Source organism: Mycobacterium sp. E787 (assembly GCF_001668725.1).
GTDB lineage: Bacteria > Actinomycetota > Actinomycetes > Mycobacteriales > Mycobacteriaceae > Mycobacterium.
The window spans coordinates 1-53,336 of sequence record NZ_LZKL01000017.1 but is presented as its reverse complement, the minus strand read 5'-3'; the positions used below and the strand labels follow the sequence as shown (position 1 = coordinate 53,336).

Sequence of the window (53,336 nt, the reverse complement as noted above, 5' to 3'; positions counted from 1 at the left end):
CAACTCCGGCGAGGCGATCGCAGACCTTGTTCCGGCCGGCGGGGCCGGCCCGGTCGGCGGGGACGGCGGCACCGGCGGGCACGGCTCAACCTTCGGCGGGGCGGGCGGAGCCGGCGGCAACGCCGGGATGCTCAGCCTCGGTGCGGGCGGCGCGGGCGGCGCCGGCGGCGAGAGCATCACCCCGGTGGTCGGCATCGGCGGGGCGGGCGGAGCCGGCGGCAACGGCGGGCTGCTCTTCGGCGACGGCGGCGCGGGCGGCAACGGCGGGTTCGGCCCCCAGACCGGCGGGCGCGGCGGGGTGGGCGGCGCCGCAGGCCTGCTCAACGGCTCGGGGGGCGCCGGCGGCGCCGGCGGAGACGGCCTGACGTCTCAGGGCGGCGCCGGGGGCGCCGGGGGCAGGTCGGGCCTCATCGGCGACGGCGGAAACGGCGGCAGCGGCGGCAGCAGCCAGGGCGCCGCCAGCAGCACCGGCGGTGCGGGCGGGGCCGGCGGCAACGCCATGCTGGTCGGCGACGGCGGCAACGCCGGTAACGGCGGCCTCGGCCAGGTGCCGGGCAAGGCGGGCGCCGGCGGCATCGGCGGTCAGCTGCTGGGTTTGGACGGCTTCAACGCCCCCGCCAGCGCCAACCCGCTGCACGCCCTGCAGCAGCAGGCACTCAACGCGATCAACGCGCCGGTCCAGGCGGCCACCGGTCACCCGCTGATCGGCAACGGCGCCAACGGGGCGCCCGGCACGGGGGCCGCGGGCGGGCCCGGCGGGCTGCTGTTCGGCAACGGCGGGACCGGCGGCTCCGGGGCGCCCGGCGCCGCCGGCGGCCACGGCGGGGCCGGCGGTGGGCTGTTCGGCTCCGGCGGCGCAGGCGGCACCGGCGGGGCGTCGGCCACCGGAAACGGCGGGACGGGCGGGGCCGGCGGCAACGGCGCGCTGTTCGGCTCCGGCGGAGCCGGAGGAGCCGGCGGAAGGGCACCGTCCGGCGCCAACGGCGGCGCGGGCGGCGCCGGCGGCAACGCCGGCTTGTTCGCAGGCGCGGCCGGGGACGGCGGCGCCGGCGGCGTGGCCTTCACACCCGGCACGGCCGGCGCAGGTAACGGCGGGGCCGGCGGTGCCGGCGGCACCGGTGGGCTGTTCGCCCGCGGCGGGGTCGGCGGCGACGGCGGGTTCGGCCTGCACAGCGGGGCCGGCGGCGACGGCGGCGCCGGCGGCACGTTGTCCGGCGACGGCGGGGCCGGCGGCGCCGGGGGGTTCAGCAGCCTCAACGGCAGTAGCGGCGCCGGAGGCACCGGCGGCAACGGCGGCCTGTTCGGCGGCGGCGGGGCGGGCGGATCAGGCGGGGCCAGCCAGACCGCGGCGGGCGCCGGCGGGCGCGGCGGCAATGCCGGCATCCTGAGCATGGGCGCCGGCGGCGGGGCCGGCGGCGCGGGCGGGACCAGCGACGGCATCGCCGGTGCCGGCGGCGCCGGCGGCAACGGCGGCCTGTTCTTCGGCGACGGCGGGGCCGGCGGCATGGGCGGCGCCGGCGATTCCAGGGGCGGGGCCGGCGGCGCCGGCGGCAACGCCGGCATGCTCACCGGCTCCGGCGGCTCCGGCGGCGGCGGCGGACTTGCGGGCGCCAGCCCGCTGACTCCCGGCGGCGCAGGCGGGGCCGGCGGCAGGGGCGGGCTGATCGGCAACGGCGGTGACGGCGGTGCCGGCGGGTCCGGTTTCGGCGGCACCGGCGGCGCGGGTGGGAACGGCGGCGACGCCGTGGCGGTCGGCGATGGCGGCAACGGCGGCAACGGCGGAGACCCGGGCAACCCGCCCGGCACGCCGGGCACCGGCGGCACCGGCGGGGTGCTGCTCGGCCAGAACGGGAACACCGGGAAGCCGTAGCCGGGCGGCGTGCCGCCGGTGCCACGCGACTGTAACGGCACTGCGAAGAATCGGGCCGAGTTTCGCGGTGCCGTTACGCTCGCGGCCGCAGGACGGCTATCCCGCCTGCTTGACCGGCGGCCGGTAGAAGATCAGCAATTGCCCGACCGCGCCGGCGAGACCGAGCCCCGCCGAGATCGCCAGGCCGGCCCAGCCGTCACACCAGTTGTGGCCGAAGATCAGCCAGTCCAGGCTGAGCCGCCCGGCGCCCAGCGTGGCCACCGCGACGGCACTGACCGCCAGCACCAGGTTGTACTCCCAACCCTCCTTGACGATGAAGAAGCCGTTGGCGCGGTGCACGGTCCAGGCCGCGACCAGCATCAGCGAGACGAAGCCCGCCGCCGGGATCGGCGTGAGCAGCCCCGCCGCCAGGCCCAGCCCGGCGGCCATCTCGGTGGTGGCGGCCACGGTGGCGTGGAATTTTCCGGGTTTCATGCCGATGCTCTCGAACCACCGCGCGGTCCCCGGTATCCGGCCGCCGCCGAAGAACTTGTTGAAGCCGTGCGCGGCGAGTGTCAGTCCCAGCACCAGCCGCAGGATCAGTAACCCGACGTCATACACATTCATGGGTGCAAACCTAGCGGGTGGCGATTGAGACCCGGAAAGGAGCGCGACATCAAGATCGCGATCATCGGGGCCGGCAACGTCGGCAACGCCCTGGGCACCGCGTGGGCCGACCGGGGCCACCGGATCATGTTCGGTGTCCGCAATCCTGACGACCCGAAGTATTCGTCGCTCGGCTCCGTCGAGACCAACGAATTCGCTTCGGCCGCAGCCGATGTCGTGGTGCTGTGCACGCCGTGGCAGGCCACGCGGGCGGCGGTGCGGGGCTGCGGCGATCTCTCGGGCAAAGTGCTCATCGATTGCACCAATCCGCTGACACCCGACATCTCCGGGCTCGAGGTCGGGCATGTCACGTCGGGGGCGGAGGAGGTCGCGAAGTGGGCCCGCGGCGCCCGGGTGTGCAAGGCGATGAACCAGATCGGCTCCGCCATGATGGACGGGCCGCAATTGCCGGCCCGGCCGGTCATGTTCGTCTGCGGCGACGACGACGAGGCCAAGTGGGTGACCGCCGGCCTGGTCGCCGAGCTCGGTTTCGAGACGGTCGACGTCGGCGACCTGACGCTGGCGCGGCTGCTCGAGCCCTACGGGCTGCTGTGGATTCACCTTGCGCTGCGCCGCGGCCTCGGCACGAACTTCGGCTTCGGGCTGCTGCGCGGACGCTCCTGACATACTCGTCGAGGCCTGCCGGGAAGGTCCCGGCGGGACGGGCCGCTCGACGAGGGGGTGCACCACGACCCGCATCAACGCCGTGGTCTCGCTCGACGGCGGCGCGCGTCACCCGCGCGAGCTGTTGGGTAACAAGGGCCACGGCATCGACGCGATGCGCCGGCAGCGCCTGCCCGTGCCGCCGGCGTTCTGCATCACCACCGAGGTCGGCCTGGCCTATCTCGCCGAGCCGGGCGCAACGCTCGACGCCGTCTGGGGCGACGTGCTGGACCGGATGCGTTGGCTGGAAGCCGAAACCTCGCGGACGTTCGGGCGGGGCCCGCGCCCGCTGTTGGTCAGCGTGCGCTCGGGAGCCACGCACTCCATGCCCGGCATGATGGACACCCTGCTGGACGTCGGGATGAACGACGCCGTCGAACGGGCGCTCACGGCTGAAGGCGGATCACGGTTCGCCCGCGACACCCGGCAGCGATTCACCCGCATGTATCAGCGCGTCGTGGGTAAGCCGGAATCCGTGCCCGACGATCCCTACGCGCAGCTGCGCGCCGGCATCGAGGCCGTGTTCGCCTCGTGGAACTCGCCCCGCGCGGCCGCCTACCGCGCGCACTACGGCATCGACGACCTTGGCGGCACCGCGGTCGTCGTGCAGGCGATGGCATTCGGCAACCGTGGCCCCAATTCCGGTGCGGGCGTGATCTTTTCCCGCAACCCCATCACCGGCGCCGACGAACCCTTCGGCGAATGGCTGCCGGGCGGTCAGGGCGACGACGTGGTCTCGGGGCTGGTCGACGTCGCACCGATCGCGGCCTTGCGGGACGCGCAACCGGCCGTCTACGCCCAGTTGACGGACGCCGCCCGCGGCATGGAGCGGCTCGCGTCGGACATCCAGGAGATCGAGTTCACCGTCGACGACGGCGCGTTGTGGCTGCTGCAGACGCGGGCGGCCGAGTTGTCGGCGCAGGCCGCGGTGCGGCTGGCGCTGCAACTGCGCCGAGAGGGCCTCATCGACGACGCCGAGGCGCTGCGCCGCGTGACGCCGGCGCACGTGTCGGCTTTGCTGCTGCCCGCGCTGCAGCCCGAAACGCGCTTGGCTGCAAACCTTTTGGCCAAGGGCCTGCCCGCCTGCCCGGGCGTGGTGTCGGGCAAGGCGTACATCGACGTCGACGCGGCGCTGGAGGCCGCCGACCGCGGTGAGCGCGTCATCCTGGTGCGCGACCACACCAGACCCGAAGACGTCCTGGGCATGCTGGCCGCCCAGGCCATCGTCACCGAGGTCGGCGGCGCAGCCAGCCACGCGGCGGTGGTCAGCCGCGAGCTTGGGCGGGTGGCGGTGGTGGGCTGCGGTCACGGCGCCGCGGCGAGGCTGGCGGGCCGGCAGATCACCGTCGACGGCTACGAAGGCGAGGTGCGCGAGGGCGACCTGAGCCCGTCGGCGTGGTCGGAAAACGACACGCCGGAACTGCGCGAGCTGGCCGATGTCGCGCGGCGGATCAGCCCGTTGCGCGCGCACGCCGCCGGCGATCACCCCAGGCTGGACGACGCCTCCGATGCCGCGGTGCGCGCGGCCCTCGACACCGGGGCCACCGACGTCGTTTCCGTCACCCCGCTGACCGTCATGCTGACGGCCCTGCGCCTCACCACCGGGGCGTCCCGATGACGGAATTGGCTGTGCTGCAGGCGGTCCGGCTGAAGGGCCGGGTGCGTCCCGCCGAGCTTGCCGCGACCCTGGGCCGGGACCTTGGCGACGTCTCCGGCGCCGTCGAGCGGTTGACCGCGGCGGGCCTGCTGCTCGACGGCGCGGCGCTGCGGATCAGTCCGGGCGGCCGCGCCCGGCTCGAGGAGTTGCTCGCCGAGGAGCGCGCGGGTGTCGATCCGGGCGCGATGGGGGCCGCCTACAACGACTTTCGCGCGGTCAACACCGCCCTCAAGGCGCTGGTCACCGATTGGCAAGTCAAGGGGGGCGCGCCCAATGCGCACGACGACGCCGAATACGACGCCGCTGTGCTGGCTCGCCTCGACGACGTGCACGCCCGGGTGCTGCCGATAATCGAGGCGGCCGCCGCCCAGTTGCCGCGGCTGGGCGCCTACGCGGCGAAATTGTGTGCGGCGCTGGACAAGATCAAGACGGGCGACACCGCCTGGCTGTCCAGGCCGCTCATCGACTCGTACCACACCGTGTGGTTCGAGCTGCACGAGGAGCTGATCGGCGCCGTCGGCCTGACCCGCGAGGAGGCGGCCAGATCGGGTGACGCCCAATAGCTTTCACAGCGCCGCGTCGAGCAGCTCGAGGTACTCGTCGATGTCGGGGATGGCCGATTCGGCGGCGTGAACGCTGATAGCGACGGTGTCGCCGATGCCGTGCACCCCATGGGTCAGCCCCATCGCCGGTGAAAGGGCCGGGTATCCCGCCGTCAGCACCACCCTGGCGCCGCCGAAGCCCAGATCGGCGGCCCCGCGGTTGACGCTGGACACCACGGTGTTGCCGGCCACCTGCGTGGGGCGGACGAAAGGGTCGAACTGCGCGACGCCCCAACGCAGTAGCGCCGCGGGCACCGCGGCGAAGGCGCGGTCGGCGGCCCGGGCCGCCGGGTGTTCGAAGCGGCGCCGGCCGTTGGCCAGATCGGCGGCGATCCGCGCGATCCGGGCCTCCAACGCCAGCTCGGGGTACAGCCCGACAACGACGTTCCCGAAATGATTATTGGCATGCGGCACACCGGGTTTGGCCATCGGTACTTCGGCGCCCAGCGTGTCGGACCCCTCTTCGAGCAGAGTGGACAGCGCCGTGGAGACCGCGGCCAGCACCGCGAGGGTGACCGTGGGCCCGCCCAGTTGCGAACGGCGCCGCACCAGCGTGCGCGCCGACCGGATGCGCCCGGGACGGGCGTTGGTGGGTTGCAGCGGCCGCGACCCGGCCCGCGGCGCCAGCAGCCCGGCGCGGGTGTCGCGGACCAGCCGGCGATGAGCGCGCGCCGCCTCGACGGCCCGCAAGGGCAAGAATCCCGCCGACGGCGCCGCCACCCCCGGCACCGGGGCCGCCCGGCCGAACAACCACGCCGCCATCGCCGCTGCGCGGGCGCCGTCGGCCAGCGCGTGCGGGACCTGCATGACGACGACGCTGCCCGGCCCGGCAACGCCGGGAATGCCGAAGACCGGGGTGAACACATGCAGCCGCCACGGCATCGCCCGAACGTCCAACTGGTCGTCGGCGAGGGCGGCGACGGCCACCAGGCAGTCGCCCCACCCGGGGTCGGCCAGGTCGTGGCGGACCACCCAGTCGGGCCCGAGAGCGGCCGGCACCCACTGCGGATAGGCCAACCGGCCACGGTCGGCGACCCGCATCGTCAGGCCGGGGCAGGCACGCGCCCGCGCGCACACCCGCTCGACGGCGGCGGAGTAATCCGCGGGTTCGCCGTCGAACGCGTAGAGCAGGAACTCATCGCTGGGCAGTTTGGCCGACATCCAGTAGAACTGCGCGTCGACGGCGGCCATCCGCTGCCCCGGCATGGCTTCAGCCGGGTGAGCCGATGAACGTCAGCACCAGGCTGGCGACCTTGTCCGGCTGTTCGAGCTGCAGGAAGTGCCCGGCGTGCTCCACGATGGCGACCTCGCTGCCCGCGGGCAGCGCCTTCTCCGTCCAGCGGGTGAAAGCCGATGTCATGCAACCGTCGTCGCGCCCGTGCAGGTACAGGCACGGCAGCAGGGGCTCCTCGGTCCACAGCCGGTTCAGTTCGGCATACTCCGCCGGCGGCCGCGGGTGGCGGATGGTGGCCCGGTAAGTTCCCAGCGCCGCCCGCCAGCTCTCCGGCGTGCCGATCGCCGCGTCGACGTGGCGCAGATCCTCGTCGGCGCGGTAACCGGGCGACCACCTCCGCCACAGCAGCGGCAGCACCCAGGACGCGGAACGTTCGGGCAGCCAAGGCAATTGGAAGTAGAAGATGTACCAGCTGCGCAGCAGCTGCGGCGGCAGGTGGCCGAGCAGCCGCAGCCGGTCGGCCGCGCTACCGCGCCGACGAAACCCCGCGGACACCGGCACCGACATGATCACGGCCTTGGTGAACGGGCTGTCGGGCAGTGCGGCCAGGCCGGTCGCGGCGATCGCGCCCCAGTCGTGACCGATCACGACGTCGTGCTCGGTGCCGCCCGCGGCCGCGCGCACCCGCAGGGCGTCGTCCATCAGCGCGCCCACATGGAAGTCGCCGTCGGCCGGGATCGACGACGGCGCGTACCCGCGCATGAACGGCGCGACGACGCGCCACCCCGATTCGGCGAGCCGCGGTGCGAGCTTGCGCCATCCGTAGGCGGTGTCGGGGAAGCCGTGCAGGCACAGCGCGATCGGGCCGTCCGGCGGCCCCCAGGTCAGGGCCTTCAGGTCCCCCGCCGGGCCGGGCACGTCGACCCAGCCCGGTTCACCCACCGCGGGCTCGCTCGGTGTCGTCAGCCATGTCCACTCCCTCGTCGGCGCCCGTCCGCACCGACCAACCTAACGCCTGGTCGATTCGCACGCACCGGCCCCGGTACCGAATTCGCCAGATGCCCACGGCGACATGGCATTCCGAGCTAGGGCGGGCTACCGACGGCATCGGGAGACAGCTGGCTTCCCCGGCATCCTCGCCGCGGCCACCGAGGCCCTCGCGACCAGGGGATTCACCGTGCCTACGCGGTGGCCGGGATCGGCCGGCTCACCGGGTGAACGCGCCCGCCGCGGCCCGCTCCAAGTCGGCGATGACGATCTTGCGCATGCCGAGCATCGCTTCGGTGGCCGCCGCGGCGCGCGCCCGGTCCGGGTCGCCGATCAATTCGAAGAGCCGGTCGGGGACGATCTGCCAGCTCAGCCCGAAGCGGTCCTTGCACCATCCGCACTGCGATTCCTCGCCGCCGTCGGTCAACCGCTCCCAGTAGTAGTCGACCTCGTCCTGGTCCTTGCAGTGCACCGTGAACGACACCGCCTCGCTGAACGGAAACTGCGGCCCGCCGTTGATGCCGATGAACCGGGTGCCGTCCAGCACGAAACTGCCCGACAGGACCGTTCCCGGCTCCCCCGGGCCCGCCTCGGTGGTCCGGTTGAAGCCCTCGATCCGGGAGTTGGGGAACACCGACGTGTAAAACTCCGCGGCCTCCTCCAGGTCGTGGTCGAACCACAGCGAGGGCGTGATCGATGGCATGCGCGTCTCCTTTAGGTCTGGTGCGGTGGTTGTCAGCGGTCTCAGTGATAGACCGCGGCGGCGCCGAGAACTCATCGGCGCCCGCGACGGCCTCGCGGACCGTGGCCAGACCCCCAGGTCGAGGGTGAATAGGTTGCCTAGGTAACGTCGAAGGGCGATCTACGAAAGAGGACGCCCTTGAGCGCCGTAACCAGCAAACCCGAGACGGTCGAGTTTTCCGGCCACAACGGGATCACCCTCGTCGCCGACGAGTGGAACCGCGGCTCGGCCCCTCTGGCCAATAAGGCGGTCGATCGGCCCACCATCCTCATGTTGCACGGCGGCGGCCAGAACAGGTTTTCCTGGAAGAACACCGGCCAGATCCTCGCCGATGATGGGTTTCACGTCGTCGCGCTGGACTCGCGGGGCCACGGTGACAGCGCTCGCGCGCCCGACGCCGACTACGACGTGGAGACGCTGACGGCGGACGTGCTGCGGGTCCTGGACGCGATCGGCCGGCCGGTGGTCATCATCGGCGCGAGCATGGGCGGGCTGACCGGCATCCTCGCCGCCGACCGGGCCGGCCCCGACCGCGTGACGCAACTGGTGCTCGTCGACGTGGTGCCCCGGTTCGAGAAGGGCGGCAGCGCGCGCATCCGCGAGTTCATGTTCAGCGGGCTCGACGGGTTCGAAACGCTCGAGCAGGCGGCCGACGCCGTTGCCGCCTACCTCCCGTACCGGAAAAAGCCGCGCAGCCCCGAGGGGCTGAAGAAGAACCTGCGCCTGCGCGACGGGCGGTGGTACTGGCACTGGGACCCGGCCTTCATGACCAAGCCCGGCGACGACCCGGAGTTGCGCACCGAGAAATTCGAGCAGGCCGCGGCCGGCCTGACGATCCCGGTTCTGTTGATCCGCGGGAAGCTGTCCGACGTCGTCAGTCCCGAAGGCGTCGAGCATTTCCTGACCCAGGTGCCCCGCGCGGAGTTCGTCGAACTGTCCAACGCCGGGCATACCGCGGCCGGCGATGACAACGACGCGTTCAGCGAAGCCGTGGTCGCGTTCGTCGAGCGCCGCTGATTCCCAAGCGCCGACTGTGCAATTTGCGACGCGACACACGCCGGTGATTGGTCGCGAAACGCACGCTCGGCGCGGCTGATTCAGTTCGCCGGCTTCTCCGCGTGCCCGCCGAACTGCTTGCGCATCGCCGAGAGTGCCTTGTTGGCAAAGTCGTCGAGCTGACGCGAGGCGAAGCGGGACTGCAGGGCGGTCGTCAGCACCGGCGAAGGCACCCCCTCGTCGATCGCCGCGATGGCGGTCCACCGGCCCTCCCCGGAGTCGGACACCCGACCGGAGAACTCCTTGAGCTCCGGCGATTCGTGCAGCGCGCTGGCGGTCAGGTCCAGCAGCCAGGAGCCGATGACGCTGCCGCGGCGCCACACCTCGGCGACCTCGGGAATGTCGAAGGTGTACTGGTAGAACTCCGGATTCGACAGCGGCGCCGTCTCGGCGTCACCCGCCTGCACTTGCTTGCCGATGTCGGCGTTGCGCAAGATGTTCAGGCCCTCGGCGAGCGACGCCATCATCCCGTACTCGATGCCGTTGTGGACCATCTTGACGAAATGCCCGGCCCCGGAAGGGCCGCAGTGCAGGTAGCCCTTTTCCGACTGCGCGACCTCGCCGTCGCGGCCCGGGGTGCGCGGCGCCGCGTCCACGCCGGGCGCCACGGTCGCGAAGATCGGCTCCGCGTGCTCGAACGCGTCCGTGTCCCCGCCGATCATCAGGCAATAACCGCGTTCGCGGCCCCACACACCGCCGCTGGTGCCACAGTCCAGTAAGTGAATGCCGTTGTCGCCCAAGGTCTTCGCATGGCGGATGTCGTCGCGGTAATAGGAGTTGCCGCCGTCGATGACGATGTCCCCGGGCTCCAGCGTCTTGGCCAAGTCCTCGATCACGCCCGTGGTGATGGTCCCGGCCGGCACCATCACCCAGACCACTCGCGGGGCTTCGAGCTTCTCGGCCAGCTCTTGCAGCGAGGACACCCCGGTTGTGTTGTCCTCGCCGGCCATCGCCTTGACCGCGTCGGGGCTGTGGTCGTAGACCACGCACTCGTGGCCGCCCGTGGCCACCCGCCGAACGATATTGGCGCCCATGCGGCCCAGGCCGATCATCCCTAGCTGCATCGTGTCCCGTCTCCTTAGTTGCTCGCCTGCTTGGTGTGGGGTAGCCACGGTTCCTGCCAACTGTGGTGTCCGTGCAGCAGCGACTGCGCAGCCTCGGGACCCCAGGAGCCGGGGTCGTAGTGGTGGATGCGGCCCGGCTTGTCCAGCACCGGCTGCACGATCCGCCACGTCTCCTCGATGGCGTCCTCCCGGGCGAAGAGCTGACGATCGCCGTTGAACGCGGCGTACAGCAGCCGTTCGTAGGGCCGCACGGCCTCACCGAGATCCTCGGCGAACGACGAATCGAGGTGGACGTCGTGCCACGAGTTACCCGCCTGGGCCGAGAGCTGTAGGCGCATGCCCGGGTCGGGGTCGATGCGCAGCACGATCTGGTTGGGCTCGGGCGGCCGGCGGTTGGGCAGGAACGAAAACCCGGGAACATGGTGCAGGAACATCCGGACCTCGGTGACCTTTTCCGGCAGCGCCTTGCCGGCGCGCAGGAAGATCGGCACCCCGGCCCAGCGCCAGTTGTCGATCTCCGTCCGCAGCGCGATATAGGTCTCGGTTTGCGAGTCCTTCGCCACCCCGGCGACGTCGGTGTAGCCGCGGTACTGGCCGCGCACGCAGCGCTCGGGATCCAGCGCCGGCATCGCCCGGAACACCTCGGCCTTCTTGTCGTTGAGGTCATCGTCGCTCGGGCCGACGGGGGGCTCCATCGCCACCAGCGCGAGCACCTGCAGCAGGTGATTCTGCACGACGTCGCGCAACGCGCCTACCGCGTCGTAGAACTTTCCGCGGTCCTCGATTCCGAAGTCCTCGGCCATGGTGATGTGGATCTCGGAGATGCTGTCGCGGTCCCACAGCTTGGCCAGGCCGTTGTTGGCGAACCGCAGATACTGCAACTCCTCGACGGGTTGCTTGCCCAAAAAGTGGTCCACCCGCAGGATCTGGTCCTCGTCGAGAACCGCACGCAGCCGGGCGTTCAGGTCGCGGGCGGAGGCAAGGTCGTGGCCGAACGGCTTTTCCACCGCGACGCGCGCATGGTCCAAGAGGTCGGCCTTCGCGAGGTTTTCGACGATCGGCGCGAACAGGGACGGCGGCATTTCGAGGTAGTACAGGGGACGGCAGTCCTTGCCGACCCGCTTGGCCAGCTGCTGATAGAGCCCGGGATCCGTGACGTCGCCGTGCAGGTAGGAGAACCGGTCCGCCAGCCTCTCGAACACCGCGTCGTCGAGGTTCTCGCCGGACGCCTTGATGGCATCCCGCGCCCGCTCGACCAACTGCTCGACCGACATGTCGTCACTGGCCACGCCCACGATCGGGCACTTGAGCAGATTGCGCGACTCGAGCCGGTACAAGGCTCGGTACGTCATCTTGCGTGCGAGATCACCGGTAATGCCGAAGATCACCAAAAGATTTGACGAGCTACTGTCACCGTCGGCCAAGACGCGCACCTCCCTTGAGATTCGCTACCCGCGGCGGACCGTGCTCAACCCTAAACATTGCGGTTGGGCCCGACAACCCGAAACGAACACGGGCTTTGGCAGGATGACCAGCGTGGGTGACATGCTGCGCATCGCGGTCTATGTCCTGGCGGGGGTCGCCACGATCGAAGCGGGCGCGATCGCGGTTCTCTCGGTCCTGCTGGTGCGCGCCCGCCGCGAGATCGAGGAGCTGCAGCACCGGACGGACGCGCGCACCCAGCTGCTGTCGGGCGGCCGCGAGGCCGTCAAGAGGGTGTGGAACGCGGCCAACGTGATGCGCAAGGAGGGCTTCGGCGCCGCGGTGCGCAGCTCCATCGAGGACCTCGCCGACTGGGCCGAGGTGGAGCGGCCCGACCTGGCCCGCGTCACCCCGGACGGCCGGGTGGTGATCCTGTTCTCCGACATCGAGGAGTCCACGGCGCTGAACGAGCGGATCGGCGACCGCGCCTGGGTCAAGCTGATCGGCTCGCACGACAAGTTGGTTTCGGGACTCGTGCGGCGACATTCCGGGCATGTCGTCAAAAGCCAGGGGGACGGCTACATGATCGCCTTCTCGCGCGCCGAGGACGCGGTGCGGTGCGGCCTCGACATCCAGCAGGCGCTGAACAAGGACGGAAAACGTAAGCGGCACAACGGCATTCGTGTTCGGATCGGCATCCACATGGGCCGCTCGGTGCGGCGCGGCGACGACCTGTTCGGGCGCAACGTCGCGATGGCAGCGCGGGTGGCCGCGGAGGCCGTCGGGGGCCAGATCTTGGTCAGCGAACCGGTGCGGGACGCCATTGACAATGGGGCCGACTGCGACGGCATTCGATTCGACGACGGCCGCGAGGTCGAGCTGAAAGGCTTTTCGGGCAGCTACCGCTTGTTCGCCGTCGAACCCGAGGCCGACCCCGACTTGGACTGAAACGTCTCCCCGTCGGATTCGGCCAGCCGCTGATGCAGCCGCGCGCGGATCTCGTCGGCGGTGTAGGCGCGTCGCTTGCGTTGGTCGCGCGCCACCAGCACGCCCCCGGCGACCACGCCGGCGACACCGGCCAGTCCGATCCACTTCCAAACGCTGCGCATGGTTGACAGGCTATTACCACTATGAACACCCTTCGCGACAAGGTCGCCGTCGTCACCGGGGCGGGCAGTGGCATCGGCCGCGCCATCGCCGGCGCGCTCACCGGGCGAGGCGCACACATCGTGGCCGTCGACATCGACAGCGCCCGCTTGGCGGACGTCGCCGGCGATCTGACCGACGCCGACATCCTCGTTTCGCCCGCCGACGTCTCGGATCCGCTCGCCTTCGACGGGGTTCGGGACGCGGCGCTGCGGCGGTTCGGCCGGGTCGACATCGTGGTGAACAACGTCGGCGTGCTGACGAACGGCCTGCCCGAAGACATTCCGGTGACCGAGTGGCAACGCATTCTCGACGTCAACCTGATGTCGCTGGTGCGCAGCAACGCCGCCTTCCTGCCGCTGCTGCTCGATCAGGGCAGCGGGCATCTGGTCAACACCGCCTCCTTCGCCGGGCTTTTCACCTATTCCTACGACCGGCTGCCGTACGCGGCCACCAAGGCCGCGATCGTGCAGATCAGCGAGGGCCTGGCAATTTATCTGCGGCCCAAGAACATCGGCGTCACCCTGCTGTGCCCGGGGCCGGTGCTGACCAACATCGCCACCGCCGTGCCGACGTTCGGCGCCGGTGCGCCGCTGCGGGTTCCCGGCGAGCAGTTCGCGTTGCTCGACCCCGCGCCCGTCGGCGAGCTGGTCGCCGACGCGATCCTGCGCAACCGATTCTTCGTACCCACCCACGCGGGTGTCGTCGATGAGTTGCGCCGCCGCGTCGACGACTGGGACGCATACATCGACTACCAGATATCCCGCGAACCACGAAAACGAAAGGCAGACAACGATGGCTGACGCCCGAACCGAGGGCATGGACGCGCTCCAGGAGATGTTGCCCGGCGTCATCCCGGAGGGCGCCACCGGCCTGAGCGATGGCGGCTTCGCCGACGAACTCGGTGACATGAGCCTCGATCACGTTTTCGGCGCCCTGTGGACGCGGCCGGGCCTCGATCGGCGCTCCCGCAGCCTGGTGACCCTGGGCGCCCTCATCGCCCTGCGGGCCAGCGACGAACTGAAGCTCCATTTTCAGATCGCGCTGCACAACGGGTTGAGCCTCGAGGAGATCGAAGAGGTGATCTACCACATGACGGGCTATGCGGGTTACCCGGCGGCCGTCAACGCGCGCAGGGTCGCACGCGAAGTTCTTCGACGCCCATAGGCTGGCTTGCATGCTGACACTGGACCAGGCGTTGGAAGAGACCCGGACCGGCGACCTGTGGCTGTTCCGCGGCCGCTCGCGACCCGACCGCGCGATTCAGACCTTGACGAACAGTCCGGTGAACCACGTCGGCATGACCGTGGCCATCGACGACCTGCCCCCGTTGATCTGGCACGCCGAACTGGGCGACAAACTCATCGACGTGTGGACCGGCACCAACCACCGCGGCGTGCAGCTCAACGATCTCCGCGACGCGGTGCGGCAATGGACGGACCGCTACCAGCAGCGGTGCTGGCTGCGCCAGCTGACGCCATACGCCACCCGCGAACAGGAGAACAAGCTGCTGCGGGTCATCGCGCGGATGGACGGAACCGCGTTTCCGACCACCGCCCGGCTGACCGGCCGGTGGTTCCGCGGGCGACTACCGACCATCTACGACTGGGTGCGCGGAATCCCGTTGGTGGACAGCAAGGTTCGCGAGCAAACGCAGCGACGCAGGCAGGCGCGGAAGATGAGCCTGGAGACGGCGTACTGCGCGGAGACGGTGGCGATCACCTACGAGGACATGGGCTTGCTCGTCACGGACAAGGACGCCAACTGGTTTGACCCCGGCAAGTTCTGGAGCGGTGACGCACTCCCGCTGGCCCCGGGGTACCGGCTGGGCGACGAAATAGCGGTTGTTGTCGGTTAATCGACGGACATCTCGCCCATTTCGGACCAGCCCGCGGCGTCGATGGTCTGGTTGATGATCTTGGGCGTGGACTTCAGCGCCTGCGGGAGCTCGCGCATCGCGCGCTTGAAGTGATCGCTGTTGACGTGGACGCCTCCCGCGTCACCGTCCCGGAAGGCCTCCACGAGGACGTACTCCGCCGGGTTGTCCAGGCTGCGCGACCACTCGAACCACAGGTTGCCCTCCTCGGCGCGAGTGGCGGCCGTGAACGCGGAGACCAGTTCCGGCCAGCGATCGGTCCACTCCGGTTTGGTCTCGAACTTGACGACGATGAAGATCATGGCCGCAGGATACGTGCCACGAGCGCACCCGGGCGCCAGCCGTTCACCAGCAAACTTTGCCTAGGCGTCCTCATTGACGGCTAGGCAAATGCTTGCCAACAGACGTTCGCGATTAGCCAGTGACGCATACCACAAATTCGGCGCGTGGCGGATCAGTTCACAATCGCGTGAATTGCTAATAATGCCGAGAACCCCGAATCAAATGCGAATTTGTTACGTATTCGCAATTCCCGGGTCGCCGGGGGGCGGCAGGTCCGGAGCCGGGGGCGCGGGAGCCGGCGCGTCGACCAGAACCGGCGCGGGCGGTGCGTCCGGCGGTGGCGGGGCGGCGTCCGGCGGCGGAGGCGGTGCGAAGTCGCCATCCGGCACAGGCAGGAACATGTGGTGGGTGAATCCGGCCTGGTAGGCGCCCGCACCACCGATGTGCACGCCGCCGCGCTCACCGCTGGACACCGGCGTGCCGTCCGGCAGGGTCACGGCCGTGTGGCCGCCGTTCCAACCGATCACCAAGGCGTTGGGGGCTGTTCCGTACTGGAAGCCCCGGGCCAGCAGCGCGGCCTCCTCGTTGCCGGTGTTGAACCTGCTGCCGTAGACCGGCCGGTCCGTCGCCGCGTTGGCGACCCATGAGGCGAGCCCAGAGCAATCGGTCCCGGCGGGAGAATCTCCACCCGGGATATAGGGCGTCCCGGAGACCTGATTGATGAGCGTCATCAACGTTGCCAATACAACCATGGGCAGGCACGCTAGCAATGGAATTCACCGCGAGCCAAAATTTGTGGCGCAGATCATTCACGCTCAGCATAATGGCTTTCGCCGCATCGGTAGCAAATCGATTACAAAGCCGCAAATATCCGAGCAGGAATTGGGCGTTACCTACGGACGCGGTTGCAAGACCACGACGGGGATCTCGCGCTCGGTCCGACTCTGGTAGGTGTCGAAGTCTGCGTAGAGCTCGACCAGGCGCGGCCACAGGCGGCTGCGCTGCTGCGCGTCGGCGGTCACCGCGCGCACCGGTCGTCCGCCCGTACGGGCGTCACGCTGCGGAGCTTCCTCGGGGACTGGATCGCACCGTCAGTGAGCGTGGACGCCGTCGTGCGGCGCTGAGTCGTCGAGTCTTATTGCGCGACAATCACACCGAATTTGGCGCGGGCCTCGTTGGTGACCGGAGTGAACAGGTTGACGAGGTTGCCGTCCGGATCGCGGAACAGCAGCGCGCGGTTTCCCCACGGCATGGTGGTCGGCTCCGTCACGACCTCGCCGACGCGGTCGCGGAGCCGCTCGTATTCCGCGTCGACGTCCTCGACGAGGAATTCCACGATCGCGCTCCGGTTGGCCGCCGGCTCGGCGGATCCGTCCCCGAACAGCGGCACCGTCTTGTCGCTGCCGATGGCCAGCGTTCCAACCGGCGTCGGGATCTCGGCGAACAGCTCGTTGCCCCAGACCGCGGAACCGTCGGTGACCGCCTCGTAGAAATCGACGAGCCGCTTGACGTCGGCCGTGATGATGCGGGTCGAAACGAACTTCATGCAGCCTCCCCTGTGTGCGATCGGTGCGCGGTGTCCCGCGTCGACCCAAGGCTAGGCGGCCCCTCCGACAAGCTACGAGATTCGTTCAGCGGAGCACCGTTCCGCCATCGATGTTGACGACCTGACCGTTGATCCAGGCGCCTTCGTCGGACAGCAGGAAGGCGACCAACGATGCGACGTCGTCGGGGAGACCCACCCGCGTGCTGCGGATCCGCCGCAGCGCGGAGGCTTCCAACTCCGGCCACCGCGGAGCCGAGCGGATGGCGTCGGTGGCCGTGAAGCCCGGCGCGACCGCGTTGCACCGAATGCCCTCCTTGCCCCAACGCGACGCGACGTGTCGCGTCAGTGCGCCGATGCCGTGTCGCCGTACCCCCGCCCGGGCGATGCGTTCCGCGGTCTGTTGCGCGGCTTCTTCGGCGATATCGCCGATGACCACCTGGCTGCCCTCGGCCCCAAGGCGAACGGCAGTGGCCGCTCCCAGCCCGGTGGCTCCACCAACGACGATGCCGACTTTGCCGGCCAATCCGCGCAGTGACATACCCGCCCTCTCCAGCACCCAAGTGTCCTGGCGGCCAGCCTTCAGGGCCGTCCGTCACTCCGCAGGTTCGGTCTCAGCGGCATCTCGCCGGGAAGCCTCGATCTCGCGCCTGATCTCCGCCTCTTCCCGTTCGGCCGAGGCGCGCTGGCGATCCTGACGATCTTCGGCACGCTGCAGACGCTCGCGTTCGCGCTCGCCGGCGGTGCCCTCTCGTTCGTCGGCGCTTGTTTCTCGTTCGTCGGCCAGCTGCTCGCGGTGGTTGGCGACTCGGTCTCGCTCCGCCGCGATTCGATCCCGCTCCGCCGCGAGCCACTCGCGCTTTACCAGCTGCGCCTCGCGGTGCTCGAGGGCTTTCTCCCGTTCGTCAAGCTCGGCGGCTCGGCGGTCGAGTTCGTTGAGCGCATCGGCGTGGTGATCAGTGGGCACCGCTCTTCCCTTCGCCGATGGCTTGGCGCATGCCGGCCTCTCCCTCCTGCCGGGCCTCTTCACGCTCGCTGGTGGCCCGCTCGCGCTCGACCTCCGCCTGCTCGCGCAGCGCGGCCGCCTCCTGGCGCTGGACCCGTTGCGCCGCGCGCAGCCCGTGGTTTGCCGGACGGCTTCCGCCCGATTCCGACTCACGCCGATCCGCGGCCCGCTCGCGCTCGTCGGCTACGCGCTCCCGCTCGTCGGCGAGCGCCTCCCGTTCATCCGCGATCGCTTCCCGTTGGTCCGCGACGGCTTCGCGACGTTCGGCAAGTCTGCTCCGCAGTTCCAGGTTCTGCGCCCAGCGCTCCACGCCCTCGGTCAGCCGCTCTCTCCGTAGCGCCAACCGTTCTCGAGCGTGCGATTGCTGTTCGCGCTCGTGCGCGAGGTGTTCGCGCTCGGCGGCGATGGCCTCGCGCTCTTCGGCGATCCGTTCGCGCTCCAGCGCGACGCTTTCGCGTTCGTGCGCCGTTCGTCCGACTTGTTCAGCCATCTGATGCTCGTTCTGGCCGCATCGGACCTCCAGTCGGCGTGGTGGAAAGGTTCCACCTCCACACATAGCCCAGCGCGGCTTGCCGGTCTAGGGCCGACAGACCCCAACGTCGAAGCGGCAAGGCCACCGCGATTCGTGCTCGACCCGCTAGGCCGGAGTCCATATACCGTTGTTCCAGAATCCCCAGACGTTGCGGGTCGGGTTCCACATCAGCTGCGCCCCGGGCGCCCACGGCGGTGGCGGCGGCTGCGGCGGCGCCCACCCCGGCGGAGGCCCCCAAGGACCCCAACCCGCCGGACCACCTGGGTTCGCCGCCCCTTGCCAGTCGTGGCAGTGATTCCAGTCCCAGTTGTAGGCGTTGCCCCAGCCCGGATCCCACGGATCACCCGGGCACCAATGATTGGCGGGTGCGGGGGCCGGGGCAGCCCGGGCCAAGGCGGCGGGGCCGGCGGCCAGTCCGAGCGCCGACAAGGCCAACCCGCCACCCAGCAGCGCGCTCGTCGACCGCTGAATCCAGCGGCGCTTCGCAGTCACCATCTCTCAAGGATTTCCCCAGACCCGAACCGGGGCAAGTACCTGTTTCGGAGGCTCACGCCCTCAACGGAGCCCGAGCGCGTCGCGGTCCCTCAGTCCGCCGAAGACGGCCGTCCTTGGAGACGTCGTCGGGTTTCGGCCACCGCACGCCTGATTTCGGCCGATTCCCGTTTGGCGGCGGCTTGCCCGCGCGCCTCCCGCTCCTCGGCGCGGTGCAGTCGCTCGCGCTCACGCTGCTCGGTCGCACCCTCGCGGATGTCCGCATCCAGCTCCCGGTCGTCCGCCGACTGCTCGCGAACATCCGCGATCCGGTCCCGCTCATCGGCGATGCGATCCCGTTCGTCGGCCACCCGCTCGCGCCTCGCGAGCTCACGTTCGCGCAGCGCAAGCGACTCCTCATGCTGATCGGAGTCAGCGGCGCCGCCCTCGGGTTCACCTGAGGTGTGGGCACGGTCCTCGGTGGTGACCATGCCACACCTTAACGCCGCCAGCGGCCGTCCGCGGCGTCGAGCCGGGGCCCGACCACGCCAAAGAAGGGAAACCCCGACCCACCCGAACGCTGACGCGGCAAACCGGCCCTATGGCCTGTATTTTCCGGTGAGATGATCGTATGGTGCTGCCGGAGGGGGCTACCCGGTTAGGAACGCGGATGAGGAAGATACCCGTAACGGGCGCCGCACTGGCCGGCGTGACTATCGCGCTGGCCGCACCGGCGTCGGCCGAGCCGGTGATGGCCGCAGACCAAGTGGTGAGTGGGATGTACAACGTCCACTTCAACGACGGAAGCCTCGACGATGTGACGTTCAAGGCCGCGTCGTGCGGTATTGGTTGCGTCCAAGTCATCTTTTCCAACACGTCGGGCCAGGCGCAGTTCTATGCCGACCGGTGGCACGCGAGCTTCCCCCCGAACCCCGCGGCGTGGCGCTGTAATGACGGGACGGTGCACAGGGGCTTCGACGAATGGACCTGGGACCCGAGCACAGGGATCGGCACCAGGGTCGTCGTCCGCACCGAGGCCGCCTGCGGATATACGGATCACAGCAGCCAACCCAGCGCGCACCGCTTCACCATGACCAGGCTGAGTGGCCAGTCGGGACAGCCGGGCGCTCTCGCGCCCGCGGTTGCGTAGCGGCCTTACCGCGTGACCGGCTTGGACATATGAAGCAGCGGGTACGGCCCACCCGCATCATCGAGTTCGCTCCTGCCGACCACGACGAAACCACGCCGGGAGTAGAAATCGACCACCTGACAATTCTGTTCGTTGACGTCCACGGACTTCACGCCATGCCCGTCGACGACGTGGACCCTCGGAGGCCAGCGCCAACCGTGCCGAGCGCCGACTTCTCGAAAAAGTCCGCCCCGCAATGAGCCGGCGCCCGATGGACTTGCCGGCCTGATGCTCACACGTTGAACCGGAACTCCACCACGTCCCCGTCGGCCATGACGTAATCCTTGCCCTCCATCCGAACCTTGCCGGCGGCCTTGGCCGCCGCCATGGACCCGGCGGCGATGAGGTCGTCGTAGGACACGATCTCGGCCTTGATGAAGCCCTTCTCGAAGTCGCTGTGGATGACCCCGGCGGCCCTGGGCGCGGTGTCGCCCTGATGAATTACCCAGGCCCGCGCCTCTTTTGGGCCCGCCGTCAGGAAGGTCTGCAGCTTGAGTGTGTGGAACCCGGCGCGCGCCAGCGCGTCGAGCCCGCGCTCGGTCTGGCCGATCGACTCCAGCAGCTCGGCCGCGGACTCGTCGTCGAGCTCGACCAGCTCGGCTTCGATTGCGGCGTCGAGAAATACGGCGTCGGCGGGAGCAACGAGCCGGCGCAGCTCGGCGACCCGCGCGGCGTCGGTGAGCACCGCCTCGTCGGCGTTGAAGACATACAGAAACGGCTTGGTGGTCAACAGGTTCAGCTCGCGCAGCAGGGAGACGTCGGCGCCCGCGGCGAACAGTGTCGTGCCGCCGTCCAGCACCGCCTGAGCGGCCACCGCGGCGTCATGGACCGGTTTGCGTTCCTTGCTGGTGCGCGCCTCTTTCTCCAGCCTCGGCAACGCGCGCTCGAGCGTTTGCAGGTCGGCCAGGATCAACTCGGTTTCGACGACCTCGATGTCGGATTCGGGATCCACCTCGCCGGCGACGTGCGTCACGTCGTCGTCGGAGAACACCCGGACCACCTGGCAGATCGCGTCGCATTCGCGGATGTGCGCCAGGAACTTGTTGCCCAGCCCGGCCCCCTCCGACGCGCCCTTGACCAGCCCGGCGATGTCGACGAACGTGACCGGCGCCGGGACGATGCGCTCGGAACCGAACAGCTCCGCGAGCTTGGCCAGCCGCGGGTCCGGCAGCGAAACCACACCCTCGTTGGGCTCGATCGTCGCGAAGGGGTAGTTCGCCGCCACCACGTTGTTCCTGGTCAGGGCGTTGAACAGCGTCGACTTGCCGACGTTCGGCAGGCCCACGATTCCCAGGCTCAGGCTCACGGGGATCCAAGTGTAGGGCGCAGCGGGACGGGCCGTTCAGCCGTGTGCGCGGCGATGGCACGCCAACGGCCCCTAACAAGGTCTTTACCGGCGTTTCGGCTCATTCCCGGTACGGTCTACATGTGTCAGCACAGCGGGCAAGATCGGCGGTCGAGGCTAGCCACCGCTCGATCCACCCCAACATCCCCGGCGTGCCGTGGTGGGCGGCCCTGGTCATCGCCATCACCGCGACGGCCGCCGGTTACGCGATCGACGCCGGTCACAAGGACCTGACCCACGTCTTCGCCGCCTGCTATATCGCCGGCTGCGTGGCCGCGGTGCTCGCCGTGCGCCAAGACGGCGTCTTCACCGCGATCATTCAGCCACCGCTGATTCTTTTCTGCGCGGTGCCGGGCGCCTATTGGATGTTCCACGGACACAAGATCGGCAGCCTCAAAGACCTCCTGATCAACTGCGGCTACCCGCTCATCGAGCGGTTTCCGTTGATGCTCGGGACCGCCGGGGTCGTGCTGCTGATCGGCCTGGCGCGATGGTATTTCGGCAAGTCGCAGGCTACCGCGGCCGCCCCGGAAGACGACGCCGCGACGGCGGGGCCGGCGGGGAATTCCTTCCTCGGGGCCATTGGCGAGAAACTGAATTCGCTTCTCGGCCTGGGTGCCCACGACGGGGATGCGGATGAAGCGCCGCCCACCGGCTCCAAGCGAACCCGCGAGGCGGGCCGTCCGGCGAAAGCCGCGTCGCGGACCGGCCGAACGCCCCGCGGTGGTCGGTCCGCGCGTCCCGGCCGAGCCCACTCCCGGCATGCCCGCCCGCCGCTCGAAGACGAACGCGATCCCAGAGACGCCCGCGCCGAGCGCCCGCGGCGCCGGCGCCAGGCACCGCCCCACGACTTCGATCCCGCCGATCCGCCGCGGCCGCGCCGGCGCCCCCGGCCGGATACCGATCACGACGGTCGCCAGCCGCCGCGCGAGACCCGCCGCGAGCCGCGCACCCGCCGCAATCCCTACGACCGGCCCGGCGAACGCCAGGCTCCTCGCGGCAGCCGCTTCGACGGCTATGACCCGTACGAGCCCTACGAGCCCCGGCGGCGGCGCGCCACCCCACCCGGGAACGGCTCCGACACCACGCACCACCCGATCTCACAAGTGCGCTACCGCGGTTCGGGCCCGGCCGAAGATGCCGGACCCGAGCGACGCCGCCGCGCGCCGCGCAGCTTCCCGGCGGAGTCCTGGGAATACGAAGGCTAGCGCGCCGACCGGATCTCGCGGGGCAGCGCAAACACCAGGGTTTCCTGGGCCGTCGTCACCGGTTGCACCACGTCGAACCCGTAATCGGCGAGCCGCTCCAGCACACCCCGCACCAGCACCTCGGGGACCGACGCGCCGGAGGTGACACCCACCGTCGTGACGCCCTCCAACCACGCTGGGTCGATGTCGTCGGCCCAGTCGACCAGGTAGGCGGCATCGGCACCACCGCCCAGGGCCACCTCGACCAGCCGCACCGAATTCGACGAGTTGCGGGAACCCACGACGATGACGAGCTGGCATTCCGGCGCCATCGCCTTGACGGCGACCTGCCGGTTCTGCGTCGCATAGCAGATGTCGTCGCTGGGCGGATCCTGCAGGCTGGGGAAACGCTGCCGCAGCCGCTCGACGATCTCCATCGTCTCGTCCACCGAGAGCGTGGTCTGCGACAGCCAGACCACCCTGCTCTCGTCGCGGACCGTCACGTTCTCCACCCCGCCGACACCGTCGACAAGCTGCACGTGCTCGGGCGCCTCCCCCGCGGTCCCGATGACCTCCTCGTGGCCCTCATGGCCGATCAGCAGGATGTCGTAGTCGTCCCGGGCGAACCGCCTGGCTTCGTTGTGCACCTTCGTCACCAGGGGGCAGGTGGCGTCGATCGTTTGCAGGTTGCGTTCGGCGGCGGCGGCGTAGACGGTCGGGGCGACGCCGTGGGCGGAGAACACCACGATGGCCCCCTCGGGGACCTCGTCGGTCTCCTGTACGAACACCGCCCCGGCCTTTTCCAGGGTGTCGACCACGTGCCGGTTGTGCACGATCTCGTGGCGCACGTAGACGGGGGCGCCGTGCTTTTCCAAGGCACGCTCCACCGTCTCGACGGCCCGGTCGACACCCGCGCAGTAGCCACGCGGCTCCGCCAGGAGCACCCTCTTGCCGATGGGGTCGTTGGCTACGGAGCTGGCCGCACCGGGAATTCCCATGTCAACAGTCGGCGGCATGGCATTCAGGGTACCGGCCCGCGGCGGGCTTGGAGTTGGCCGCCGGTTGAGGCAGTCTTGGACTTATGGCTACTGCACCGTACGGAGTTCGGCTGATAGTCGGCGCGGCGACAGTCGCCGTCGAGGAGACAATGAAGCTGCCCAAGACGATCCTGATGTACCCGATGACGTTGGCCAGCACCGCGGCGCACATCGTGATGCGCTTTCAGCAGAACTTGGCCGAGCTCGTCATCAAGGGTGACAGCACCCTGGAGTCGATCTTTCCGCCCAAGGACGAGAAGCCGGAGTGGGCGACCTTCGACGAGGACCTGCCCGAGGACGCGGTCGAGGGGGCAACCGCCGCGCCGCCGGAAGTCGGCGAGGGCGAGCGCAGGGCCGAGGGACGATTCGCGCTGTACTCGGTGGCCGACGCGCACGAGGACGCCAGCGCGCTGGTCAAGCCCGCCAAGAAGGCGAAGGCTCCCGCGGCCAAAGCGTCGGTGGAAGAACCGGAGGTGGCCATCGAGCTCGACTATTCGACGCTGACGCTGGCCCAGCTGCGGGCCCGACTGCAGTCGCTGAACGTCGACGAACTCGAGGCCCTGCTGGCCTACGAGCAGGCCACGAAGGCCCGCGCTCCGTTCCAGACGCTGCTCGCCAACAGGATCACCCGCGCGAACGCGAAGTGACCCGCGCGGCTGATCCCGAACCCAACTCCGCGGAGAACCCCTTTCCGGTGCGCGCGGTGGCGGTGCGCGTCGCGGGCTGGATCGACCGGCTCGGCACCGTCTGGGTCGAGGGCCAGCTGGCCCAGATCACGATGCGGCCCGACGCCAAGACCGTCTTTATGGTGCTGCGGGACCCGGCCGCCGACATGTCGCTGACCGTGACGTGTTCGCGCGACCTGGTGGCCAACGCGCCGGTGAAACTCGCCGAAGGCACCCAGGTGGTGGTCTGCGGCAAGCCCTCGTTCTACACCGGGCGCGGCACCTTTTCGTTGCGGCTCAGCGAGATTCGCGCGGTCGGCGTCGGCGAGCTGCTGGCGCGCATCGACCGGCTGCGCCGCCTGCTCGACGCCGAGGGCCTGTTCGACCCTCGGCTCAAGCGGCCAATCCCGTTCCTGCCCAACATGATCGGGTTGATCACCGGGCGGGCGAGCGCCGCCGAGCGCGACGTGACGACGGTGGCCGGCGCGCGCTGGCCGGCGGTGCGTTTCGCGGTGCGCAACACCGCGGTCCAGGGGCCGAATGCGGTGGCGCAGATCGTCGAGGCGCTGTACGAACTCGACCGCCACCACGAGGTCGATGTGATCGTGGTGGCCCGCGGCGGCGGCAGCGTCGAGGACCTGCTGCCGTTCTCCGACGAGACCCTGTGCCGCGCGATCGCCGCGTGCCGCACGCCCGTCATCAGCGCGGTGGGGCACGAGCCCGACAACCCGCTGTGCGACCTGGTCGCCGACCTGCGCGCCGCCACGCCCACCGACGCCGCCAAGAAGGTGGTGCCCGATACCGCCGCCGAGCAGCGGCTGCTCGATGACCTGCGCCGGCGCAGCGCGCAGGCGCTGCGCAGCTGGGTGTCACGCGAGCAACGCGCGCTGACCCAGCTGCGCAGCCGGCCGGTGCTCGCCGAGCCGCTGACGGCCGTGACGGCGCGCGCCGAGGAGGTCCACCGCGCGCGTTCGGCTGTGCGCCGCGACATCAGGCGGCAGGTGGCCGCGGAGACCGAGCGCGTCGGCCACCTGAGCGCGCGGCTGGCCACGCTGGGCCCGGCCGCCACCCTGGCCCGCGGCTACGCCGTCGTGCAGACGGTGCCCGCCGCCGGACCTCCCGCGGTGCTGCGCTCGGTCGCCGACGCGCCCCCGGGCACCCGGCTGCGGGTGCGGGTGGCCGACGGCGCCGTTGCGGCGGTGAGCGAGGGACCGACCGATGGCCGCTGACGAGGAGCAGTCGATGCAGTCGATTACGCCCATTAGTCACCTCGGCTATGAAGCCTGCCGGGACGAGCTGATCGAGGTCGTGCGGGTCCTGGAGCAGGGCGGGCTGGACCTGGATGCGTCGCTGCAGCTGTGGGAAAGAGGCGAGCAACTCGCCAAACGGTGCGAGGAGCACTTAGCTGGCGCCCGCAAGCGGATCGAGGACGCGCTCGCGGCGGGCCAGCCCGAAGACGGCTGACGGCGGACCGGATCGCGCCACCGGCCGCCGGGCCTTTGGAACACGTTCCAGTTTTTCTCGGCTATGCTTCGCGAACTATGGGTGATCCATCACTGACCACCGAGTTGGGCCGCGTCCTGGTCACCGGCGGCTCCGGATTTGTCGGCGCCAACCTGGTGACCACCTTGCTCGACCGCGGGTACCGGGTGCGTTCGTTCGACCGGGCCCCGTCGCCGCTGCCCGAACACCCCCACCTGGAGGTGCTGCAGGGCGATATCACCGACGCCGGCGTGTGCGCCGCGGCGGTGGACGGCATCGACACGGTGTTTCACACCGCCGCGATCATCGAGCTGATGGGCGGCGCGTCGGTGACCGACGAATACCGTCAGCGCAGCTTCGCCGTCAACGTCGGCGGCACCGAGAACCTGGTGCACGCCGGGCAGGCGGCCGGGGTCAAGCGCTTCGTCTACACGTCGTCCAACAGCGTGGTGATGGGCGGCCAGAACATCGCCGGCGGCGACGAGACGCTGCCCTACACCAACAGGTTCAACGACCTGTACACCGAAACGAAAGTGGTCGCCGAGCGATTCGTGCTGTCCCAGAACGGTGTTGGCGACATGCTGACGTGCGCGATCCGGCCCAGCGGCATCTGGGGCCGCGGTGATCAGACGATGTTTCGCAGGCTGTTCGAAAGCGTGGTCGCCGGCCACGTCAAGGTGCTGATCGGCCGCAAGTCGGCCCGGCTCGACAACTCCTACGTGCACAACCTGATTCACGGTTTCATCCTGGCCGCCCAGCATCTGGTGCCCGGCGGCACGGCGCCCGGCCAGGCGTACTTCATCAACGACGCCGACCCCATCAACATGTTCGAGTTCGCCCGACCGGTGATCGAGGCCTGCGGCGAAAACTGGCCGCGGGTGCGGGTCAACGGGCCGCTGGTCCGCGCGGCCATGACCGGTTGGCAGCGCATGCATTTCCGGTTCGGCATACCGGCCCCGCTGCTCGAGCCGCTGGCCGTGGAGCGTCTGTACCTGGACAACTACTTCTCCATCGACAAGGCGCGGCGCGACCTCGGCTACGAGCCGCTGTTCACCACCGACAAGGCGATGTCGGAATGCCTGCCCTACTACGTGGACATGTTCCGGCAGATGAAAAGCCAAGCGCGCCAGGCCAAGCCGGCGGGGTAGCGCCGCGGCCTCGGCGGTCACATCAGCCACGCCGGTACCGCGAGCCACACCATCAGGCGGTTCCCGTTTGCGGTATCACCGGCGATACCGCGATGGAAACTTGCCTATTGGTCGGTTGCGCAGGATCGCTTTCATTCGGTGCGCCACACTGGACACATGACGCTCCTCGGCGCCGACCCCGTCCTCGCGGTGCATGACCTCGACCGTGCGTCGGAGTGGTTCACCCGCATATTGAATTGCACGGTAACGCAACCCGACCCGGGCAATTGGGCTTTCTGCTCGGCCGGGTCGGTGATGTTCCGGCTCGGCCGCTGTCCGGAGGCGTTGCCGGCAGCCGACCTCGGTGACCACAGCTACATCGCGTATTTGACCGTCGCCGGCATCGACGAGTACCACCGGCGCGCCGTCGCTGCGGGAGCCGACATCCTGAAGCCCCCCACGACCGAACCCTGGGGTCGGCGCGAGATGGGTCTGCGATCGCCCGAAGGGCACCGGTTCATGCTCTCCGAGCCGCTGTAGCCGCGTCCCGCGGCACCGACCCTAGCGGAAGCTGACCATCTCGCTGCCCCACGCGGCGCGGATCTGCGCGTCGACATCGCCGGCTACGGTGTCGCTCTTGTCGATGAGCAGGCAGGCGCGGTCGGGTTCCCGGTAGGGCGTCCAATCCGGTTCGCCGGCCGGTCCCGCGGGTTTTCCGTGGGCGGCGAAGTTGATCCACCTGGTGCGCACCCGCTTCGAGATCGCCTTGGCGGTCCGGGCGCCGCCGAGCTTCAGCGTCGGGTCCTTCGGCGCCCCGAGATTGCCCCAGACGTAAGGCAATTCGGTGGCGTGGGCCGCGTTGACCAGCAGTAGCTTGAGCAACGGGGTCGCGTAGTCGAACCGGTACAGATACACCGGTGCGACCCTGCTGTGCCCCTCGGCGAGCCACACCGTCGGCATCCGGAAACCGACGTCGGTCGCGATGCTCAAAGACCTTGCCCTGCGCCGTAACCGCGAATACGCCGACACGATCTCCTGTTCGGTGGGCAATTGCAGGTCGGGCTGTTCGGCGGCGATCTGGGTGAACATCGAGGTGATCGCGCGCGGGGTGATCGGCATCAACGGCGAGCGCATCAGCCGGAACAGCGCGGCCTCGTGCCTGTTGGTGCCGATGATCAACGGCACCCGGTGCGTGCTGCCCCGCTGCGCCGACTTGACCGGGTAGTCGTGCAGCAGCTCGCCGTCGACGATCGGGACGAACGCGAGGGTGCCCGGGTTGCGGACGGGCACTTCGTCGAACACCTCCTGCGACGCGGCGAGGATCGCCGCGGTCGGGGCGTCGGGCAACCGGCCCACGTCGCCCGGGGCGATCCCCAGCTTGTCGAGGAAGGTCACGGCGACGCGCCGAGCCCTCTCGCGGTCGTATACCGATGTGGCGGGCGAGCTTTGGGCGATCGCGCCGGCGAACAGGCCCTCGGCCGCAGGGGCGGCCAGCAGCGTCGTGACGATGCCCGCGCCGGCGGATTCGCCGAACAGCGTGACCCTGTCGGGATCGCCCCCGAACGCCGCGATGTTCTCGCGCACCCAGCGCAGGGCCGCCAGCACGTCGTGCAGCCCGATGTTGGCGTCGAAGCGGCGCCGCGCGGTGCTGAAGGACGACAGGTCCAGAAATCCCAGCGCCCCCAGGCGATAGTTCACGGTCACCACGACGACCCCTGCGCCGGCCAAGCGGCGGCCGTCGTAGAGCGGCTGACTGGCCGATCCCAGGACGTAGGCGCCGCCGTGCAGCCAGACCAGCACCGGTTGTGCGGCACCCGGGCCGGCGCCGGACGGGGCCCAGATGTTCAGGCTCAAGCAGTCTTCGCCCTGCGGCGCGCCGAGATCCAGCGGCATGTTGGGAAATTCGGGTTGCGGGCAGGCGGCCCCGAAGGCGGTGGCGTCGGCGATCTCGCCCCACGGCTCGGGCGGCTGCGGCAGCCGGAAACGAAGGTCGCCGACCGGCGTTGCGGCGTACCGGATTCCCTTCCAGGTCCGCACGTCCCCCTCATCAGCGCCGCGGACCGGGCCGTGGGTGGTTTCGACCACGCGCTCGTCGATCGCCATACGGTTGGACTTTCCTAACTGAGCCGCTCGGTGAGGAATTGGACTACCCGTTTGCGGGCTTCATAAGCGGGTTGGCCGTCGACTTCGCGGACCTCGTCGGTGAGCACCGAGTGCGCGCCCTTGGCAAAGCCCCCGGAATTGCCGGGGCTCGAGTCGATCTCGATGACCTCGAACGCGTCGCCCAGCCGCTCCTTGAGCGCCGCGAACCGTTCTCGCGGCACGACGTTGTCCTCGCTGAACCGCAGGGCCAGAGCGCACAGGCCGTCGTTGGCGCAGCGATCGGCGACGGTGGCCAGCTCGGGCTCGCTCAGCCCCGGATCCGCCCGTCGGGCACGGCCCAGCGGCAGCGGCACCGACGGCTGGGACAGCACCGGGGCCAGCACGCTGTCGTCGACGGCGGCGGCCAGCGCGAAACCGCCGGTGAAGCACTGCCCGATGACGCCGACGCCCTTGCCCGGCGTCGACGCGTTGAGGTCACGGGCCAGCGCGCGCAGGAACAGCGACACCGGTCGCTGCTTGTCGGTGGCGAACGCCGCGAATTCCCTTGCGACGCAGGCCCGCGCGATCGAGCTGAGGATGTAGCCGCCCGTCTTCGGCTTACCCGGCTCACCGAACAGGGAGGGAATGGCGACGGTGAACCCGTTGTCCACCAAGTGATTCCCCAAGCCCAGCACGCCGGGATGGATGCCGGGGATCTCGGGAATCAGCACCACCCCGGGGCCGGAACCCTTGCGGTAGACGTCGTGGCTGTAGCCACCACCGGTGAACGGCGCCACCGACCATCCGGACAGGTCTGCCTCGGGTGCGGTCACATGCCTTCCCTTCAGTGCGCGGGTAGGGGCGGCTCCGATTGCGTCGCCGCCGCCAGGGTACGGAATTGATCGGCGCCACCGGCGCCGGTGATCGCGATCTGGGTGGCGCCGGCCGGGCCGGTCAGCCTGGTGGTCCATACCGGCTCGGCGTCGGTGTCGCTCTGGCCGGCGCCGCGGTAGACGACCCAGGTGGTGCCGTCGACGTCGACCGTTCCGGTCGGATACGCCGACGCGTGGATCGAGCCGACGAGCCTGTCCTCGTCGGCGTCGCTCTGGGTGAGGCTCAGATACAGCCCGGTCGGGCTGATGTAGCCGACGGTCGAGGTGGCCGCGTGCAGCCGCTGCCCCGTCTGGGGGTCTTTGCGCCCGCCCTCGATGCCGCCGCGACCGCCGGAGTTGGCGTGCCAGCCCGCGGGCAATCGCGGCAGCCGGATGGGGAACCCCAGCGTCTGCGCATCGGCCCGCAGGGCGGCCGCCGCGTCGTAGGCCGGGATCACCCCCTTGTTCGTCCCGACCGGCTGGAACGAACACATTCCGACCAGCCCGGCCAGCAGGATGCACCCGATCACCAGCGGTATGAGGGACCACGCCATGTCGCGGCCGTCCTGCAACAGCCGGGGCTTGGCCGGTCTCGAGACCGGGCCGAGTTCAGGCGCCGGCGCCGGCTCGCCTACCTCGGCGTTCGGCTGCGGCTGCTCGGTCATCCCCCGAGTATCCCAGTTCCCGCAGACCGATCCGCTTCTGGGACAATCGGCAACCATGACAGCTGAGGGCAACCGCTCGGCCGCCGAGAGCGGCCGAGGCCCGTCGCGGCCGCGTGGCGAAGCACCAGACCGCAACCTGGCCCTGGAACTGGTGCGCGTCACCGAGGCCGGGGCGATGGCCGCCGGCCGCTGGGTCGGCCGCGGCGACAAGGAGGGCGGGGACGGCGCGGCCGTCGACGCCATGCGTGAGCTGGTCAACTCCGTGTCGATGCGCGGCGTGGTGGTGATCGGCGAGGGCGAGAAGGACAACGCGCCGATGCTCTACAACGGCGAGGAGGTCGGCAACGGCGACGGCCCGGAGTGCGACTTCGCCGTCGACCCGATCGACGGCACCACGCTGATGAGCAAGGGCATGCCCAACGCCATCTCGGTGCTGGCGGTGGCCGAGCGCGGCGCGATGTTCGACCCGTCGGCGGTGTACTACATGAACAAGATCGCCGTCGGGCCCGAGGCCGCGCATGTGCTGGACATCACCGCGCCGATCGCGGAGAACATCAAGGCCGTCGCCAAGGTGAAGAACCTGTCGGTGCGCGACATGACCGTGTGCATCCTGGATCGGCCGCGGCACGCGCAGCTGATCGAGGACGTGCGGGCGACGGGGGCCCGGATCCGGCTGATCACCGACGGCGACGTCGCCGGCGCGATCTCGGCGTGCCGCTACCTGTCGGGCACCGACATGCTGGCCGGGATCGGCGGCACCCCGGAGGGCATCATCGCCGCCGCCGCGATCCGCTGCATGGGCGGCGCCATCCAGGCGCAGCTGGCCCCGAAGGACGACGAGGAACGCCAGAAGGCCATCGACGCCGGCTACGACCTGGACCAGGTGCTGACCACCGAGGACCTGGTGTCCGGCGAGAACGTGTTCTTCTGCGCCACCGGGGTCACCAACGGCGACCTGCTCAAGGGTGTCCAGTACTACCCCGGCGGGTGCACCACCCAGTCGATCGTGATGCGCTCGAAGTCGGGCACCGTGCGGATGATCGAGGCCTACCATCGGCTGTCCAAGCTCAACGAATACTCCGCGATCGACTTCACCGGCGACAGCTCTGCCGCTTATCCCCTGCCCTAGACCCGGAACCACGCCTTCAAGACAAGGACTGCTACCTATGGCCGACAGCGCCACCGACACCGAGTACCGCATCGAGCACGACACCATGGGCGAGGTCCGGGTGCCCGCGAAAGCGTTGTGGCGCGCCCAAACCCAGCGCGCGGTCGAGAACTTCCCGATCTCGGGACGGGGCCTGGAGCGCACCCAGATCCGTGCGCTGGGCCTGCTCAAGGGCGCCTGCGCCCAGGTGAACAAGGATCTCGGGCTGCTGGCGCCGGAGAAGGCGGACGCGATCATCGCCGCGGCGGCCGAGATCGCCGACGGCCGGCACGACGACCAGTTCCCCATCGACGTGTTCCAAACCGGTTCCGGGACAAGCTCGAACATGAACACCAACGAGGTGATCGCGTCGATCGCCGCCGCCAACGGCGTCACGGTGCACCCGAACGACGACGTCAACATGTCCCAGTCGTCCAACGACACCTTCCCGACGGCCACCCACATCGCGGCCACCGAGGCCGCGGTGCGCCATCTCATCCCGGCGCTCGAGGTGCTGCACGAAGCCCTGGCGGGCAAGGCCCGCGAGTGGCGCACGGTCGTCAAATCCGGACGCACCCACCTGATGGACGCCGTCCCAGTGACGCTCGGCCAGGAGTTCAGCGGATACGCCCGCCAGATCGAGGCCGGGATCGAGCGGGTCCGCGCGACGCTGCCGCGGCTGGGTGAGCTGGCCATCGGCGGCACCGCGGTAGGCACCGGGCTCAACGCGCCCGACGGGTTCGGCGCCAAGGTGGTCGAAACGCTGGTCGCCTCGACCGGTCTGGGCGAATTGCGGCCGGCGGCAAACTCTTTCGAGGCCCAGGCGGCCCGTGACGGGTTGGTCGAGGCGTCGGGCGCGTTGCGCACCGTCGCGGTGTCGCTGACCAAGATCGCCAACGACATCCGCTGGATGGGGTCGGGCCCGCTGACCGGCCTGGCCGAGATCCGGCTGCCCGACCTGCAACCGGGCAGCTCGATCATGCCCGGCAAGGTGAATCCCGTACTGCCGGAGGCGGTTACGCAGGTCGCGGCGCAGGTGATCGGCAACGACGCGGCCGTGGCCTGGGGCGGCGCGAACGGCGCGTTCGAGCTCAACGTCTACATCCCGATGATGGCCCGCAACATCCTCGAGTCCTTCAAGCTGCTGACCAACGTCTCGCGGCTGTTCGCCGAGCGCTGCATCGTCGGGCTGGCCGCCAACGTCGATCATCTGCGCGAGCTGGCCGAGTCTTCGCCGTCCATCGTGACGCCGTTGAACTCGGCGATCGGCTACGAGGAGGCCGCCGCGGTGGCCAAGCAGGCGCTCAAGGAACGCAAGACGATTCGCCAGACCGTCATCGACCGCGGCCTGATCGGAGACAAGCTGTCGATCGAGGAGTTGGACCGCCGCCTGGACGTGCTGGCGATGGCCCACGTACAGGACCAGTGAAGCCGGAGGACTAGATGATGGTGGTTCAGCGATGACGGCTCCCCCCGGCGGGCCCTACGGTCAGGATCCCTACGGGGCCAATCCCTATGGGCAGGGCCCCTATTGGGGCGGCCCGCCGCAGGGCGGCGGCCACCCACAGGGCGGCCCGCCACCGGGCGGTCCGCCGCAGGGCGGCTACCCCCAGGGCGGCCCGCCACCGGCCGGCTACCCATACCCGCCGCCCGGCGGTCCCGCGGGACCGTATGCGCCCCAGCAGTTCCCGCCACCAGGTCAGCAGCCGCCGCCCGGCTGGCCGGGCGGCCCGTACCCGCCCGGGCCGCCGCCCACCGGGAAGCGCTCCAGGGCGCCGTGGCTGATCGTCGGCGGCCTGGCGGTGCTGGCCATCATCGTGGTGGTGGTGCTCGTGGTGGTGGGGCTCAACAGCGTCAACAAGCCGAACAATGCGGCGCCCTCGACCGCCCCGTCGTCGACCGGCGCCCCGACGTCGCAACCGGGCAATTCCCAGCAGACGGCGACGGGCTGCACGCCCAACGTGTCCGGCGGTGACAAGCCCGCCGGCGACACGGTCAGCGCGGGCAAGCTGTCGTTCCCGATCAGCGCGACGCCGGGCTGGCAAGGCTTTTCCGACGACCAGACCCCCAACCTCATCGGCGCCGTGGGCGTCGGGGCCGAGGTGCCCAACGCCAGCCAGTGGATGATGCAGGCGGAGGTCGGCATCACCAACTTCGTGCCCAGCATGGACGTCGCCGCGCAGGCGTCGAAGCTGATGAACTGCGTGGCCAACGGGCCCGGCTACGCCAACGCGACACCCACGCTGGGGCCGATGAAGACGTCGTCGGCCACCGTTGACGGGGTCAAGGCCGCCCGGGTGGACGCCGACGTCACGATCGCCGACCCGGCGCGCAACGTGAAGGGCGACTCGCTGGTCATCATCGCGGTCGACACCAAGCCGGTCACCATCTTTTTGGGCGCCACGCCCATCGGCGACGCAGGTTCGGCGGGGATCATCAACGGCGTCATCGCGGCTCTGAAGGTAAGGAAGTAGCCGGCGCCGAAACGTGGGTGGCTTCGGAACGCCCGCGCAGCACGGTGGAATAGCATTCCGCCCAGTGCGCCCGCTCGGCGTCGTTGGCGCGGTCGACGGCCGCCGCCGAACACAGGATCCGCCGGTCTGAGGTCTTGGCGAGGTCGGCCAGCCGCGCGGCCTCGTTGACCGCGTCACCGATTACCGTGTATTCATACCGGTTTTCGGCTCCGATGTTGCCGGCGAAGACGCGCCCCGCCGAGACGCCGATGCCGAAATCGACCACCGGTAGCCGGCGCAGCTGGGTGCCCAGCGCGCGTGCGGTCGCCAGCGCCGCCGACGCGGGTTCGGTCGTCCGCAACGGAGCGCCGAAGACCGCCAGCGCGGCGTCACCGGCGAATTTGTTGATCAGCCCGTGCTGTTCGTCGACGGCATCGACGACGATCCGGAAGAAGTCGTTGAGCACCTCGGCAACCTCTTGCGGCGGACGGCTTTCCGCGAGTTGCGTCGAGCCGACCAGGTCGATGAACAGCACTGCGGCGTCGACCACGTCGCCGGACAGCGAGGCGCCCTCCTGGAGGGCGCGGTGCGCGACGTCGGTTCCGACGTGGCGCCCGAACAGATCCCGCAACCGGTCCCGCTCGGCGAGCCCGGTGATCATCCGGTTGAAGCCCGTTTGCAGGCGCCCGATTTGGGAGCGCTCGTAGGCGCCCACGTGAGTGCCGATGCGGCCGTGTTCGACCTCCGCCATCGCGTCGACGACCTCGTCGAGGGGGTCCGCGATGGAGCGCGACGTCAGGATCATCGTCGGCAGGCCGAGGAGCAGCGCCGCCAGCGACACCACCAGGATCGGCACGTCCAACGATGCGGACTTCTCGACCAGCCACCCGTACGACCGCAGCACGACCAGGATCGCGATCACCCCGATCGGAAGCGCGCTGCACAGAAACCACAGCAGCACCAGTCGCGCGAACACACCGGGCACCGCCAGCCGGGGCTCGGCCCCCAGCGTGGCGGCGCCCAGGATGGGCCGCAGGGTGCGTTGCGAGAGCAGCATCCCCGTCCCGGCCGCGGCCGGTCCACCCAGCAGCACGCCCAGACCGATCGGCAGCAGGACCTGCGCCCCGCCGGACAGGTTCAGCAGCGCGAAGATCACCCCGGATGCCGCCCAGGCCAGCAACAGGATCACCGACTGGCGCCCGGGCATCCGCATCGCGGCTTCCCGCTGCTCGGGGGTCGGCTCGTCGCCGGCGACGTACCAGCACAACGTCGGTGCCAGGTTCCGCGCCCCGGCCAGCGCGACGCCCGCGACGCCGAACGCCACGAGGACAACCATCACCGTGGTGTTCTTCTGAGCGAAGCTGGCGTTGGCCGCGACCGACGTGTGCCCCCGCAGGGGGATCAAGATCGCGGCCGCGTCGAAGATGCCCAGCAGGTACGCAAGGGCCAGCGCGATCGCGTATTCAATCGTCAACCTGCGCGCGGACTTTCGTTGTCCCGCCGCTGGGGCCCGCAACCAGCCCGGCTTGATCACGCTATAAAGGTAGCCGGGGGGTGCACCCGAATTTTCTAGGCGCCGTTATTCGGGCCGCCCGAGTTCTGGCCGGGGATGTCGGTGATCGGGAAGTTGGGCATCGGCCTGGGCGACGACGTGTTCGGCAAGGCGGGGATCTCGCCGGCCGGAATGTCGTGCAGCTGGTTGGCGGGCGGTCCGTTTTCGCGGCCGCCGTAGGTGCTGCCGGGCGCCCGCGGCCCCAACAGCTCGCTGACGGTCACCAGGCGGTAGCCGTTGGCCTTGAGCACCGGGATGAACTGGTACACCAGGTCGACGGTGCTCGAGTAGGTGTCATGGAACAAGACCACCGACCCCGGCTTGATGTACGTCATCAGCATGTAGCGCGTGGCGGCCGTGTTGGAGTCGTTGATCCAGTCGAAAGGGATGACGTCCCAGAGTATTTCGGCCAGCCCGAACTTGCCCGCGGTCTGGCGCACGAGGTCGTCGGACAGCCCGCCGGCGGGACGCCACAGCGACGGGGCCCGCCCGGTGGCGGCGGTGATCGCGTCGTTGGCCCTGGAGAACTGGCCGGCGATGTCCTCGGGCGGAATCGTGGTCATGTTGGGGTGTTCCCAGGTGTGATTGCCGAATTCCATGCCGGCGTCGGCGACGCGCTTGGCGCCCGCCGGGTTGGCGGCGACCTTGTTGCCGATCAGAAAGAACGTGGCCTTGGCGTCGGCGTCCTTCAGGACTTGCAGGAGCCGGTCGGTGTACGGGCCCGGTCCGTCGTCGAACGTGAACGCGACGCACTTGACCACCGAGCAGCTGAGGTTGTCGGCGCGGGTCACGTGGCCGGTCAGGCCGCCGATCACCAGCACCGCGGCGGCCGCGACGACGCCCAAAACGGTCCGCCAGTACCGCCAGGCCTGGCTGTCGGGTCGTTTCGGCACCCAAGAAGCCTACCCGGCCATGGGTGCGCGGCCGGGGGGTTGACCGTGTAACCAGGGCTTTCAGTGTGTATACAAGGCGCGATTTGCGCGATTTTCCCGCCCTGGCCGCACACCCAAAGCCCTGGACTCACACTCAGTGCGGCCCGGCGATCTCCTCGAGCATCTCGGTGACCAGCGCGGCGATCGGCGACCGCTCGCTGCGCAGCAGGGTGATGTGGGCGAACAGCGGATGGCCCTTCAGCTTCTCGATCACCGCCGCGACCCCGTCGTGGCGCCCGACGCGCAGGTTGTCGCGCTGGGCGATGTCGTGGGTCAGCACCACCCGCGACCCGGTGCCCAACCTGGACAGCACGGTCAGCAGCACATTGCGCTCCAGCGACTGCGCCTCGTCGACGATCACGAACGAGTCGTGCAGCGACCGGCCCCGGATGTGGGTCAGCGGCAGCACCTCGAGCATCCCCCGCGACAGGACCTCCTCGAGCACCGCCGGGCTGGCCAGCCCCTCGAGGGTGTCGAAGACCGCCTGCGCCCACGGGCCCATCTTTTCGCTCTCGCTGCCGGGCAGGTACCCCAGCTCCTGGCCGCCGACGGCATACAGCGGGCGGAACACCACCACCTTGCGCTGGGTGCGCCGTTCGAGCACCGCCTCGAGACCCGCGCACAGCGCCAGCGCCGACTTGCCGGTGCCGGCCTTGCCGCCCAGCGACACGATGCCCACCGACTCGTCCAGCAGCAGGTCGAGCGCCACGCGCTGTTCGGCGGAACGGCCCCGCAACCCGAACACCTCGCGGTCGCCGCGGACCAGCTGCACGCGCTTGGCGGCGGTAACCCGGCCCAGCGCGTGCGAACTGCCCCCCAGCAACCGAATTCCCGTGTGGCAGGGCAGGTCCCGCGCCTCGGCGAGATCGATCTCGCCGTCGGCGAACAGCGCGTCGATGTCCTCGGCGGCCGTCTCGACCTCGTGCATCCCCGACCAGCCGGACACCACCACATCCTGCGCGTGGTATTCGTCGGCGGACAGGCCCACCGCGGCGGCCTTGACGCGCAGCGGAATGTCCTTGCTGACCAACGTGACTCGCTTGCCCTCGGCGGCGAGGTTGGCGGCGCAGCTCAGGATCCGGGAGTCGTTGCTGTCGGTGCGAAAGCCCGCGGGCAGCACCGACGGGTCGGTGTGGTTCAGCTCGACGTGCAGCGAACCACCTTGTGCGCCAACGGGAATCGGCTGATCCAGCCGTCCGTGCTCGAGTCGCAGATCATCGAACAGGCGCAAGGCCTGACGGGCGAACCAGCCCAGTTCGTGGTGGTGGCGTTTGGCCTCCAGTTCGCTGATCACCACGAGCGGCACCACCACCTCGTGTTCGGCGAACCGGCTGCACGCCCACGGATCGGACAGCAGCACGGAGGTGTCGAGCACATAGGTCCGGATTTCGGTCACGAAGCGCTCCTCGAGCGGGTAAGCCCGCGCGGACCCGCACAGGCATGTCGGCGGGAGCCGCAGCACCAGGACCGGGGCCGGTCCTGCCACTAGTGTCACCGTGGTGACGGGAGGTGCCGCCCTGGCAGCAGAGCATGTCGCTGGCCATCGGAAACGACGCTACTCTCGTGGCCGCTCGGCCGCCGGGCAGGCGCGCCGAGACCGACACGGCGACACCAAAAACCGGCCGCGGGCGGCGGCCGGTTTGGGTGACGTTCGGATTAACCGATGACGAATTGCTTGAGCGCGGGCTCGCCGGCCACACCCCATGCGGTGATGCGGTCGGAGATCGCCTGCTTCAGGTCCTCGGGCGTGAAGGTGCCCGCGTCGGCGACGGCGCGCACCTTGTCCCGGTAGTCATCGATGTCGGCGCCGGGGACCTGAAGATCCGCCGCCCGCGCGGCGATCGCCGCGATCGTCTCGTCCCGGGTGTAGGTGAGGCAGTGTGCGACGAGGCTGGCGAACATGTGCTCGTGGCGCTCCTCGTCCCTGCGGATCCGGTCGACGAGCCCGGCCAGCACCGGCTCTTCGATCTGGGCGGCCAGGTTGCGGCAGAACACCGCGTGGGTGCGCTCGGTGAAGGCCATGTAGACGAGGGTCTCCACCTGGCTGTAGGTGTCGGCGCGATAGCCCTTCATCACGTACCGGACGCGGGCCTCTTCGTTGGCCGTGGGGTCCACCTCGCGGGTCACCACCAGATATTCGCGCAACGCGATGGCGTGCAGGTGCTCCTCGGCGGTCCACCGGCCGAGCCAGCGGCCCCACCACTCCTCGAGGATGAAGTGCTCGACGAGCTCGCGGTGATGGCCGGCGAGGTTGTCCTTGAGCAGCAGCAGGATCTCGCACGCGTCCGTGATGGTCCGCGGCAGCGTCGCCTGGGACGGGTCCCAGTCGCGTCCGCCCAGGAAGGCGAAGTTCTCGCCCTGGTCGAACGGGACGTAATCGTGGGCGAACCAGAGTTCCTCGGTGTTGAGGTGGTTGTCCATGAGCCGCTCGACAACCGGCTCCAGTTCGAGGGTCAGCGCGTTAGGAACAGGTTTCTGTGCCATGCGGTTACTGTAACTCGGAGGTACAGGTTCTGTGAAATGGTTGGCGCGTGTCGACGCCGATTGGTGACTTTGGTCCCTAATCGGCCGAACGGTCGACCAGCGTCCAGGTCTCCAGCCCCTCGTAGAGCGGGAAGTCCCTGGCCAGCCGCGTCACCCGCTGCCGCAGCGCCGGCACGTCCGCGGACGTGCCGGCCGCCAGCGCGGTGGCGATGATGTCGGCCACCTCGGTGAACTCGGCGTCCCCGAAACCGCGGGTGGCCAGCGCGGGCGTGCCCACCCGCAGGCCGGACGTCACCATCGGCGGCCGCGGGTCGTTCGGGACGGCGTTGCGGTTGACGGTGATGCCGACCTCGTGCAGCAGGTCCTCGGCCGCCTTGCCGTTCAGCGGCGAGTCGCGCAGGTCCACCAGCACCAGGTGCACGTCGGTGCCGCCGCTGACCACGGACACGCCGGCCTTGGCCACGTCGGCGGCCAGCAGCCGGTCCGCCACGATGCGCGCCCCGGACAGCGTGCGCTGCTGGCGGTCGGCGAACTCGGGGGTGGTGGCGATCTTGAGCGCGACGGCCTTGCCCGCGATGACGTGCATCAGCGGACCGCCCTGCTGGCCCGGGAACACCGCCGAATTGATGGCCTTCGCGTACTCCTGCTTGCCCAGGATCATGCCGGATCGGGCGCCGCCGAGCGTCTTGTGCACGGTCGTGGACACGACGTCGGCGTGCGGCACCGGCGACGGGTGCAGGCCCACGGCGACCAGCCCGGCGAAGTGCGCCATGTCCACCCACAACTTGGCGTCGACCTCGTCGGCGATCGAGGCGAACGCGGCGAAGTCGAGGATCCGCGGGTAGGCCGACCAGCCGGCGATGATCACCTTGGGGCGGAACTCGAGCGCCCTGGCCCGCACCGCGTCCATGTCGACCAGGTGGGTCGTCGGGTCGACGCCGTAAAACCCGGCGTTGTACAGCTTTCCGGAGAAGTTCAGCTTCATGCCGTGGGTGAGGTGGCCGCCGTTGGCCAGGTCCAGGCCGAGCAGGTGCTCCCCGGGAGACATCAGCGCGTGCAGCACCGCGGCGTTGGCCTGGGCGCCCGAATGTGGCTGGACGTTGGCGAACTCGGCGCCGAACAGGGCCTTGGCCCGGTCGCGGGCGATGTTCTCCACGACGTCGACGTGCTCGCAGCCGCCGTAGTAGCGCCGGCCCGGCAGGCCCTCGGCGTACTTGTTGGTCAGCACGCTGCCCTGGGCCTGCAGCACCGAGCGCGGCACGAAGTTCTCCGACGCGATCATCTCCAGGGTGTCCCGTTGCCGGCTCAGCTCCTTGTCGAGCAGCTCGGCGATGTCGGGGTCGACCTCGGCGAGCGGGGCCGACATCACGGACGCGGTGGGTCGGGCATCAGGTGCGGCAGTCACGGGCGCCAGTCTATCCAGCACGGTTTTGGCCAGCCCAGCCGTCGGGCGCGCGTCCGCCCCTGCAACACTTGGCACCATGCCGCGGCTTAGCGAGCCGAGCCCGTATGTGGAGTTCGACCGGAAGCAATGGCGTGCGCTTCGTATGTCGACGCCGCTGGCCCTCACCGAAGAGGAACTGGTCGGGCTGCGCGGTCTCGGTGAGCAGATCGACCTGCTGGAGGTCGAAGAGGTGTACCTGCCGCTGGCCCGGCTCATCCACCTTCAGGTCGCCGCGCGCCAGCGGCTGTTCGCCGCCACCGCAGAATTCCTCGGCGAGCCGCAGCAAAACCCGGACCGGCCGGTGCCGTTCATCATCGGCGTCGCCGGCAGCGTGGCGGTCGGCAAGTCGACGACGGCCCGCGTGCTGCAGGCGCTGTTGGCCCGCTGGGACCACCACCCCCGGGTGGACCTGGTCACCACCGACGGCTTCCTGTACCCCAACGCCGAGTTGGACCGGCGAAACCTGATGCACCGCAAGGGTTTTCCGGAGAGCTACAACCGCCGGGCGTTGATGCGGTTCGTGACGTCGGTCAAATCGGGTTCCGACTACGCGTGCGCGCCGGTGTACTCGCATTTGAAGTACGACATCATCCCGGGGGCCAAGCATGTCGTGCGCCATCCCGACATCCTGATCCTCGAGGGCCTCAACGTCCTGCAGACCGGTCCGACCCTGATGGTGTCCGACCTGTTCGACTTCTCGCTGTACGTGGACGCCCGGATCGAGGACATCGAGCAGTGGTACGTCTCGCGGTTCTTGTCGTTGCGCGGCACCGCCTTCGCCGATCCGGAATCGCACTTCCACCACTACTCGGCCCTCAACGACACCAAGGCCGTCGCCGCCGCCCGCGAGATCTGGCGGTCTATCAACCGGCCGAACCTGGTCGAGAACATCCTGCCCACCCGCCCCCGCGCCACGCTGGTCCTGCGCAAGGACGCCGATCACTCCATCAACCGGCTCCGGTTGCGCAAGCTGTAGCGCGGGGGCGGGCAAGGAGCTACGCCGCGAGGCGACGCACTCCCAGGTACTGCAGCCACGCGAACGCGGCGGTCAGCACGCCGGTGGCCAGCGTCGCCGCGACACCCGTCGCGGTCATCGGCAGGCCCTCGGCCGCCGCGATCGCGGCGAGGGTGAAGACGACGTTGGCCGCGACGACCCCGATTCCGACACCGCGCAGGTTCGGCGCCGCCGCGAGGCTGAACACCGCGACGCCGTAGAGGACGAACAAGGCGCCCAGGGCGAACTCCTGGCCCGAGGTCAGGCCGGTCAGCGACGAGATCGGGTCCGCGAAGAAGGCGACGGCCAGGCCGCACAAGCCCGTGAGGGTCGCGTCGGCGCGCATGACGAAACGCAGCAGCGAGTCGGTCGAGTCATACAGGGGTCGGGTGGGGAGACCAGAAACTGCGGTCATGGAATTACTCCTAGCGATGGCGGAAGGGTCGAACAGGTTTGAGCGTGCCGCCAGAGCACTGCCAGATCGACTCGTGGCGCTGCCAACTGCTGCCACGGGTACAACGACCAGGGAGTTCGTCGCGCTATTCCCGTCTGCGCCGAATCAAAACCAAATGTGTCCCGAAACGTGGGGTCGGTGGCGCGATCGGTCGCCGCGGCATCAGACCGCGACGGCCTCCACGACGCTGAACGGAGACACCGTCTCCACCACCCGATTCAGGTGAAACCCGGCGCTGTCGAGCAGCCGACCGTATTCGTCCGCGGTGCGCTCACGCGACGTGGCGCTGACGAACATTTCCAGGTCCAGCCACTTGCCCGCGAACTCGCGGTTGTGTTCGGGGATCACGAGTTCGACCAGCAGCAGGTGCTTGCCGGCGTCCGCCGACGCCCGCACGTTGGACAGGATGCGCACCGCCTGCTCGTCGGGCCAGTCGTGTATCACGTTCTTCAGCACGTACGCGTCGCCGCCGGCCGGTATGTCGTCGTCGAAGAAGGATCCTTCGGCGATCCGCACCCGGTCCAACACCCGGTGTTTGCGAAGTTCGGCCGGCGCCTCGGCGACGACGTGGGGCTGGTCGAAGAGCACTCCGCGCGCGTGCGGTGCGGCGGTCAGCATCGCCGCCAGCAGTCGGCCGCGGCCGCCCCCGACGTCGACGATGGTGCCATAGGGGGTGAAGTCGTAGGCGGCGACGAGCGGTGCGATCGAGATTTCGGACACTCCGGTCATGGCCTGGTTGAAGATGTCCTGTAGTTCCGGCTGGCCGGCCAGGAACTCGAAGAGGGATTGGCCCCGCGCCTCGCAGGCGACGCACTCGCCGTGTCGGAGGCTTTCGCTGAGGTGACTCCAATGCTCACGATTCTCGGCCGAACCGAGCCACCTGGCCCACGCCGCGAGGGACACCTCGGCGTCACTGCGCAGCGGTTGCGCCAGCCGGGTGAGGTCGTAGCGGCCGTCGCGACGCTGGCGGAAGATCCCGCGCGAGATGAGGGCCCGCATCAGCCGGGCCAACGCGTCGCGGTCCGCGCCCACCGCCGCCGCGAGGTCCTCCGCCGACAGCGGCCCGCTCGCCAGCGCATCGGCGATCCCGAGGTCGGCAGCGGCCGTAATCGCCTGGGAGACCCAGGCGTTCATGACCATTTCCATCAGCGCGGCGGGCGCGGGGAAGGTCCGGGCGTGCAGCCGGCCGAGGTGATGCCGGACCACCTCGATCGCCCGGACGACCTTTGCCGGCGGAATCTTCGATGCAGCCATTGATGCCCCTTGCGTCGGATCTTCGTCCGCGAGCGTAACCCGCCGCGGCGTTACGCCGGTCGCGTCAGGCTGACCCCGCGCAGATCGGCGGCGATCAGGCGCGCCGCGGCGTTTTGCCAGTTGTGCAACGAACGCTGCGGGACCTCGGTGACCAGCCACTGCCAGGCCTGCCGGGCGGTCGGATCCAGCCCGGCGGCGGTGGCGTTCTGCGCGTACGCGCGGACGCCGACGACGTAGGGGAAGTACAGGGAGTTGTAGTAGCGCCACTCCTCGGTGGTGCCGAAATCGCCGGCGTTGCGGGGTTTCAGCCGCGCGATACCGTCGGCGAGGACAGCCTTGAGCTCGTTGGCCCGCTCCAGCGGGTGATCGGGCGCGCCCCGCGCGGCCAGCCGGTCGTCGATCACCGGCAGCGCGGTCAGCGGGCTGGCGACCAGCTTGGTCAGGTCGGCGTAGTGGCCCAGCGCGCGGCGGGTGAGCCTGGCGAAGGTGTCGTCGTCGACGTCCCGAAGGTCGCCGAGCGGATCGGGCGAGCGCAGCGGCAACGCCGCCCCCGTGTGCCGCAGGGCGGCCCGGTCGGCCCGCAGGGCGGGCGACTTCGAGAACGCCAGCCGGTCCAGCAACCCGGCCAGCGGATCGGCCAGCACCTGCACGGTGATCGCGATCGTCAGCGTGGTGAACAGCAAGGCCGTCAGCACGAGCTGCGTCGCGGGCTGGTGCCGGGTCAGCGCCAACCCGATCAGCGCCTGCCCGCCGAACAGCGTGGCCACGGCCGAACAGCCGGCGAACGAGCGCAGCATGTCGGCGCGCAGTGCCTGGCCCTCGTCGAAGGCGTCCCACAGGGCCACCGCCACGCCGAGCGCCAGGACGTCGAACCCCGTCGACGCCAGGGCCAGCCAGCTGGGCACCAGACCGAGCGGGATGATCAGGATGGCGTTGGCCAGGGCGAAGAACAGGGTCGCCATCACGACCACACCGGCGACCGGTGTCGGCTGGGCATGCCGGCGCACCGCTACGACCATCGCCCCAAGCGTCGACATCGAGATCACCGCCATCATCAGCAGGTGGCCCGGCCGCAGCGGACCCTCGACGCTGCCGGCCATCGCCGCCCCGACCAGCGTGAGCGCACCGACACCGCCGACGAGCAACAACTCCCCCGTGCGTGCCCGCCAGTGGTCGCCCGGCCGGGACAGCTCGACCAACACCGCGAACCACGCCACGCTGGGCACGGCGGCCAGGTAGATCTCCAGGCCGCCGAGCGCCGCGAGGCGCGGGGCGTCGACCGAGCGCACCGCGTCCAGCGCCACCACCACCGCGAAGCCACACAACCCCGCCGCCGCCAGCGCCAGCACCGGCTTACGCGGGTCGCGGGCCAGCAGGTACAACCCCAGCCATCCGCTCAGCGTGAACACCACAGCCGACAGCGCAGCCATGAATCCAGTGTGGCATGTGGCCGGATTCGTGCCGACCCGCTGCTACCGGCTACGCCGGCTTAGGTTCGCCGAGCGTGATCTGACGGCGCGAGAATCGAGAAAATCGCGCCATCAGAGCACGTTCGGCGCAGATAGGAAAGGGCTTGCGATCGGCACCGGCTACTTGCCGTACCTACGGTGTCGCTGGCTGTAGTCGCGCAGCGCCCGCAGGAAATCGACGCGCCGGAAGGCGGGCCAGTGCGCCTCCGTGAACCACATCTCCGAGTAGGCGCTCTGCCACAGCAGAAATCCCGACAACCGCTGCTCCCCCGAGGTCCGGATGACCAGGTCGGGGTCGGGTTGCCCTGAGGTGTACAGGTTTTCGGAGATGCCGTCGACGGTCACCGCCTCGATGAGTTCCTCGGCGGTGGCGCCGTTGGCGAGTTCCTTGCTCAGCAGCGCCCGTACCGCGTCGACGATCTCGCGACGGCCGCCGTAGCCGACCGCGACGTTGACGTGGAACTGGGCCACGGCCGGTGTGGACTCGACCGCATCGCGCACCCGGCGGGCCTGCTCCTCGCCGATCAGCCCGAGGTCACCGACGGTCCGCACGCTCCAGCGGTTGGCCGGTGCGCAGATCTCCTCCACCACGTCGGTGATGATCTCGATCAGCCCGGCCAGCTCGTCGGGATCGCGCTGCAGGTTTTCGGTGGACAGCAGGTACACGGTCGTCATCTCGATGCCGGCCTCCTGGCACCACCGCAGCATTTCGGCGATCTTGACGGCGCCCATCCGGTAGCCATAGCTGACGTCGTCGTAGCCCGCATTGCGCGCCCAGCGCCGATTCCCGTCGCACAGCACCGCGATGTGGCGCGGAAGTTCGGACTTGGAGGCCGCCAGACCCTGCCGCAGCCGCAGCTCGTAGACGCGGTACAACGGCTCCTTGAGCCGCGGCGGGATGATCTCCACGAAGCTCCACACTACTGTGAGCGGCGTCAAATTCCGGGGTGGATTCGCGGCGAACCACCGCACGTCCGACAGCGTGTCACGGTCGTTCGCGGCTACTGTTGATTGTTAACGGCCAAGGCGAGGCAACAGGAGACATGAGCAGCAGAACCAGCACGTCCCCCAACGCGGAGCCAGAGGCGCTCGCACCCGGCAATCCCGTCGAACAACTCGTCGAGGGTGCCGCGCAGACCGTGTCGAAGCCGCGCATGCGCGGTTGGATCCACTTCTACTCGGCGTGGCTGGCGGTCGTCTGCGGCGCGAGCCTGGTGTCGGTGTCGTGGGCGGTGGCGTCCACCCGTGCGGGGCTGACGACGTTCGCCTACGCCCTGGCCACGGTGGCGATGTTCGGCGTCAGCGCCACCTACCACCGGGTCACCTGGAAATCCGCGAAGAGCCGGAACCTGATGAAGCGGCTCGACCATTCGATGATCTTCCTGTTCATCGCCGGCAGCTACACGCCGTTCGCGATGCTGGCCATGCCGCCCGCGGACGGGCGCCTGGTGATGTGGATCGTGTGGGGCGGCGCGCTGGCCGGCATCGCGTTGAAGGTGTGCTGGCCGTCGGCGCCGCGCTGGGTGGGCGTGCCGCTCTACCTGCTATTGGGCTGGGTGGCGGTCTGGTACGCGCCGACGATCATCCACGTCGCCGGGGTGGCGGCGATGGTGCTGCTCGCCGTCGGCGGCGCGTTCTACAGCATCGGCGGCCTGCTCTACGGGCTGCGCTGGCCGGACCCGTGGCCGAAGACGTTCGGCTATCACGAGTTCTTCCACGCCTTCACCGTGGTCGCGGCGATCCTGCACTACATCGCCATGTGGCTCGCGGTCTTCTACGTCGGCCACCCGGCCTGACGGGCTACAGCTGCGTCACGTCGGCCGACGACCAGTAGGCCTTCATGGCGGTGACCTTGCCGCGGTCGTCGAAGACCATCACGTCGATCGGCTCGATCACCATCCGGTGCTCGCCCGCGGTCACCGTCAGGCGGAACTGGAAGGCCGCCTCGTTGCCGGCCACCCGCAGGGTCACCAGCTCGCATTCGCGCTGCACGTCGCTGACTGCGGCGTAGAAACCGCGGATCGCCCGGCGCCCGATGTGCACCTCGCCCCCGACCGGGTCCTCGACGGTCGCGTCGTCGGCGTACAGCTCGACGATGTCGTCGGCGCTGCCCTTGGCGACCAGCTCGATGTAACGGTTGACGGTCTCGGTGATCGCTTGGACCCTGTCCGTGGGATTCGGCATGGGACGCAGGGTAACCGCCGGGCTACGGTCGCGAAACCCCCAGGGCGGCCGCCAGTTCGGCCGTCCCGGTGACCGGCAGATCGCACACCCGGCCGCGGCAGACATAGGCGGCGTCGGCGCCACCCACCCGGTCCCGGCCGGCCAGCAGCACCGACGAGCCCACCGCGCCGCCGACCACGATCGCCCCGCCGGGGGCCAGCCGGCGCGCGTCGGCCAGCAGCTCCGACCGCTCGCCTGTTGAAGGGTCGCAGGCGACGGCGATCTGCAGCGGTCCCCGCACCGCGGCTTCCGCGACGGCCAGCCAGTGCCCGGCCGAACGCGGCGCGCGCTCCAGCAGCACGGAGTGCGCGGCCAGCGAGTCGGACGCCGCCCGCAGGTAGCGCTCGGCGGGTTCGCCGTCGACCAGGTGCGCCGCCGTCAGCAGCGCCTCGGTCACCGACGACGCGCCCGACGGCGTCGCACCGTCGAGGGGGTCCGCGGGCCGCAACATCAACCGCTCGGCATCGTCGGCGGTGTCGAACCACCGACCGGGTCGCTGCGGGTCGGCGAAGTGCCGCAGCGCGGTGTCCAGCAGGCCGGTCGCCGCGGTCAGCCAGACCTCTTCAGCCGTCAGCTGGTGCAGCGCGAGCAGCCCCGTGGCGAGCATCGCGTAATCCTCGAGGATGCCTGGGCTGTCGCCGACTACCCCGCCCAGGCTGGCGCGCCGCAGCCGGCCCTCGACGAGGTGGGTGTCCAGCAGCGCCGACGCGCACCGCCTTGCGGCCGTGGTTAGTTCAGAGGCCAGCTCGGGATCCTCCAGCGCCACACTCGCCTCGGCCAGCGCGGTGATCGCCAGCCCGTTCCACGACGTGACGACCTTGTCGTCGCGTCCCGGCTGGGCCCGGTTCAGGCGAGCGGCCAGCAGCGCGGCCCGGACGCGTTCGGCCCGTTGCAGATCGTCGGGGTCGGCGGGCAACTGCAGCACCGAGCTGCCGTGTTCGAACGTGCCGGACGGGGTGACCGCGAAAACCTTTGCGGCCCAACGACCGTCGTCGACCCCGAGCACCTCGGTCAGCTGTGCCGGCGTCCACACGTAGGTCGCGCCCTCGCGGCCCTCGGTGTCCGCGTCCAGCGACGAGACGAACATGTCACCGTCGGTGAGCTCGTCGAGCAGGAACCGCGCGGTCTGGGCGGCGACGCGGCGAGACAGCGGCTCTGAAGTGCGCCGGGCCCAGTGCGCGTAAACCCGCAGCAGCAGCGCGTTGTCGTACAGCATCTTCTCGAAATGCGGTACCACCCAAGCGTTGTCGACGCTGTACCGGGCGAAGCCGCCCGCAAGCTGGTCGTAGATGCCGCCGCGGGCCATCGCGGTGCCGGTGCGCGCGACCGCCTCCAGCGCCGCCGCCGATCCGGTGCGCTCGTGGTTGCGCAGCAACGCCTCCAGGAGCGCCGACGGCGGGAACTTGGGGGCGCCGCCGAACCCGCCGCGGACCGTGTCCTGGTCGCGCAGCACCGACGCGACGGCGTGGTCACACAGCCCCGGCGCCACGTCCGGGCCGCCGGGCAGCCCGGCAACCATGTTGCGCAGCTCACCTGCGATGCGGTCCGACGCCTCCTCGACCTCCGCGCGGCGGTCCCGCCAGGTGGCGGATACCGCCGAAAGAAGCTGCAGAAGGCCATCTTTCGGGTAGTAAGTGCCACAGAAGAACGGGCGGCCGTCGGGCGTCAGGAAACAGGTCATCGGCCAGCCGCCCTGCCCGGTGAGCGCGACGGTGGCGTTCATGTAGACCGCGTCGAGGTCGGGCCGCTCCTCGCGGTCGACCTTGATGCAGACGAATCCCGCGTTCATCACCGCGGCCACCTCGTCGTCCTCGAACGATTCGTGGGCCATGACGTGGCACCAGTGGCAGGCGGCGTAGCCGATGGAGAGCAGGATCGGCACGTCGCGCGCGGCCGCGTCGGCCAGCGCTTGCGGCGTCCACTGCCGCCAGTGCACCGGGTTGTCGGCGTGCTGGCGCAAATAGGGGCTGGTGGCCAGCCCGAGGGTGTTCGTTCCGGCGGAGTCAGCCGGGCTCATCGCCGGAACCTGGTCCCCCCGCGGGATGGTCGGGCCGCCCGGGCTCCTTACCGACCGTGTCGGTGCCCTCGTCGGCCGCCTGATCGGGTTCGGGATGTTCGGGGTCGAACGTTTTCGGCACCTTCTTCAGCTGCCGATTCATCGAGCGCAGCAGGAACAGGGTGGCGATCAGCAGCAGCACCACGACCAGCAGGCCCACCGGGCTGGCCTTGCCGAAGTCGGGCCCGTGATTGTGCGGTCCGTCCGCGATCAACCCGACCAGGTAGTGATTCACCCGTCGTCCTCGATTCCGGCGAACAGGTCGTCCTCGGGCAGTCTGACCGGCACGCGGGAGCGCGCCAGCTCGAATTCCTCTGTGGGCCAAAGCCTTTGCTGCCATTCGATGGGTGCCGCGAAGAACTCGGCGTTGGGGTCGATCTGGGTGGCGTGCGCGCGCAGGGCGTCGTCGCGCTGGCTGAAGTACGCCGAGCACTCGACCCGCGTCGTCACCCGGGACTCGAACGGGTCGTGCTCGGGATCCCAGTGCTTGAGCCACTTCTGGAACGGGCCGTCTTGGCCGCGCTTGACGAACTCGTCGTGCAGCAGCTGCATCCGCGCCCGCAGGAAGCCGTGGTTGTAATACAGCTTGGACACCGTCCACGGCTCGCCGGCGTCCGGGAAGCGGGCGTAGTCGCCGGCCGCCTCGAAGGCGCCGACCGAAACCTGATGGCAGCGAATGTGGTCGGGGTGCGGATAGCCGCCGTTCTCGTCGTAGGTGGTGATCACGTGCGGCCGGAACTCGCGGACCACGCGCACCAGCGCCTCGACCGATTCCTCCAGCGGCACCAGCGCGAAGCAGCCGTCGGGCAGCGGGGGCGGCGGGTCGCCGGTGGGCAACCCGGAGTCGATGAAACCCAGCCAGGTGTGCTCCACGCCGAGGATCTCGGCGGCCTTCGCCATCTCGTCCCGGCGGATTTCGGCCATGTGTTCCACCACGTCGGGCAGGTCCATCGCGGGGTTGAGAATGTCGCCGCGCTCGCCGCCGGTCAGCGTCACCACCAACACGCGGTGACCCTCGTCGGCGTAGCGGGCGAGGGTGGCCGCACCCTTGCTGGACTCGTCGTCAGGGTGTGCGTGGACCGCCATCAACCGCAGTTCGCTCACGTGCCCCCTTACAAGTTGTCCGAGTCGGTTCGCTGGTCGCCCCTGCAGGGCTACAAGAGCTAGAAGCGACCTTATAATTCCAGTTTCGATCGTTGCATCCTGTCGGCCGGCGTCCGACAGCCCACAGTGCAGGCATACCCAGGCATGACCGAAACTCCCCCGTCGCGCCCCGAGGCCCGCTACGGCCGGTCGCGGCTGTCGCGCGTCCCGCGCCGTCGCGTGGTCATCGGGCTGGCCGTGCTGGCGGTCGCGGCGGGCCTCGTCGTCGCGTTCGTCGGCTACCGGCGGCTGGGCACCAGCGACGTCGCGGGCACGCTGGCCGGTTACCAGGTGATCGACGACGAGACGGCGTCGGTAACGATCAGCGTGACGCGATCCGACCCGTCCCGGCCGGTGGACTGCATCGTGCGGGTGAGGGCCAAGGACGGCAGCGAGACCGGCCGACGGGAAGTGCTGGTATCCCCCTCCGATGCGGCCACGGTGCAGGTGACGACGACGGTGAAATCGTTCCGGCCGCCGGTGATGGCCGACATCTACGGCTGCGGCGCCGACGTGCCGGCCTACCTGCGGCCGTCCTGACCGCCGCCGACCGCACAGTGAAGGTTGAACAGTGAATATCGGGTCATCAATTGTTTGCGCGGTGGTAACATGGGTGAATGCACGGTTCCTGCTGGGACCGTGTATTGCTGCATTAATGGCCGTGAGGACGGGAAGCGGCGGTAGCCCCAAGCAGCGGGGTTCACAGGCTTACGCGACTACGCGGAACGACAATACGAGGAGCACGACAAGATGACGGATACTCAGGTGACCTGGCTGACTCAGGAGTCACATGACCGACTGAAGGCCGAGCTCGACCAGTTGATCGCGAACCGCCCGATCATCGCCGCGGAAATCAACGACCGCCGCGAGGAGGGCGACCTGCGCGAGAACGGCGGCTACCACGCCGCCCGCGAAGAGCAGGGCCAGCAGGAGGCCCGCATCCGGCAACTGCAGGACCTGCTCAACAACGCCAAGGTCGGCGAAGCGCCCAAGCAGTCCGGCGTCGCACTGCCCGGTTCGGTGGTCAAGGTCTACTACAACGGCGACAAGTCCGACAGCGAGACCTTCCTGATCGCCACCCGGCAGGAGGGCGTCAACGACGGCAAGCTCGAGGTGTACTCGCCCAATTCACCGCTTGGCGGCGCCCTGATCGACGCCAAGGTGGGCGAGACCCGCAGCTACACCGTGCCCAACGGCAACACCGTCGAGGTCACGCTTGTCAGCGCGGAGCCCTACCACTCCTGATCTACTGCGAGCAGACGCAAAAGCCCCCTGGCGCCTGGCGTGTCGGGAGCTTTTGCGTCTGGTGGGCCTACTAGCTCAGCGCCTGTTCCAGGTCGGCCAGCAGATCGGCGGCGTCCTCGATGCCCACGGAGAGCCGCACCAGGTCGCCGGGCACTTCCAGCTGTGAGCCGGCCGTCGAGGCGTGGGTCATGGCGCTGGGCTGCTCGATCAGCGACTCGACCCCGCCCAGCGATTCGGCCAGGATGAACAACTCGGTGCGGGCGCACAGCTCCTCGGCGGCGGGCCGGCCGCCCCGCATGCGCACCGAGACCATCCCGCCGAAGTCGCGCATCTGCCTTGCGGCGACCCGGTGCCCGGGGTGGTCGGGCAGGCCCGGGTACAGCACCGCGCCCACCGCGGGGTGCCCGGCGAGGAATTCGGCTACGGCCGAGGCGTTTTCGCTGTGCCGCTGCATCCGCAGCACCAGCGTCTTCAGGCCGCGCATCGTCAGGTAGGCGTCGAACGGGCCCGGCACCGCGCCGGCGCTGTTCTGCAGGAAGGCGAAGGCGTCGTCCAGCTCCTGGTCGTTGGTGATCAGCGCGCCGCCCACCACGTCGGAGTGGCCGCCGATGTATTTGGTGGTCGAGTGCAGCACGACGTCGGCGCCCAGCGTCAACGGCTGCTGCAACGCCGGGGAGGCGAAGGTGTTGTCCACCAGCACCTTCGCAGAGCTCCCGCGGCCGATTTCCGAGATGGCCGCGATGTCGACGATGGTCAGTAACGGATTGGTCGGCGTTTCCACCCACACCAGTCGGGTCTGCGGGGTGATCGCGGCGCGCACGGCCGCCAGATCGGACAGCGCCACCGGCGTGTAGGTGACGTTCCACCTGGTGAACACCTTGTCGATCAGCCGGAACGTGCCGCCGTAGGCGTCATTGGGGATGACGACGTGGTCGCCGGGCCGCAGCATCGCCCGCAGCGCGCAGTCGGTGGCGGCCATCCCGGAACCGAACGCGCGCCCGAAGGCGCCCTGTTCGACGGCCGCCAGCGAGGCCTCGAGCGCGTCCCGGGTCGGGTTGCCGGTGCGGGCGTATTCGAACCCGCCGCGCAGACCGCCGACGCCGTCTTGGGCGAACGTGCTGCTTGCGTAGATCGGGGTGTTCACCGCTCCCGTCGCCGGATCGGGCCGATACCCGGCGTGAATGGCTGTGGTGGCCAGCCCCCGGAACCGGTGCTGCCCGCTGCCGTCCTCGCTCATCGACGAATAGCCTAGTGACAGCCCCCGCCCGGGATGAAAATCGGTGGCCGGGTAGTCCGAGGTGTCCGCGCGCACGACCCCGCTTGGAAAAACCCGAGGAGACCACCATGCCCGCCGACAGCGCCACCGCGACGGAACTGTCCCTTTCCGACCGCTGCGCGACCTACACCGCCGAATAGGCCAGCGCCGCGGCGCACCGACCGATGCGCTCGGTTCCGAACGGCGGATGGGCTCCGCGTGATGCCCGGCCGTTCGGCGCCGTTCAGGCCTGTTCGATCGGCAGGCACACCGTCGTCATGATCTTGTCCGCCAACGTTTGCCGTTTGGCGTCCCAGAGCGGAAACAGGTAACCGATGTAGCAGATGACCTGGTCGACGAAGTGCGCGAGCTGGCGCACGACCGACATCCCGAAACCGATCGGCTGGCCGGTGACCTCGCTGACCACCTTGAACTTCATCACCGACTTGCCGATGCTCGAGCCGGTGGTGCCCTGGCGGTAGCCGTAGTTCCACACCAGGTAGGCGATCGCCAGCAGGACGGTCAGCCAATACACCAGCATGCCGAGGCCGCTGGGCTGGCTGACGCAGTACTGGTTGACGCTGTACTGGTTGACGTCGCTGACGCACGACTGCTGCGTGGTCAGGCCCTGCACGAGGACGCCGATGCCGACCAGGACCGCGGCCGGGATGTTGTCGATGAGGAAGGCCAGCACCCTGGTGACCCACGGCGTGTAGGACTCCGTCGGCAGGGCGCGGATCGCCGGCCCGGGTGGGGGCGGCGCGTAGCCGCCGGACGACGGGGGCGGCGCGCTGATCACCAACGACCAGGAGCTGGACGACGCCTTCGCCTTCCTGCAGAAC

The 53,336-nt window shown here is 69.7% G+C and carries 57 protein-coding genes and 2 pseudogenes; 23 read left to right on the top strand and 36 right to left on the bottom strand.

Annotated features, from left to right (window positions below; genetic code table 11):
* Window positions 1-655: 655 nt before the first annotated feature.
* Window positions 656-871: pseudogene (locus A5705_RS29120) on the top strand (PGRS repeat-containing protein); the annotation flags it as partial.
* Between the two features lie 1,095 nt (window positions 872-1,966).
* On the opposite strand, the gene A5705_RS03620 reads toward A5705_RS29120, so the two are convergent.
* Entirely contained in the window at window positions 1,967-2,476 is a 510-nt protein-coding gene (locus tag A5705_RS03620; RefSeq protein WP_067872030.1) for a DoxX family protein, read from the bottom strand.
* Window positions 2,477-2,500: 24 nt separating this feature from the next.
* On the opposite strand from A5705_RS03620, the gene A5705_RS03615 reads away from it, so the two are divergent.
* The 3 genes from A5705_RS03615 (at window position 2,501) to A5705_RS03605 (ending at window position 5,398) form a co-directional block, all read left to right on the top strand.
* Entirely contained in the window at window positions 2,501-3,139 is a 639-nt protein-coding gene (locus A5705_RS03615) for an NADPH-dependent F420 reductase (protein WP_231964181.1), read from the top strand.
* A gap of 82 nt (window positions 3,140-3,221) precedes the next feature.
* Complete coding sequence (locus A5705_RS03610) at window positions 3,222-4,796, top strand: pyruvate, phosphate dikinase (protein ID WP_068275485.1); 1,575 nt, start codon at window positions 3,222-3,224, stop codon at window positions 4,794-4,796.
* Entirely contained in the window at window positions 4,793-5,398 is a 606-nt protein-coding gene (locus tag A5705_RS03605) for a MarR family transcriptional regulator (protein ID WP_067872016.1), read from the top strand. The genes A5705_RS03610 and A5705_RS03605 overlap by 4 nt, the downstream gene beginning before the upstream one ends.
* Window positions 5,399-5,401: 3 nt before the next feature.
* Here the strand turns inward: A5705_RS03605 and A5705_RS03600 are convergent, their stop codons facing one another.
* The 3 genes from A5705_RS03600 to A5705_RS03590 form a co-directional block, all read right to left on the bottom strand.
* Window positions 5,402-6,643 (bottom strand): WS/DGAT domain-containing protein, encoded by a 1,242-nt coding sequence (locus tag A5705_RS03600; protein ID WP_067872014.1) that lies wholly within the window; start codon window positions 6,641-6,643, stop codon window positions 5,402-5,404.
* A gap of 4 nt (window positions 6,644-6,647) precedes the next feature.
* On the bottom strand, window positions 6,648-7,553 hold the full coding sequence (locus A5705_RS03595) for an alpha/beta fold hydrolase (RefSeq protein WP_067872010.1): 906 nt from the start codon (window positions 7,551-7,553) through the stop codon (window positions 6,648-6,650).
* A 265-nt stretch (window positions 7,554-7,818) separates the two neighbouring features.
* Window positions 7,819-8,301, bottom strand: coding sequence for a VOC family protein (locus tag A5705_RS03590; protein WP_067872006.1), 483 nt, complete (start codon window positions 8,299-8,301; stop codon window positions 7,819-7,821).
* Window positions 8,302-8,478: 177 nt separating this feature from the next.
* Here A5705_RS03590 and A5705_RS03585 point away from each other — a divergent pair, with 177 nt between their 5' ends.
* The gene (locus tag A5705_RS03585) at window positions 8,479-9,357 is read left to right on the top strand and encodes an alpha/beta fold hydrolase (protein ID WP_067872003.1); all 879 of its coding nucleotides are present in this window, start codon (window positions 8,479-8,481) and stop codon (window positions 9,355-9,357) included.
* 80 nt (window positions 9,358-9,437) lie between these two features.
* On the opposite strand, the gene gnd is transcribed toward A5705_RS03585, so the two are convergent.
* Window positions 9,438-10,460 (bottom strand): phosphogluconate dehydrogenase (NAD(+)-dependent, decarboxylating), encoded by a 1,023-nt coding sequence (gene gnd, locus A5705_RS03580; protein ID WP_067872001.1) that lies wholly within the window; start codon window positions 10,458-10,460, stop codon window positions 9,438-9,440.
* Between the two features lie 14 nt (window positions 10,461-10,474).
* Complete coding sequence (locus A5705_RS03575) at window positions 10,475-11,884, bottom strand: glucose-6-phosphate dehydrogenase (RefSeq protein WP_068275490.1); 1,410 nt, start codon at window positions 11,882-11,884, stop codon at window positions 10,475-10,477.
* Window positions 11,885-11,987: 103 nt separating this feature from the next.
* Here A5705_RS03575 and A5705_RS03570 point away from each other — a divergent pair, with 103 nt between their 5' ends.
* Entirely contained in the window at window positions 11,988-12,830 is an 843-nt protein-coding gene (locus A5705_RS03570) for an adenylate/guanylate cyclase domain-containing protein (RefSeq protein WP_067871999.1), read from the top strand.
* Here the strand turns inward: A5705_RS03570 and A5705_RS03565 are convergent.
* Window positions 12,782-12,991, bottom strand: a complete 210-nt coding sequence (locus A5705_RS03565; protein WP_068275483.1) for a hypothetical protein — start codon at window positions 12,989-12,991, stop codon at window positions 12,782-12,784. The two genes, A5705_RS03570 and A5705_RS03565, sit on opposite strands and share 49 nt — an antisense overlap.
* 21 nt (window positions 12,992-13,012) lie before the next feature.
* Here A5705_RS03565 and A5705_RS03560 point away from each other — a divergent pair, with 21 nt between their 5' ends.
* From A5705_RS03560 to A5705_RS03550, 3 genes are read left to right on the top strand one after another with little or no spacing between them, the layout of a single operon-like run.
* Window positions 13,013-13,831, top strand: coding sequence for an SDR family oxidoreductase (locus A5705_RS03560; RefSeq protein ID WP_067871996.1), 819 nt, complete (start codon window positions 13,013-13,015; stop codon window positions 13,829-13,831).
* Window positions 13,824-14,195 (top strand): carboxymuconolactone decarboxylase family protein, encoded by a 372-nt coding sequence (locus A5705_RS03555; RefSeq protein WP_067871991.1) that lies wholly within the window; start codon window positions 13,824-13,826, stop codon window positions 14,193-14,195. The genes A5705_RS03560 and A5705_RS03555 overlap by 8 nt, the downstream gene beginning before the upstream one ends.
* Before the next feature lie 10 nt (window positions 14,196-14,205).
* The gene (locus A5705_RS03550; RefSeq protein WP_067871987.1) at window positions 14,206-14,886 is read left to right on the top strand and encodes a guanylate cyclase; all 681 of its coding nucleotides are present in this window, start codon (window positions 14,206-14,208) and stop codon (window positions 14,884-14,886) included.
* On the opposite strand, the gene A5705_RS03545 is transcribed toward A5705_RS03550, so the two are convergent.
* The 9 genes and pseudogenes from A5705_RS03545 to A5705_RS26935 form a co-directional block, all read right to left on the bottom strand.
* Window positions 14,883-15,206 (bottom strand): putative quinol monooxygenase, encoded by a 324-nt coding sequence (locus tag A5705_RS03545; RefSeq protein ID WP_067871984.1) that lies wholly within the window; start codon window positions 15,204-15,206, stop codon window positions 14,883-14,885. The genes A5705_RS03550 and A5705_RS03545 overlap by 4 nt on opposite strands.
* Before the next feature lie 213 nt (window positions 15,207-15,419).
* Window positions 15,420-15,938, bottom strand: a complete 519-nt coding sequence (locus A5705_RS03540; protein ID WP_067871982.1) for a glycoside hydrolase — start codon at window positions 15,936-15,938, stop codon at window positions 15,420-15,422.
* A gap of 141 nt (window positions 15,939-16,079) precedes the next feature.
* Window positions 16,080-16,223, bottom strand: a pseudogene (locus tag A5705_RS03535) (nitroreductase/quinone reductase family protein); the annotation flags it as partial.
* A gap of 98 nt (window positions 16,224-16,321) precedes the next feature.
* On the bottom strand, window positions 16,322-16,732 hold the full coding sequence (locus tag A5705_RS03530; protein ID WP_067871979.1) for a VOC family protein: 411 nt from the start codon (window positions 16,730-16,732) through the stop codon (window positions 16,322-16,324).
* Between the two features lie 85 nt (window positions 16,733-16,817).
* Entirely contained in the window at window positions 16,818-17,270 is a 453-nt protein-coding gene (locus A5705_RS03525; RefSeq protein ID WP_067871976.1) for an SDR family NAD(P)-dependent oxidoreductase, read from the bottom strand.
* Window positions 17,271-17,324: 54 nt separating this feature from the next.
* Window positions 17,325-17,696, bottom strand: a complete 372-nt coding sequence (locus A5705_RS03520) for a hypothetical protein (RefSeq protein WP_067871971.1) — start codon at window positions 17,694-17,696, stop codon at window positions 17,325-17,327.
* Window positions 17,686-18,225 (bottom strand): hypothetical protein, encoded by a 540-nt coding sequence (locus tag A5705_RS03515; protein ID WP_067871964.1) that lies wholly within the window; start codon window positions 18,223-18,225, stop codon window positions 17,686-17,688. Before A5705_RS03515 ends, A5705_RS03520 begins: the two co-directional genes overlap by 11 nt.
* Window positions 18,226-18,372: 147 nt before the next feature.
* Window positions 18,373-18,762: a hypothetical protein gene (locus tag A5705_RS26940; protein ID WP_082956279.1), complete on the bottom strand. Its 390-nt coding sequence runs from the start codon at window positions 18,760-18,762 to the stop codon at window positions 18,373-18,375.
* An 89-nt stretch (window positions 18,763-18,851) separates the two neighbouring features.
* Window positions 18,852-19,229 carry a hypothetical protein gene (locus A5705_RS26935; RefSeq protein ID WP_082956278.1) on the bottom strand — a complete coding sequence of 126 codons (378 nt, stop codon included), beginning with the start codon at window positions 19,227-19,229 and terminating at the stop codon, window positions 18,852-18,854.
* 179 nt (window positions 19,230-19,408) lie between these two features.
* Between A5705_RS26935 and A5705_RS03505 the strand changes: the two genes are divergently transcribed.
* Window positions 19,409-19,888: a hypothetical protein gene (locus A5705_RS03505; RefSeq protein ID WP_156738203.1), complete on the top strand. Its 480-nt coding sequence runs from the start codon at window positions 19,409-19,411 to the stop codon at window positions 19,886-19,888.
* A gap of 271 nt (window positions 19,889-20,159) precedes the next feature.
* Here A5705_RS03505 and ychF read toward each other — a convergent pair whose 3' ends face one another.
* Window positions 20,160-21,233: a redox-regulated ATPase YchF gene (ychF, locus tag A5705_RS03500; protein WP_067871957.1), complete on the bottom strand. Its 1,074-nt coding sequence runs from the start codon at window positions 21,231-21,233 to the stop codon at window positions 20,160-20,162.
* A gap of 122 nt (window positions 21,234-21,355) precedes the next feature.
* Between ychF and A5705_RS03495 the strand changes: the two genes are divergently transcribed.
* A complete protein-coding gene (locus tag A5705_RS03495; RefSeq protein ID WP_068275480.1) occupies window positions 21,356-22,480 on the top strand; it encodes a DUF6542 domain-containing protein in 1,125 nt (374 codons plus the stop codon).
* Here A5705_RS03495 and A5705_RS03490 read toward each other — a convergent pair.
* Complete coding sequence (locus A5705_RS03490) at window positions 22,477-23,475, bottom strand: 4-hydroxy-3-methylbut-2-enyl diphosphate reductase (RefSeq protein WP_067871952.1); 999 nt, start codon at window positions 23,473-23,475, stop codon at window positions 22,477-22,479. The two genes, A5705_RS03495 and A5705_RS03490, sit on opposite strands and share 4 nt — an antisense overlap.
* 65 nt (window positions 23,476-23,540) lie before the next feature.
* On the opposite strand from A5705_RS03490, the gene A5705_RS03485 reads away from it, so the two are divergent.
* From A5705_RS03485 to A5705_RS03465, 5 genes are all read left to right on the top strand, one after another.
* Window positions 23,541-24,143 (top strand): lipid droplet-associated protein, encoded by a 603-nt coding sequence (locus A5705_RS03485; protein ID WP_067871949.1) that lies wholly within the window; start codon window positions 23,541-23,543, stop codon window positions 24,141-24,143.
* Window positions 24,140-25,390 (top strand): exodeoxyribonuclease VII large subunit, encoded by a 1,251-nt coding sequence (xseA, locus tag A5705_RS03480; RefSeq protein WP_067871946.1) that lies wholly within the window; start codon window positions 24,140-24,142, stop codon window positions 25,388-25,390. The genes A5705_RS03485 and xseA overlap by 4 nt, the downstream gene beginning before the upstream one ends.
* A complete protein-coding gene (locus A5705_RS03475) occupies window positions 25,380-25,625 on the top strand; it encodes an exodeoxyribonuclease VII small subunit (protein ID WP_067871943.1) in 246 nt (81 codons plus the stop codon). The genes xseA and A5705_RS03475 overlap by 11 nt, the downstream gene beginning before the upstream one ends.
* A gap of 77 nt (window positions 25,626-25,702) precedes the next feature.
* Window positions 25,703-26,791 carry an NAD-dependent epimerase/dehydratase family protein gene (locus A5705_RS03470; protein ID WP_067871942.1) on the top strand — a complete coding sequence of 363 codons (1,089 nt, stop codon included), beginning with the start codon at window positions 25,703-25,705 and terminating at the stop codon, window positions 26,789-26,791.
* Window positions 26,792-26,947: 156 nt separating this feature from the next.
* Window positions 26,948-27,310 (top strand): VOC family protein, encoded by a 363-nt coding sequence (locus A5705_RS03465; protein ID WP_068275477.1) that lies wholly within the window; start codon window positions 26,948-26,950, stop codon window positions 27,308-27,310.
* Window positions 27,311-27,331: 21 nt separating this feature from the next.
* On the opposite strand, the gene A5705_RS03460 is transcribed toward A5705_RS03465, so the two are convergent.
* The 3 genes from A5705_RS03460 to A5705_RS03450 are packed head-to-tail and all read right to left on the bottom strand — an operon-like array spanning window position 27,332 to window position 30,389.
* A complete protein-coding gene (locus A5705_RS03460) occupies window positions 27,332-28,873 on the bottom strand; it encodes a carboxylesterase/lipase family protein (protein ID WP_068275474.1) in 1,542 nt (513 codons plus the stop codon).
* 14 nt (window positions 28,874-28,887) lie between these two features.
* A complete protein-coding gene (locus A5705_RS03455) occupies window positions 28,888-29,685 on the bottom strand; it encodes a dienelactone hydrolase family protein (protein ID WP_068275471.1) in 798 nt (265 codons plus the stop codon).
* An 11-nt stretch (window positions 29,686-29,696) separates the two neighbouring features.
* Window positions 29,697-30,389 carry a DUF4245 domain-containing protein gene (locus tag A5705_RS03450; protein ID WP_067871930.1) on the bottom strand — a complete coding sequence of 231 codons (693 nt, stop codon included), beginning with the start codon at window positions 30,387-30,389 and terminating at the stop codon, window positions 29,697-29,699.
* 55 nt (window positions 30,390-30,444) lie between these two features.
* Here A5705_RS03450 and glpX point away from each other — a divergent pair, with 55 nt between their 5' ends.
* The 3 genes from glpX to A5705_RS03435 are packed head-to-tail and all read left to right on the top strand — an operon-like array spanning window position 30,445 to window position 34,010.
* Complete coding sequence (glpX, locus tag A5705_RS03445) at window positions 30,445-31,518, top strand: class II fructose-bisphosphatase (protein ID WP_068275468.1); 1,074 nt, start codon at window positions 30,445-30,447, stop codon at window positions 31,516-31,518.
* Between the two features lie 37 nt (window positions 31,519-31,555).
* The gene (locus A5705_RS03440) at window positions 31,556-32,965 is read left to right on the top strand and encodes a class II fumarate hydratase (RefSeq protein WP_068275466.1); all 1,410 of its coding nucleotides are present in this window, start codon (window positions 31,556-31,558) and stop codon (window positions 32,963-32,965) included.
* 31 nt (window positions 32,966-32,996) lie between these two features.
* Window positions 32,997-34,010: a hypothetical protein gene (locus tag A5705_RS03435; RefSeq protein WP_068275463.1), complete on the top strand. Its 1,014-nt coding sequence runs from the start codon at window positions 32,997-32,999 to the stop codon at window positions 34,008-34,010.
* Here the strand turns inward: A5705_RS03435 and A5705_RS03430 are convergent.
* The 5 genes from A5705_RS03430 to glyA all read right to left on the bottom strand — a co-directional run bounded on the left by A5705_RS03430 (window position 33,982) and on the right by glyA (window position 40,323).
* Window positions 33,982-35,439 (bottom strand): adenylate/guanylate cyclase domain-containing protein, encoded by a 1,458-nt coding sequence (locus A5705_RS03430; RefSeq protein ID WP_067872173.1) that lies wholly within the window; start codon window positions 35,437-35,439, stop codon window positions 33,982-33,984. The genes A5705_RS03435 and A5705_RS03430 overlap by 29 nt on opposite strands.
* Before the next feature lie 119 nt (window positions 35,440-35,558).
* Complete coding sequence (locus A5705_RS03425) at window positions 35,559-36,434, bottom strand: polysaccharide deacetylase family protein (protein ID WP_067871918.1); 876 nt, start codon at window positions 36,432-36,434, stop codon at window positions 35,559-35,561.
* Window positions 36,435-36,567: 133 nt separating this feature from the next.
* A complete protein-coding gene (locus A5705_RS03420) occupies window positions 36,568-37,869 on the bottom strand; it encodes a PhoH family protein (protein WP_068275487.1) in 1,302 nt (433 codons plus the stop codon).
* Window positions 37,870-38,129: 260 nt separating this feature from the next.
* The gene (locus A5705_RS03415; RefSeq protein ID WP_068275460.1) at window positions 38,130-38,957 is read right to left on the bottom strand and encodes an acyl-ACP desaturase; all 828 of its coding nucleotides are present in this window, start codon (window positions 38,955-38,957) and stop codon (window positions 38,130-38,132) included.
* A gap of 76 nt (window positions 38,958-39,033) precedes the next feature.
* Window positions 39,034-40,323: a serine hydroxymethyltransferase gene (gene glyA / locus A5705_RS03410; protein ID WP_068275456.1), complete on the bottom strand. Its 1,290-nt coding sequence runs from the start codon at window positions 40,321-40,323 to the stop codon at window positions 39,034-39,036.
* 115 nt (window positions 40,324-40,438) lie between these two features.
* Here glyA and coaA point away from each other — a divergent pair, with 115 nt between their 5' ends.
* Window positions 40,439-41,377, top strand: a complete 939-nt coding sequence (coaA, locus tag A5705_RS03405) for a type I pantothenate kinase (RefSeq protein ID WP_067871909.1) — start codon at window positions 40,439-40,441, stop codon at window positions 41,375-41,377.
* A gap of 19 nt (window positions 41,378-41,396) precedes the next feature.
* Here coaA and A5705_RS03400 read toward each other — a convergent pair whose 3' ends face one another.
* The 4 genes from A5705_RS03400 to A5705_RS03385 form a co-directional block, all read right to left on the bottom strand.
* On the bottom strand, window positions 41,397-41,810 hold the full coding sequence (locus A5705_RS03400; RefSeq protein ID WP_067871906.1) for a hypothetical protein: 414 nt from the start codon (window positions 41,808-41,810) through the stop codon (window positions 41,397-41,399).
* Window positions 41,811-42,011: 201 nt separating this feature from the next.
* On the bottom strand, window positions 42,012-43,103 hold the full coding sequence (locus A5705_RS03395; RefSeq protein WP_067871903.1) for a methyltransferase: 1,092 nt from the start codon (window positions 43,101-43,103) through the stop codon (window positions 42,012-42,014).
* A 50-nt stretch (window positions 43,104-43,153) separates the two neighbouring features.
* The gene (locus tag A5705_RS03390) at window positions 43,154-44,533 is read right to left on the bottom strand and encodes a hypothetical protein (protein WP_067871900.1); all 1,380 of its coding nucleotides are present in this window, start codon (window positions 44,531-44,533) and stop codon (window positions 43,154-43,156) included.
* Between the two features lie 159 nt (window positions 44,534-44,692).
* Window positions 44,693-45,481: a (2Z,6E)-farnesyl diphosphate synthase gene (locus A5705_RS03385; protein WP_068275486.1), complete on the bottom strand. Its 789-nt coding sequence runs from the start codon at window positions 45,479-45,481 to the stop codon at window positions 44,693-44,695.
* Between the two features lie 134 nt (window positions 45,482-45,615).
* Between A5705_RS03385 and A5705_RS03380 the strand changes: the two genes are divergently transcribed.
* On the top strand, window positions 45,616-46,368 hold the full coding sequence (locus tag A5705_RS03380; RefSeq protein WP_067871898.1) for a hemolysin III family protein: 753 nt from the start codon (window positions 45,616-45,618) through the stop codon (window positions 46,366-46,368).
* 4 nt (window positions 46,369-46,372) lie between these two features.
* On the opposite strand, the gene A5705_RS03375 is transcribed toward A5705_RS03380, so the two are convergent.
* From A5705_RS03375 to mca, 4 genes are read right to left on the bottom strand one after another with little or no spacing between them, the layout of a single operon-like run.
* Window positions 46,373-46,756, bottom strand: a complete 384-nt coding sequence (locus tag A5705_RS03375) for a nuclear transport factor 2 family protein (RefSeq protein WP_067871895.1) — start codon at window positions 46,754-46,756, stop codon at window positions 46,373-46,375.
* A 22-nt stretch (window positions 46,757-46,778) separates the two neighbouring features.
* Window positions 46,779-48,812: a thioredoxin domain-containing protein gene (locus A5705_RS03370; protein WP_068275453.1), complete on the bottom strand. Its 2,034-nt coding sequence runs from the start codon at window positions 48,810-48,812 to the stop codon at window positions 46,779-46,781.
* Window positions 48,799-49,086 (bottom strand): hypothetical protein, encoded by a 288-nt coding sequence (locus A5705_RS03365; RefSeq protein ID WP_067871891.1) that lies wholly within the window; start codon window positions 49,084-49,086, stop codon window positions 48,799-48,801. Before A5705_RS03365 ends, A5705_RS03370 begins: the two co-directional genes overlap by 14 nt.
* Window positions 49,083-49,955, bottom strand: a complete 873-nt coding sequence (gene mca, locus A5705_RS03360) for a mycothiol conjugate amidase Mca (protein WP_067871888.1) — start codon at window positions 49,953-49,955, stop codon at window positions 49,083-49,085. Before mca ends, A5705_RS03365 begins: the two co-directional genes overlap by 4 nt.
* 144 nt (window positions 49,956-50,099) lie before the next feature.
* Between mca and A5705_RS03355 the strand changes: the two genes are divergently transcribed.
* Window positions 50,100-50,534 carry a DUF4307 domain-containing protein gene (locus tag A5705_RS03355; RefSeq protein ID WP_067871885.1) on the top strand — a complete coding sequence of 145 codons (435 nt, stop codon included), beginning with the start codon at window positions 50,100-50,102 and terminating at the stop codon, window positions 50,532-50,534.
* A 210-nt stretch (window positions 50,535-50,744) separates the two neighbouring features.
* A complete protein-coding gene (greA, locus tag A5705_RS03350; RefSeq protein WP_067871882.1) occupies window positions 50,745-51,239 on the top strand; it encodes a transcription elongation factor GreA in 495 nt (164 codons plus the stop codon).
* A 70-nt stretch (window positions 51,240-51,309) separates the two neighbouring features.
* On the opposite strand, the gene A5705_RS03345 is transcribed toward greA, so the two are convergent.
* Together A5705_RS03345 and A5705_RS03340 are read right to left on the bottom strand one after the other, a co-directional pair.
* Window positions 51,310-52,476 (bottom strand): cystathionine gamma-synthase, encoded by a 1,167-nt coding sequence (locus A5705_RS03345; protein WP_067871878.1) that lies wholly within the window; start codon window positions 52,474-52,476, stop codon window positions 51,310-51,312.
* 262 nt (window positions 52,477-52,738) lie between these two features.
* The coding region (locus tag A5705_RS03340; protein ID WP_068275449.1) for an RDD family protein at window positions 52,739-53,336 on the bottom strand (598 nt) is incomplete at its 5' end.

Excerpts from the sequence above, each read along its gene's own strand:
- A5705_RS03590 (WP_067872006.1), bottom strand. The coding sequence starts at position 8,301 with ATGCCATCGATCACGCCCTCGCTGTGGTTCGACCACGACCTGGAGGAG.
- gnd (WP_067872001.1), bottom strand. The coding sequence starts at position 10,460 with ATGCAGCTAGGGATGATCGGCCTGGGCCGCATGGGCGCCAATATCGTT.
- A5705_RS03400 (WP_067871906.1), bottom strand. The coding sequence starts at position 41,810 with ATGACCGCAGTTTCTGGTCTCCCCACCCGACCCCTGTATGACTCGACC.
- A5705_RS03530 (WP_067871979.1), bottom strand. The coding sequence starts at position 16,732 with ATGAAGTTCGTTTCGACCCGCATCATCACGGCCGACGTCAAGCGGCTC.
- A5705_RS03440 (WP_068275466.1), top strand. The coding sequence starts at position 31,556 with ATGGCCGACAGCGCCACCGACACCGAGTACCGCATCGAGCACGACACC.
- A5705_RS03555 (WP_067871991.1), top strand. The coding sequence starts at position 13,824 with ATGGCTGACGCCCGAACCGAGGGCATGGACGCGCTCCAGGAGATGTTG.
- A5705_RS03515 (WP_067871964.1), bottom strand. The coding sequence starts at position 18,225 with ATGGCTGAACAAGTCGGACGAACGGCGCACGAACGCGAAAGCGTCGCG.
- A5705_RS03540 (WP_067871982.1), bottom strand. The coding sequence starts at position 15,938 with ATGGTTGTATTGGCAACGTTGATGACGCTCATCAATCAGGTCTCCGGG.
- A5705_RS03560 (WP_067871996.1), top strand. The coding sequence starts at position 13,013 with ATGAACACCCTTCGCGACAAGGTCGCCGTCGTCACCGGGGCGGGCAGT.
- A5705_RS03545 (WP_067871984.1), bottom strand. The coding sequence starts at position 15,206 with ATGATCTTCATCGTCGTCAAGTTCGAGACCAAACCGGAGTGGACCGAT.
- A5705_RS03605 (WP_067872016.1), top strand. The coding sequence starts at position 4,793 with ATGACGGAATTGGCTGTGCTGCAGGCGGTCCGGCTGAAGGGCCGGGTG.
- A5705_RS26935 (WP_082956278.1), bottom strand. The coding sequence starts at position 19,229 with ATGGTCACCACCGAGGACCGTGCCCACACCTCAGGTGAACCCGAGGGC.
- glyA (WP_068275456.1), bottom strand. The coding sequence starts at position 40,323 with ATGTCGGCCCCGCTCGCCGAGGTCGACCCCGACATCGCCGAGCTGCTC.
- coaA (WP_067871909.1), top strand. The coding sequence starts at position 40,439 with ATGCCGCGGCTTAGCGAGCCGAGCCCGTATGTGGAGTTCGACCGGAAG.
- A5705_RS03355 (WP_067871885.1), top strand. The coding sequence starts at position 50,100 with ATGACCGAAACTCCCCCGTCGCGCCCCGAGGCCCGCTACGGCCGGTCG.
- A5705_RS03460 (WP_068275474.1), bottom strand. The coding sequence starts at position 28,873 with ATGGCGATCGACGAGCGCGTGGTCGAAACCACCCACGGCCCGGTCCGC.
- glpX (WP_068275468.1), top strand. The coding sequence starts at position 30,445 with ATGACAGCTGAGGGCAACCGCTCGGCCGCCGAGAGCGGCCGAGGCCCG.
- A5705_RS03380 (WP_067871898.1), top strand. The coding sequence starts at position 45,616 with ATGAGCAGCAGAACCAGCACGTCCCCCAACGCGGAGCCAGAGGCGCTC.
- A5705_RS03550 (WP_067871987.1), top strand. The coding sequence starts at position 14,206 with ATGCTGACACTGGACCAGGCGTTGGAAGAGACCCGGACCGGCGACCTG.
- A5705_RS03525 (WP_067871976.1), bottom strand. The coding sequence starts at position 17,270 with ATGTCACTGCGCGGATTGGCCGGCAAAGTCGGCATCGTCGTTGGTGGA.
- A5705_RS03395 (WP_067871903.1), bottom strand. The coding sequence starts at position 43,103 with ATGGCTGCATCGAAGATTCCGCCGGCAAAGGTCGTCCGGGCGATCGAG.
- A5705_RS03470 (WP_067871942.1), top strand. The coding sequence starts at position 25,703 with ATGGGTGATCCATCACTGACCACCGAGTTGGGCCGCGTCCTGGTCACC.
- A5705_RS03620 (WP_067872030.1), bottom strand. The coding sequence starts at position 2,476 with ATGAATGTGTATGACGTCGGGTTACTGATCCTGCGGCTGGTGCTGGGA.
- A5705_RS03375 (WP_067871895.1), bottom strand. The coding sequence starts at position 46,756 with ATGCCGAATCCCACGGACAGGGTCCAAGCGATCACCGAGACCGTCAAC.
- A5705_RS03450 (WP_067871930.1), bottom strand. The coding sequence starts at position 30,389 with ATGACCGAGCAGCCGCAGCCGAACGCCGAGGTAGGCGAGCCGGCGCCG.
- greA (WP_067871882.1), top strand. The coding sequence starts at position 50,745 with ATGACGGATACTCAGGTGACCTGGCTGACTCAGGAGTCACATGACCGA.
- A5705_RS03370 (WP_068275453.1), bottom strand. The coding sequence starts at position 48,812 with ATGAGCCCGGCTGACTCCGCCGGAACGAACACCCTCGGGCTGGCCACC.
- A5705_RS03485 (WP_067871949.1), top strand. The coding sequence starts at position 23,541 with ATGGCTACTGCACCGTACGGAGTTCGGCTGATAGTCGGCGCGGCGACA.
- A5705_RS03505 (WP_156738203.1), top strand. The coding sequence starts at position 19,409 with ATGAGGAAGATACCCGTAACGGGCGCCGCACTGGCCGGCGTGACTATC.
- A5705_RS03570 (WP_067871999.1), top strand. The coding sequence starts at position 11,988 with ATGACCAGCGTGGGTGACATGCTGCGCATCGCGGTCTATGTCCTGGCG.
- A5705_RS03490 (WP_067871952.1), bottom strand. The coding sequence starts at position 23,475 with ATGCCGCCGACTGTTGACATGGGAATTCCCGGTGCGGCCAGCTCCGTA.
- A5705_RS03345 (WP_067871878.1), bottom strand. The coding sequence starts at position 52,476 with ATGAGCGAGGACGGCAGCGGGCAGCACCGGTTCCGGGGGCTGGCCACC.
- A5705_RS03390 (WP_067871900.1), bottom strand. The coding sequence starts at position 44,533 with ATGGCTGCGCTGTCGGCTGTGGTGTTCACGCTGAGCGGATGGCTGGGG.
- A5705_RS03415 (WP_068275460.1), bottom strand. The coding sequence starts at position 38,957 with ATGGCACAGAAACCTGTTCCTAACGCGCTGACCCTCGAACTGGAGCCG.
- A5705_RS03565 (WP_068275483.1), bottom strand. The coding sequence starts at position 12,991 with ATGCGCAGCGTTTGGAAGTGGATCGGACTGGCCGGTGTCGCCGGCGTG.
- A5705_RS26940 (WP_082956279.1), bottom strand. The coding sequence starts at position 18,762 with ATGGTGACTGCGAAGCGCCGCTGGATTCAGCGGTCGACGAGCGCGCTG.
- A5705_RS03435 (WP_068275463.1), top strand. The coding sequence starts at position 32,997 with ATGACGGCTCCCCCCGGCGGGCCCTACGGTCAGGATCCCTACGGGGCC.
- A5705_RS03465 (WP_068275477.1), top strand. The coding sequence starts at position 26,948 with ATGACGCTCCTCGGCGCCGACCCCGTCCTCGCGGTGCATGACCTCGAC.
- A5705_RS03475 (WP_067871943.1), top strand. The coding sequence starts at position 25,380 with ATGGCCGCTGACGAGGAGCAGTCGATGCAGTCGATTACGCCCATTAGT.
- A5705_RS03600 (WP_067872014.1), bottom strand. The coding sequence starts at position 6,643 with ATGCCGGGGCAGCGGATGGCCGCCGTCGACGCGCAGTTCTACTGGATG.